This window comes from uncultured Reyranella sp., from assembly GCF_945957355.1.
Taxonomy (GTDB): domain Bacteria; phylum Pseudomonadota; class Alphaproteobacteria; order Reyranellales; family Reyranellaceae; genus Reyranella.
In genome coordinates this window covers 57,435-111,987 of record NZ_CAMFKM010000015.1, presented here as the reverse complement: position 1 = coordinate 111,987, position 54,553 = coordinate 57,435, and the positions used below count along the sequence as shown (strand labels likewise).

The following is a 54,553-nucleotide window of genomic DNA, read 5'->3' as shown; positions in this document are numbered from 1 at the left end:
CGCTTTGCCAGTAGGTCGGGCGGCGGCTTGCGGGAGGTGGCATTGAATGGGACGTACTGTGAGCCCGCGTTCGGCGGTAGTGGCGGCGGCTGGGCCCCCTCCGTCTTGTCCCAATGTGATGCGGTCGGGACAGGGATGCCGTGCCGGCGGCACACTTTCCTGAGGCCGGCGGCCGACATCTGGAGGTCCACGGCCGCCGCTTCCAAGGTCTTGGCCCAGACGAGCTTGTGCAGCTCCTGGCGCGTCATGACCGGTTTTGGTGTCATCTCCCGTCCTCCCCTCAAGAGGAGGAGAGCATGCAGCAAGTTCGGGTAAGGAAAAGCCTCGACGCCAAAAGTGCGGGCGGCAGCTGCTGGCACGGTCGCCGTTCTCGCTTCAGGAGTTTTTTCGACAGCATTTCACGACCGCTGCCGTGGTGCCGCCGGCAACCGGGCTTCGCAACTCGAGATTTGATCGATAATGTGTGGGTAAAGACGTGCAAGGCGCCGAGGGAAGGGGCCGCGATCAATGGATGTGGTGCTGCTATTATTGGCCGTAGTATTAGCTATCGCTGGAGTCTTGGCGTCGTCCTGGCTCAAACACCAGGAGAAGACCCAGAAGAAATTGCAACTCGAAAAGTCCGTCGAGCAGCATGAGGCATTTTTAACTGAGGTCGATGCTGTCGTTCAGCGACATCTGCGGGTCCTCGCTTCGAAATACAAGCAAACGACTTACGAAGACGAATATGGTGAGCTTGAGTTGAAGGATTGGGTTCGTGAAGCAGACAAGTTCATCGATCGCTTTGTCGAACCTATCGCGCTAGACAAAGGCGTTGCCATTGATAGAGCGGACATTTTTGCGCGCGTAACTAAGGCCGCGATTGACGAGCGCTACGCGGCCCCCGAACGTTATAGCGCGCATGTAGTAACGGGAGATGGTGAAGGTTTCGAGGACTATTGCAAAGAACAGCTTCAGGCGCTTGGCCTTGAGGTGACAAAGACCAAAGGTGGCGCAGACCAGGGCGTCGACTTGATTGCCGATCACAGGGATTTTCGGGCAGCGATCCAATGTAAGAACTACACTCGGCCGGTAGGTAATAGCGCGGTCCAAGAGGTACTTGCTGGAGCTGCATTCTATTCTCCGCCCCAAGCAATTCCTGTTGTCGTTAGCAGAAGCGGATTTACCCCTGCCGCCTGTGAGTTAGCGCAGGGAGCAGATGTGTTGCTGATCGACGCCCACGACCTCGATAACTTCGATATTCTTCTCATTGGAGAAGCTCTTAGCAGAGCAAGGTCTGCCACCTAGCAAAATGGATGCAGAGACAGCCCGGCCGCTGGTGTTGCCCGCCGGGCTGCGCGTATCGCCATAGGCTGGGCTAATGGGTTGCATCACAACGCACGGATGGTCTTGCAGAACTCGTTCGGCAGTCGCCGCGGAGTATGGCTAACCCGGAACCTCAATGCCCGTCTGGCGCATGAAGTCGGCAACGTTGCCGGCGCGCGGATCTGCAGCGCGCCGAAGGCGGTTTAGCCACCGGCCCAGCGAGAGAGACCCCTTATCCGTGTTGCAGGTCCGGCAAACCACGGCCTGATTGTCGGCGGTCAGCGCATGGCCGCGCGACCGGGGACGGATGTGGTCGCGGGAAGGATGCCGCAGCGAACACGCCATCGGCTCGCCGCAGTAGGGGCAGCGGGAACCGATGGCGGCCACCAGCACCGGGCGGCTTGGATAGGTGGACACGGGACGCAGATTAGCGGCGCCGGACATCCCTTCGCGTCACCAGCGCGCGCCGTTTGAAGGGCTGGCCGCTGATCGCGTCTGCGACATGGGCCCCGATTGCGCTGGCAACGCTGGCCTGCAGATCGACAGGCAACGCCCCCGGCCATGCCATCAGGACTTCCAACAGGTCGTGCAGGTCGAGGCGGGAACGCGGTGCCGTTTCGATCAACAGCGACAGGGCCGCGCGGTAGGCAAAGAACACGACGGCCCGATATTCCCGATAGGTGCAGCCGTACCGCTCGCAACGGTCGGCATCGTCCGGGATCGGATAGCGGCCCGAGTCGTGGCTACCCAGGTTCCGAACCAACATGGCGAGTTGAGGCGGGGTCAACCGCATCCGGGCGATGTAGCGCCGCACAGGCAGGTGTGAACGGTCATCGAAGGGGAGCGCCATGGTTTTGAACGCATGGGCGATGACGCGTTTGACGCGCTGCGACGCCTTCGATGGCTTGAGGCCGGCGGCAGAAAAGATCGGCCGCCCTTCGGTGCTGTCAGCGTCGTAGTAGGTGCGGGCGGCGGCCTTCATTGTGCGCCCCCCTGCATTGCGCCTTCTATGGCGTCGACTGCCTCGCGCAACTGCCGCACGTCAGCCGACAACAAGCGGTCCGCCGCGTATCGGGCCGCCTCCCTTTCGACCGGGGTGTTACCGATGCCCTCGACTGCGGCCGACGCCAGGGCGGCGGAGCCTTCAATGTTGGCGGCAGCATGCAGGAGTGCGCCGTATGCCGCTCGCGGCGACAGGGCCTTGCTGCGGCGAGCCTTGGGGGCGCTCATGCTGCGTCCCTCCCCATCTGCATGTGCACGCCCTCGACTGCGGCAAGGCTGCGGTCGAGGTCTGATACATGAGCCTTGAGCTGCCGCGCCAGATACTCGACCCGCAGCCATTGCGCGTGCATCCCGCCGTCGTCTTTGCGTCCGACGCACGCCTCGCCAGCCTCGCGCGCCAGCGTCGTCAGGAGAGCGGCGGCGTGCCCGATGTTGAACTGTTGATCGCGCGAGGCTTCCTCAGCCGCGATCAGCGTGTCACGCAGGCTGCGCTTTGCTTTTGTGGTGCTCATGCTGCACCTCCCAGCGTAGCGGGCTCGACGGCCTCGACCGGCCGCCCATTGTCGACCACCAGACGAAGGCCATAGGCGGGCGATGGTGCCGGCGTCTCGGCCGACTGCTCCGAGGCAGCGGACTCGCGAGCCTTGCGCGCCTCGAATGCAGAACGCCCCGGCCATACCTCGGTCGCCCGCTCATAGTGCGGCAGCATCGACCGCAAGGCGTCCCACTGGCTTTCCGGGCTGCCCTGCCGCATCAACGTGCCGTAGTGACCCATCAGGTAGTGAAACTCGCCGTCGAGCTTGCGACGCAGGGCGCGCGTTCCGGGCTTGTCGAGAGCCTGCACCGCAGCGGCGACCAGCGGGGCCAGATCCCGCAGGGTCTCGCCCAACAGGTCGAGGGTGTGACGGGCGCTCATTGGACGCCTCCCTGCACCAGATCGGTGCGGGCCGCCCGGTACTCAGCGGCGGCCCTCAGGAGCCCGTGCAGCAGCTCTCGGCGGCGGCGCAGCCATGCGGCCTTGCGGGGGCGCGAGAGGCCCGACCAGCACTCCCAGGGCCCGCGGCGTTCGCTGTCATGGCTCTGCAGGTGCGACAGCCATGCCAGCGCCTTACCGGCGCACCGCTCGTGCGGGAGCCGGTAGTTGGCGGCGATGTCCGGCGTCTCAAACCGATCGATGACGGAGTCCGCGCCACAGGCCCGGGCGAGCTGCCAGAACTGGGCATCGGCGTGCTGCACCTCAGCGGTGCAGACGTTCGCCACGAACCGCCGGAGGGGCGTAGAGGCGAAATCCGGGGCCTGCAGGGGCGTCCGGGCCTCTTGGATGGCTACGCGGTACCCTCGGGCAGCACAGGCTGCCAGAAGGCCGCTGGTTTCCCGCTGTTCGCTGCGGAGCGCGAGGGCGGTCACTTGGCGCCTCCCACGATCAGCACGAACTGAGAGTCGTGATCGACCGTCACGTGCCACTTGCCGCCGTGAAGCTCAGCCAGGGCGGCCGTCAGAGCATCGGCCGCTTCGGCAACACGCTCGCGCGTGGCAGCGGCCGCTGGGGCACATTTGGAGACTGTGAGCGCCATAAGCGCCCCCAGCAATACGCCGCGGCGCGCCGCCGGCAGGCTGGTGACAGGTGGTGTATGATTGGCCTTAGCCATGGTCCGGGGCTCCATCCTCGGGTTGCGGTTAGAGCCGGGCGGGAGTTGGCGCTTCCGTTCGGCTCGCTATTTATGTTAAACAGATATATGGCCAAGTCAATAACTGTTAAACAAAAAATAAAGCGCCGGGGTCGGCCAGCGACGGGCATCACGCCATTGATCGCGTTTCGGCCGCCGTCTCAACTCGCCGATGCCATTGATACTTGGGCGATGGAGCGCGAGATATCTCGATCCGAAGCGCTCCGCCGGCTGGTCGAGCTGGGGCTGAATGCGAAGGAAGGAAAGCGATAGTCGCAAGAAACATCGCTTCTGGCTGTTGCGATGCCCTCAATTCACTAAATCGTTCTCAACGCGCCCGTAGGTTGTCCAATGCCCAAACTGCAGGACTGCTTGCTCCTAATTGTGGGCTTGGTGTTCGGCGTAGCGCTGGGCTCGTCGGTCGTGGCCATGCACTCGACCTCGCAGGCAATATTCGCGCTGGTCTGCACGGGCACGCTCGCTGCGGGTTATTTCGGGTGGCGTTTGCTTCGCTGGCTCTGGCCGAATCTGCCCGCTCCGCCGCCCGCCGATACGCCACAGATCGGCAACATGACCATTGCGCAATTCCAACAAGCGCAGCGGGAATATGTTGAACTTCACGCGAAGCTCGTTCGACCGGATCACGCACTGGCAGTGGACGCGGTCAAACTCAGCTTCGAATACGCAAAAATGACGCTGACGTTCCTCGTGGTAGGTAATGTTGGAGGGTTACTCGGCTTGCTGGCGGTCCATCCGATGATCAAAGAACATCTCAATCAGGATTGGATTTTGCAGCAAATGGCGCCAGCGACCGCATTTGCCGTTGGCGCGGCTTGCGCAGTCATTTCGGCTGCACTCGCCTACCTGAACTGGTTTGCGAACGCCCTAACGCGATATTCAATGGCGGAGATCAACGAATTTTGGGTCAAAGGCGCCGTCTTCCAGCTGCCTCCAGTTTGGTTTCAGAGTGCCATTGCGCTGCCCGAACATATTCGCTGGCGCGCAAGCCGGTTTGTCACGTTCACCGTCTATGCCAGCATCATTCTAGCATTGGGATCGGCGATTGCTTGGGTCACCGGAACATTGTTATTCGCGAGCAACCTACTGGCTGTGGTCCCGGCTTCGTAAGAAAAGGCCCTAGCTCCGGCCTCGGGCGCAGCACTGATCTTCACCCTGTCACTAGCGCCAAAACCCACCACGTAAGTACACCTGCGAGAATGCTTCCGGCATACGCCCAGCCCGCCCCGAACCAGTCTGTCAGGCCAGGAAATATCCATGAGGCGAGCGCTACAGCCAAAGCAATGCAAGTGACGGCCTGTAGCCACTCAACCTTGCGATTTATGGTGTTGGTAGTCTTTATCAGCTCGCCCAAGGTTCGCTCTTCTTCCGGAGTCATGTCGGTCTCCCGTTGTGCTGTGCGTCAGCTTTCGAGCGCTCTTTAACGAGAACAGGCGAACACGGTGACGCGAATATCGATCACGTCGGAGTGCACCATTAACAGCCGTTCGGTGCCGGGAATTGGGGGCGGAAATGAGAGAATGAGAGTCTTGTGCCCGGAGGTGAACCGCCCAGGCTCGACTTCAACGACTTTGCCGTATCGATACTCCGCCCGATCTGGCCGCGAGATGAATAGGTCGCCATTCGTGAAGCGGTACACTTCGCGCGGTGTAGACGTTGTACCATCAAGCGTGATGGGGCTGATCTGGGTTTCAAGGTGGGCGTGGCAGATCATGTTCGGAACTGCCGCAAGCGCCGGACAAGCCATCGCGACGATGGCCCCTGCGCATAAGATGCTGGCTGCCCCCTTAGCCCTTATCGCTACGTGCGTCACGCTTCTCCACCCAGCGGCCGATGAGCGCGCCGATCGCGCCCAGGATCATGCCTGCGAATAGCCCTTGGACGCCGATATCTATCCACCCAAGGCCGACTGGCAAGAGTCCGGTCTCGGTCCATTTTGAGAAGACCTCCAGTACCGGAGACGCCATACCTATGGCAAAGCCGCCCACGAAGAAGGCGCGAGGATTACTCATTGGTGGGCCCTCTCCATTAGCTCTTACCTAGTCACTCTAGGTTGCACGGACACCAACAGTACAGCCTGATTTCTAGAAAAGCCCCCTCGGGACCGCCCGGCGAAGGGCGTCTCGCGAGACAGCAGAATTGTCGAATACCTCCCGGAAATACTCGCCGCTGAATGGCACGCTGCTATCGGGAGCCCAGCCTACAGGCGCTAGCGACGTACGCCCCATGCCGGGTGTGCCACCCGGAACCGGCAGGCCGGCCCTGCGAAGGAGCCAAGCCATGCCATCGACCGGCGCACCAAGCGCATCCGCTGCAACCGCAGAGACATCGGGAAGGCGCATGCTCGGCACCATCCGGCCGAGGGCGTCCGCCACCGGGGCCGCCAGGGGGAAGTATTCGCGCATGGAATTGTCGCTCACTCTCGGCCCCCTTATGCCGGTGGACCCAAGGGGCGCACACCGCCGGCCGCCAACTCAGCCGTCAGGTGCATGAACGGCGCCCGCAGCTCGACGCCGATATCTCCGGGCCAAACAACCTAGAAATGGCAGCCTTGTCCAAACCTGCTGGAGAAGGGGGGGCGTATTGGGGGCTCGTTCGGTGTTCGTCGCCGCCGAGCCGCTCGGCAAGGCGACGAAGAGAAACCGGGGTCGCTCGCCGAGTCTCTCCGCGAGAGCCGTCAATTCTGACCGGAAGATCAGGCTGCGCTCATACCTGCCGATGGACTCAAGGCCATTGCCGCGGTGATCCGCGTGCAACTCGCGCGTCGCGATCCTGCCGCATAGCATCTGCAGACGCGCCCCGATTTCCGCCGCTTGAGACTGGGTCCACATGAATTGGGGATCTGAGGGATCTACCTCGGCCCAGAGCCGAGCGGCCTGCTCAACCGTTAATGGGTCCGCCTTGGCCCACGCCAGATAATCGACCATCTATGCCCTCCGCAGGGCTCCGCAAGGTGGTCGACGCGGCAGCCTCTGCGGAGGAGGTTTTCGGGCCGTCGCCCTAGCCGCGTCGATGTCGTTAACTCTGCCGTGCGGCCGTCCGTAATGGGACTACCGCGGCCGACGGCGCTGTAAGCTTCGCCAGCCAGTCCGACCAGTTTTCCAGCGCCTGCCGGCGCTCCGCGTCGTAGCTCGCGTGATTGTAGACGGCCATGGTGCCGTCGAAGGTATGGTTGAGCATCTTTTCAACCACGTAGGGCGCGACGCCCAGACCGTTGTTCCGGGTGCTGAAGGTCCGCCGCAAGTCGTGGGCGGTCCAGCCGCCGGCATTGTTCTTCAGCCAGAGCTGGACGGCCTCGCGCCGCGCTTCCCATGGATGGGCCTCAAGCTGGGCAAGCGCCAGGGTAGACAGCCAAACCCGGTGCTCGCGGCGGTTCTTCGACGCCGAGGCGGGCACGACCCAGTACTGGCCCTCCCGATGTCCGGCGAAGGCCTCGCCCAGCCGCAGCCCTGTCAGTAGTAGGAAGCGCAGGACAGGCCCGGCCTTGATATCCGTTGTCATAACGAAGCGGATCTCGTCGTCGGATAGCACGCGTTCCCTCGCTGCCGGCGGCTGGCCGGCCACAGCGGCGGTAAGCTGGGCGGCGGGCGAACTGGAGATTAGGCCGTTCGCCACGGCGTACCCGAACAGCCCCTTAAATACGGCGAGCAAGGCCCTAGCTGCCGGGCGTCCGCCGGTCCGAGCTCGCGGCAGCTTCGCCACCCTGTCCCGGTAGTCGCGAATCACTCGGGCAATGTCCGAAGGCTCGATATCTCGCAGGCGCTTGTCGGCCAGCGCCGGAAGTATCGCGCGATCGACGTAACCCCGGACCTGATCGGACTTGCGGTGCGTATGATCGACGCGCTCTTTGAGCCACTGGTCGGCGACCTCTCCCACAGTCCAGCTCCGGCCGGTCTGCTTTGTGGCCAGTTCTGCAGCCTTGAGGCGGGCGTCTTTGATGGGAAGGTCCGGATATGCGCCCAGCGTCGTGATGGAGAGCTGGCCCCCCTCCTTCCGCCGGAACTGCCAGATGCGCGAAAACTTGCCCCGAGTACCCCGGACCCTGATGTACAGGCCATTGCCATCGGCAATCAGGCATTCGGTCTTGCCTGCCGGTGGCTTGAGCGTGCGGAGCTTCGTGTCGGTGAGCGCCATCACGCGTACTCTACTCGCTGGACTTGGGTAACTCTTGGGTAATCCTTCCTCGTGGCTGTGGAAGGATGGCTGCGGTCAGCGGCGGACAAATGACTCAATGGAACCGGCGTTTTCTGGACAGTGGCGGATGCTCACGGACAGGCATTCCATCACAAGGCAAGATGTAAGGCGCGCACCACAGGCGGGCCTCTCTAGCCCGCCGAGGATCCCGATTGGGGTAACGCCAGGCAGGCCGACGGGCTTGCCTGGCGTTTTCTTTCGGCCCGCCGGGCATTCACAGAATTGTGTTGCCGGCTTGCCCGCCGTGGCGGGAAAGATAACACTCGCGCCAGAGGTCGATACCCGAATCGAGAGTCGAATTGATCCATAGCCAACCGCGCATGCTCATCGGCCGTCGAAAGATGGTGGGAGCGTCAGCTTGCTATCTGCTTGCCGCCGGTCCCGCACTCGCTCAGCGTCTTCAGCGTCCGGTTCGCGTTGGATTTCTGTCTCCGACGAGACCAACCGATCCGGACTTGCAGCAATTGCGCCTTGGTTTGCAAAAGCTGGGCTGGGACGAGGGTCGCGACTACATCGTTCGGGCGCGTTTCGCGAACCTCGACACTCAGCTTCTTCCCGCCCTGCTCGATCAGCTCCTGCAGGAGGGGATCGACGTTCTCGTGGCATATGGCGCCGCAACCAGGGTCGTTCCCGTCGCCCAACGATCCGTGCCTGTCGTGTTTTCGTTCAGCGGCGATCCCGTGGCCGCCGGATATGTGCGCAGCATGGCAAAGCCCGGGATCAATGCGACAGGCAACTCACAGCTCATGTGGGAGCTGGTTGGAAAGCGCATCCAGCTTCTCCGCGAGATTGCCCCACGGGCAAAGCGCACGCTCGTGGTCCAGAGCCCCGATCATCCAGGCGAAACCGAGGAGCGCACGCGCACCCAGAGCGCTGCAGGGCAGCTCGGACTGGAGCTCATGGTGCGACCCGTCCGGGATCGAGCGACGCTGGAAACGGCACTTGCCGAGGGCGCAGCAAGCGGCTGCGACTCGATGCTGTGCTTCACCGACTCCGTGACGATCGCCAATAGGCGCATCATCGCAGATCATGCCCGGCGATTGCGCGTGCCGGCGGTGTTTCCGCGACGCGAGTTCTGTGAGGCCGGCGGCCTGGTGAGTTACGGCCCGAATGTTCCCGCCCTGATATCGCATCTCGCCCGCTTCATCGAACAGATCGCCGCCGGCGTTCCCGCCGGCGACATCCCCGTCGAATGGCCGACGGTCATCGAGACCGTCATCAACAACCGGACGGCCACTGAAATCGGGGTTCGAATACCGCTGAACGTCATGGCGCGGGCGGACGAACTGATCGACTGATCGCGGCCCTCGCACGCGAGCCTCTCGCCCCCGGCCTATTCGACCGGATAGATCCCGTGCAGCACTGTGTCGAAATGGTCCTCGATCGCGGTCGTGCAGCTGCAGGACTTCTTCCGGAGCGCGGTGACGTCGTTGACGGTGAAGACGCCGCGGCGTGTCTCGATGACCCCCTGCTCGCGAAACTGGCGCACGACGCGCGTGACGAACGTGCGTCCGACGCCGAGCATCTCCGCCAGCTGCTCCTGCGTCATCTGGAATTCCGAGCCGCCCGTGCGCGTCATCGCCGCCAGAAGCCATTTCGCCGTCCGCTGGCTGATCGTGTGCGACGCATTGCACGCCGCGGTCTGGAACACCTGGGCCAGCATGCAATCGGAGTAGCGGGAGAACCAGTGCCGGAGCGCGATCGACTCAAGCTTCGCCGCCTCCAATGCGGATGTCTTGATGCGAAGAAAGCGCCCGGCGGCCCGCACCTGCGACGTGGCGAAGGCCGGCAGCCTTCCGTTGGAGACGATCCCGCCGATGGCACCTTCGCGACCGACCAGCGCGACCTCCACGTTCGAGCCGCTTTCCTCGACCCAGACGCTGAAGCTCGCCATCGCGGCGCCGCACGGGAACCAGGTCTGGACCACATCCTCTCCGGCCTTCTGAAGAACGTCCTTTGCCTCGAGATCCGCGATCACCATATGAGGCGCCAGTCGCCGGCGGTCCTCATCCCTCAGGACCGCCAGAAGGGCGTTGCCAAGAAAGTCTTCGGCGGCGGGTACCGTCATTGGTCTCATCTCCGGACGAGGTCACGCGGAGTGTCGACTTGTGGACCGACGCCTTGTGTCAGCCATGTTACCCAACGCCCCCAATTGCGAGAGGAGAGGATCATACCGAAGTGAGCGCGTCACTCGACGCAAAATCCGTCCTGGTCCTCGAAGATCAGTTCCTGATCGCCCTGGATGCCGAACAAGCCCTGCGCAAGGCGGGCGCCCTCGACGTACGCCTTGCCTCGTCGGTGAGCGAAGCGCTTCGAATCCTAGCAAGCTTCGCGCCGGAGGTCGCCGTCCTCGATTTCGTCCTCGGCGACGGCACGGGCGTCGATGTCGCCCAGGTCTTGACGGAGCGCCAGGTGCCGTTCGCGTTCGCGACCGGCTACGGCGACAGTGTGCCCATCCCCGCCAACTACAGGCACGTTCCAGTCGTGCAGAAACCATTCGGCATCGATGACCTGGTTTTGCAACTCAATCGCGCGATGACCCCGGCCGGCCCGAATACCTGCTGATCTCACGCGGGCCCGCCCCGGTCGCTTGCAGGGCGGCAATTTCTTTGCTTGGCTCAATCGAGGTTGCAGGAGTTGGCGGATGCATACCGAGTTGCCCAAGGAAGTCGAGATCGACCTGACGCCCGCACGCTTGAGCGCGCAGAAGAACGTCGTGCGGGCGTTCTACAAGGACCTGTGGGACAAGGCTGACCTCACGCTCGTTCCCCGGATCTTCCACCCCGACTTCACCTTCCGCGGCTCGCTCGGTCCCGTTCTGGTCGGCCATCAGCAATTCGGCAACTACGTGGGCTGGCTGACGAACACGCTCGAGGAATACACCTCCGACATCCTCGAGTTGATCGAAGAGGGAAATCGCGTCTCGGGCAAGCTGCGCTTCCACGGCATCCACCGCCGGACACTCTTCGGCGAACCTCCAACGAACGCGCGGGTCTGGTGGTACGGCGCCCCCATCTTCACATTCGACGGTCCGCTCGTGCGCGACCTGTGGGTGCTCGGCGACATCCACGGCCTGCGCACCCGGCTTGCTCCCTCAGCAGCGGAGCCGCTGAGCTTCGACCGGGCCGTCAGCGCGAGGCCGTGACCTCGAGCAGGCCGTTCTCACGGACGTACTTCGCGACCTCCCGCGATATCAGCTCGTGGGCGGCCTGGTTCGGGTGCCCGTCGCCCACGATGTAGAGGTTCGTGCCCCTGTCGCGCTCGCGCTGGAAGGCCTCGGTGAGGTCGAGAAGCCGGATGTCGCCGATGACGCGTTGCAGGCCCTGGGGCGCCGAGTAGTAGTTCGTCGGCAGGTAAACGACGAGCAGCTTGGCCCCGATCGCGGACGCCGACCGTTCCATCTCGCGCAGCAGGAAGGCCAGCGCCTCCTCCTTCTTCTCGTCGCTCGGCGTGCTGTAGGTAGCCCGGCCATATTCGATCCGGCCGCGAATAACGTCGATGCCATGGTCCAGCCAGCTGAACGGATCGGTGAAATCACCGGCCAGATGCTGCTGGAAGCGGCGCACGCCATTGCTCTCCGGCCGTCCGATCCGCGGCTCGCCCGCCTCGTTCCAGGTGACGTGCGAGGCATTGAAGCAGAACGGGTAGTAGGACGGCAGGCACGGCATGACGTTCCGCTCGAAGTGGTGCGCGATAATCCCGTACACGACGAGCTTCGGGGCGAGATCGCTGTTGCGCTGCAGGACCTGCAGCGACTGCGTGGTGCCGTAGGCCGCCATGGCGAAGTTGGAAACGCTGGCGTCGAGTTCGCGCGACAAGTGGCGTGCCCAGGTATCCTCGTTGGCCAGCGCGTAGCCCCAGGTGAACGAGTCGCCGACCACCATGATGTCGACCTGCTCGGGGCTGCGCTGCCCCGGCCCGTCCACCCGCGCGCCACGATCGTCGGTATAGATGTCGAAGGCGAAGGTCTTCCGGTCGCGAACTGCCGGATAGATACGCCGAGCATGGGAGCTGGGATTGGCCCGCGCGCCGATCTCCGGGTCGAAGACCAGCAGAAGGTCCCCTTCCGACAGCAGCGGAATGCGCGGAACAGTCAGGTAGCTGGCGATGGCTATGCCCGCCAGGAGGCTGACGACGGTCGACGCCAGTACAAGGGCGACGGTTTTTCTGACTTTGCTCATGAATCCTGGCGAGAAAGCTTCCACCAGTTAGCCCCGGCCGCCCCACGAAGACAATGGCGGCATTTTAGCGACCCGCCCTCGACGGGGCGCCGAGTTCCGCATAAACCACGAGTAAAATCAGGCTGGCCGTGACCCGACTTTATCTCATCTCCCCGCCCCGTATCGAGCATCCCTCGATCTTTGCCGACGAACTGCGCGCCGCCCTCGACGGCGGCGACGTCGCGGCCTTCCAGCTGCGGCTGAAGGACATGCCCGAGGAGGCGATCGCCGTCGCCGCCGACACGCTGCGGCCGATCTGCCAGCAGCGCGGCGTGGCGCTAATCATGAATGACCGCCCCGACCTCGCCGTGAAGTTCGACTGCGACGGCGTCCATATCGGCCAGGACGACATGCCCTATGCAGAGGCGCGGCGGATCGTCGGGCCCAACCGCCAGATCGGCGTCACCTGCAAGGCCTCGCGCCACCTCGCGATGGAAGCGGCCGAGGCCGGTGCAGACTACGTCGCCTTCGGTGCGTTCTTCTCCTCCGCCACCAAGCCGGTAACGACACCCGCCGACATCGAGATCGTCGAATGGTGGAGCAGCCTGATGGAAGTTCCGTGCGTGGCGATCGGCGGCATCACCGTCGAGAACTGCAGGCCCCTGATCGAGGCGGGCGCCGATTTCCTGGCCGTGGCCGGCGGCGTGTGGGACTACAAGGACGGTCCCGAAGCGGCAGTCCGCGCCTTCAACGAACTCTTCGCCGCGCATGGATCATCGGACGGGGAGCCATAGCACCTCCTCGATGTGCGAGGCGCCGCTCGCCAGCATCACCAACCGGTCGAACCCCAGCGCAATGCCGGAGCAATCCGGCAGGCCATGGTCGAGTGCCGCCAGGAAATCGTCGTCGACCGGCCAGCGGACGCCGTACAGCTCGTCCTTCAGGTCCATGTCCGCCGCCAGGCGCTCGCGCTGGATGTCCGGATCGGTCAGCTCGCCGAAGGCGTTGGCCAGCTCGACGCCGCAGACATAGAGCTCGAAGCGCTCCGCGACCCTGGGATCACCGGGTTTGGCGCGGGCGAGTGCCGCCATTGAGATCGGATATTCGCAGAGGATGGTCGGCCGGCCCATGCCGAGTCGCGGTTCGATCTTCTCGAACATGATGCGGAAGAACACGTCCTCCCAGCTGTCGCCGGCATGCATGGCAATGCCCGACGTGGAGGAAAGCGCTTCGGCATTGCCGAAGGTGGGGAACAGATCGACGCCGGCATGGCGCACGAAGGCCTCCGCCACGGTGAGCCGCTCCGGTTCGGCCTTGGGGTCGCAGACGTGGCCGGCCCAGCGCAGCTCGTCGACACCGGTCGACGCGAGCAGTGCCCTGCAGTCGGCCATGATCGTCTGGTAGCCGGTGCCGGCGCGATACCATTCCAGCATCGTGAACTCGGGATGATGCAGTGCCGAGCCCTCGGCGTTGCGGAAGACACGTGCGAACTGGAAGATCTTCGGCATCCCGCCGGCCAGCAGCTTCTTCATCGCGAACTCGGGTGAACTGTGCAGCCAGCGTTCGCGCTCTTCGCCGTCGGGCAGTTCCCACGCCGTCGCGAAGCCCGTGAGATGAACCTCGGCGCCAGGCGCTGCCTGCAGGATCGGTGTCTCGACCTCGACGAAGCCCTCGGACGCGAACCACTGCCGCATGGCGGCCTGGATACGGGCACGCGCCTGAAGATGCGGCAGGCGCCGCGCAAGCCTGTCGGGACGCCATTCGTTCATGCTGCACCATCGCACGCGCGTGGCGCTGCGTGTAGGGTGTCATCATGACGCCCAAGCAGATCGACGCCTTCTGCCGCAAGCTGCCGGCCGCGACGCGGACCGTGCAGTGGGAGGGCGTCACCGTCTTCAAGGTCGGCGGCAAGATGTTCTGTCTGATCGGCCCACCGGGCCATTCCGTTGCACGCCTCTGCTTCAAATGCCCGCCCGAGCATTTCGACGCCCTCTCGCATGCCGAGGGATTCAGGCCCGCACCCTATCTCGCCCGCGCGAAATGGGTCGCCCTCGAGGACCCCTCGGTCCTGACGCCGGCCGAGACGCGGGCGTACCTGAAACAGGCGCATGCCGTCATCGCGGCGGGCCTGCCGAAGAAGAAACAGGCCGAACTGGGCCTGAAACAGCCCCGAAAGGCCCTAGCAGGGCCGGTTGCGACCCCGGGCCGCCTTTGATAGAAGGCCCGCGCCGGCCTCGTACCGCTTCTGCGGACGAGGCCGAATTCCATTCATCCGAGACAGCGGTAGGGCCGGGTAACTCCATGAAAGTCCAAGTCAATTCGATCCGAGCCGGCAACGTCATCGAGTACAACGGCAAGCTCTGGGTGGCCTCGAAAGTCCAGCACATCAGCCCCGGCAAGGGTGGCGCCTTCGTCGCCATCGAAGCCAAGGCGCTGCGCGAGGGCAACAAGCTGCAGGAACGCTTCCGCTCGGGCGAGACCATCGAGCGCGTCCATATCGACGAGCGCGAGTGCACCTACCTGTTCAAGGACGAGAACGGCTTCACGTTCATGGACAAGGAAACCTTCGAGCAGCTCGTGGTCGGCGCCGACGTCCTCGACGAGGACCAGTCGCGCTGGCTTCAGGACGGCATGGAAGTGACGGTGTCGCTGTATGAGGGCACCCCGGTGGGCGCCGAGCTGCCCAAGACCGTGGTTCTCGCCGTCACCGAGGCCGACGCCGTCGTGAAGGGCCAGACCGCCTCCTCTTCCTACAAGCCCGCGATCGTCGAGGGCGGCATCCGCGTGATGGTGCCGCCGCATATCGGCGTTGGCACGCGCCTGGTGATCAACACCGAGGAAGGCACCTACATGGAACGCGCCAAGGATTAGGCGCGGTCCCGTGGCCCTCCCCACCAACCGTCCCCCGCGAGAAACCCCGGTCGCCCGCGTCGGTCGCGCGCCGATGGGCGAGGCCCGCGAGCGTTCGGGCCCGCCCGAGCGGAAGTCGTTGGCGCAGCGCTCCGCCACGATCACGGTCATGATCCGCGCCGCCTTCGCAGCCGCCAAGAACCTGAAGCGCGACTTCGGCGAGGTCGAGCATCTGCAGATCTCGGAGAAGGGACCCGGCGACTTCGTCAGTCACGCCGACATCAAGGCCGAACGCACCCTGCGCGCCGAGTTGTCACGCGTCCGTCCCGACTACGGCTTCCTCGGCGAGGAAGGCGGCGAGACCAAGGGCGATGGCCGCAACCGCTGGATCGTCGATCCGCTCGACGGCACAACCAACTTCCTGCACGGCGTGCCCCACTTCGCCATCTCCATCGCGCTGGAGCGCGAGAAGGAGATCATCGCGGGCGTCATCTACCAGCCGATCTCCGACGAGCTGTTCTGGGCCGAAAAGGGCAACGGCGCCTATATCGACACGCCGAACGCCCGCTCGCGCCGCCTGCGCGTCTCGGGGCGCAAGGATCCGGCACGCGGCCTGATCGGGACCGGTATCCCCCACATCGGCAAGAGCGACCACGCCGCCTATCACGCCAAGCTGGCGGCGGTCACCGAGCGCACGGCCGGCGTACGCCGCTGGGGCGCCGCGGCGCTCGACCTCGCTTTCGTCGCCGCCGGCCGCTACGACGCCTTCTTCGAGTTCGGCCTGGCGCCCTGGGACGTCGCAGCAGGGATCCTGATGGTGCGAGAGGCCGGAGGCCTGGTCGGCGACATCGCGGGGCAGCCCTACGAACTCGGCGGGCCGTCCCTCCTCGCGAGCAACTTCGGCCTGCGCGATTCGATGGTCGAGATCCTGTCCAAGGCCTGACGGGCACATCACCGTCAGGCCGGTTCATCCTCTGCTGCATTGCCGCGAGCGGTTGAGCGCTGAGCGACCATTCGTTATGGTCGAACCGCCAAATCCCTTGGAAAGGCAATCGGTTATGCCCCCCTCTTCGGCCGCTGCACGCAGCTTCGCCCTCGCCGTGATCGGTGTCGGCGCGGCGTCGTTCTCGGCCCATGGGCAGAACGTCACCGCCTTCAACCCGTACTCCGGTGCCGGCCTGGCAAGCGGAGCGCTCCCGCAATACGCAGCGCCGCCCGCCGCCCCAACCGTTGGTGCCGTTGGCCCCGGTCCGGCTTTCAATCCCTGGTCGTCTCGCCCTTCGGCGCAGGCGTCGCGCCAGGCCGCTCCTCCGCAAGCCCATCGCCCTACACCACAGACCAAGGCAGGTGCCTCCCTGCCGCCGCCCCCGCCCGGACCAATCAAAAGTCGTGTCGTCGCCGTCCCGGAGTTGGCGACGCGCCGCAGCAAGCCGCGCGATATCGAGAAGGCCATCGCCGCTTCCGTCGAGCCGGCCGTCAAGCACGCTTCCGCGCCAGCCGCTCCGCCGGCCCCCGTACCCCCAGCGTCGGTCGCCGCGGCGCCCACCCCGACCGTGGTTCGGTCCGCACCTGCGCCGACACCCCCACAGACCGCCCCTGGCCCGACCGCGCCGGCCCCGGCGCCTCCCGTCGCTGCAGCGCCTCCACCTCAGCCCACTGAACCTCCTGTGGCCCCGCAGCGCCAGATGGCCGCCGTCGCGCCCGCGCCGCCGCCGCCGCCGCCCGTTCCATCGGCGCGCAGCGGCGTGGCGGTCACCTTGGTCTTCACCGCCCGGGCGACCGAACTGTCGGATGCGGCCAAGGCTGAACTCGATCGCCTCGCCAAGGATCTGGCCGACCGTACCCTGCGACAGGTCGAACTGCGCAGCGTGGCCGAAAACGGTGATCCGGACAGCCGCAAGATTTCGTTGGCGCGGGCGCTGATCGTGCGGAATTACCTGATCGACAAGGGCGTCCGGTCCAGGATCGAGATCGCCTCCATCGTGGGCGATGGCGGCGAGCGGGTGGAAATCCTGGTGCCGGGCACATGATCCCGCAAGCGTCCGCAGGCATCGGGAGACAGCATGAGTAATCCGATTCCGTATCTCGTTCGCATGCTGCTGTTCCTCGCGATCGTGGCCTGCATCGCCTACCTCCTCCACCACGACCTGCTGCGCGTGTTCCTGAACACGCCGATCCTCAACAGCGTCATCCTGGGCGTGCTCGCCATCGGCATCTTCTTCGTGATGCGCCAGGTCCTGTCCCTGTGGCCCGAAGTGCGGTGGCTGCGGCGCTTTCAGCATCGCGAGCCCGGCGCACCGCCGCTCGAGACCGAGTCCATCGACCTGATGGCGCCGATGGCCGCCATGATGGGCGACCGTCAGGACAATTTCCGCCTGTCGCCCACGGCGACTCGCGCCATGCTCGACGGCATCGCCAGCCGCCTCGACGAGCGGCGCGAACTCAGCCGCTACATGATCGGCCTGCTGATCTTCCTCGGCCTGCTCGGCACGTTCTGGGGCCTGCTCGAGACGATCGGCGCCGTCGCCGACGCCATCGTCGGAATGCAGGTCACCGGCGGCGATGCGGTGCAGATCTTCGCCAAGCTGAAGCAGGGTATCGAGGGGCCGCTCAAGGGCATGTCCACCGCCTTCGGCGCCTCGCTGTTCGGCCTCTCGGGCTCGCTCGTGCTGGGTTTCCTCGAACTGCAGGCGAGCCAGGCCCAGGGCCGCTTCCACACCGAGCTCGAGGAATGGCTGGCAGGCGCCACACGTCTGTCGAGCGGTACGCTCCAGACCGAAGGCGAACAGGGGATCTCGGCCTATGTCGAGGCGCTGCTGGAGCGTACCGCGGACGGTCTCGACGATCTCACGCGCACGCTCCGTCGCAGCGAAGAGGGCCGCGAGCAGGCGGCAGCGGCCAACGCCGCGCTGGTCGAGCGCCTGTCGTCGCTGACCGAGAGCATGCGCTCCCAGCAGGCGCTGCTGGCCCGCCTCGCTGAGCAATCCATCGAATTGCGCGGCACGGTCGCGCGCCTGACCGAGCGCAAGCCGGAGGCCGAGAGCGAGGCGCTCCTGACGCACCAGCGCAACATCGAGGCCGGCCTTGCCCGCCTGATCGAAGAAAGCGTGCGCGGACGCACTGCGCTGGCCGATGAATTGCGGGGCGAGTTCCGCCTGCTCGCCCGCACCATCGCCTCGACGCGCAGCGCGACGCCGGGCGACTGACCGCCATGGCAGCCGTATCCCGCCGTCGAGGAGGAGGAGGCGCCGACTACACCTGGCCGGGTTATGTCGACGCGCTGACGACCCTGCTGATGGTGTTGATCTTCCTGCTGTCGCTGTTCAGCGTCGCGCAATTCACCCTGACCGACACGCTCAGCTCCCGCGACAGCGCGATCGACGCCCTGAACAAGCAGCTCGGCAGCCTGGCCAGCGTGTTGTCGCTGGAGAAGGCGGCGAGCGATAACCTGAAGCAGGATCTCGAGAAGCTCACCCTGCAGCTGCGCCAAAACCAGGCGGAGCGCGACCGGTTGGGCGCCGACCTCGCCGCCCAGCGCACTGCCTCGGACGCCCTCAAGATCGAGCGCGATCAGCTCACGGAGCGCCTGACGTCGATGATGGCGGAACGCGAGCGGCTTGCCGCCTCGCTCGAAAGCTCCAACAAGGAAGCCGCCGCCCAGGCCGGCGACCTCCAGAAGGAGATCGAGCGCCAACGGCTGGAACTCACGCGGCTCGCCGCCTCGCTGGCGGCCGCCAACGAGGACAAGGGCAAGCTGTTCGGCGACCTCACTGAAGAACAGAAGCTCAGTGCCGAGCAGAAGGCCGCCGTCGTGCGCCTGACCGCCGAGCTCGCCGCCCTCAAGGGAGAGCTAGCCCGCCTCGGCACCGTTCTCGACGCCGCCGACGCCAAGGCCAAGGAACAGCAGGCGCAGATCGTCGATCTCGGCCAGAAGCTCAACCGCGCGCTGGCCAGCAAGGTCGAGGAACTGGCACGCTACCGCTCAGAATTCTTCGGCAAGTTGCGCGAGGCACTGCGCGGCCAGCGCGACGTGCAGATCGTCGGCGACCGTTTCGTGTTCCAGTCTGAAGTGCTCTTCCCGTCCGGCTCGGCCAAGCTTCAGGAAGGCGGCGAGAAGCAGCTCGCGAACGTCGCCAAGCGCCTCGTCGAGATCGCCGCCACCATCCCGAAAGACGTCAACTGGGTTCTCCAGGTCGACGGGCATACCGACAACAAGGCGATCGCCAGCGCGCAATACCCGTCGAACTGGGAGCTGTCCGCCGCCCGCGCCATCGCCGTGGTCAAGTTCCTCCACAGCGAAGGCATCCCCAACGACCGCCTCGTGGCCGCGGGTTACGGCGAATACCAGCCGCTTTCGTCCACCGACCCGGCCCGCAACCGCCGCATCGAGCTCAAGCTCACCAATCGCTGAAGCCGGTCTCTACAGAAGCCCAAGTCTCTTCAGCTCGGCCGCCATTTCGGCTGGCATGTCGGCCGTGTCGCCGCTCGACAGGTCCGGCGGCGCACGTTCGGGTTCGAGGTAGCGCCATCCCTGGAAGGGTTTGCAGGCGCGTGGAGCAGTTTCGACCAGGGGGCGCCTGAGCTTGATGCGGCAGAACTTTTTGCCGCTTTCCTCGTCGAAATCATCCTCGAATCCGACCAGTTCCTGCCGGCAGCGGATGACGCCGCGCACCACCCAGTAGAGGGAGCCGCCCAGCAGATCCTCGGCCCGCCGTGGCGAGTTGCGGGTGTAGATCCAGTGCGGCGAACGTGCCGACTGCCCCCGCTCCCGGCGTCGCGCCGCCTGGACCTTTTTCATGTGGGCGAGATCGTCGATGCCGACCGCCAGCTTGATGAGATGCAACGCCATCGCCTGCGATTAATACGTGACCGGTCGCCGGCTCAAGCGCCGCCTATCCACAGCATGGGCGTCGCGAGCGTGACCTGCGCGCCACAGGCTGCGAGAATTGCAGACCGGGCTTCGGACTCCACACTGTCTGCACAATCCAAGCTCTATTGTCCGGTCGCTTTTTGCGAGGGTTCCTATGAATCGATCGACGCTGGCCGCCTTGGTTGTGGCTCTCATGCTGGGCTCCGGCATTGCGGGTTACCTGATCGGAAGACCGGGCGATTCACTCGACCGTCTCCCACCGGCGCCTTCGACGGCCGCACCCCCGGCCTCTGCACCGGCCACCCCGACTCCGCCGGCGAGCCCGCCAGCCCAGACAGCCCAGTCCTCCGCACCGGCTCCCATCGCCCAGCCGCCGGCACCGCCGTCCGCTCCCTTCTCCTTCCGTCGCGTCGCGGTCGATTCCAGCCGCAGCGAGGCGGAAGCCTGCCTCGCCTTCAACAAGCCGCTCGCGACCGGCGACGTGAAGTACGGCGACTTCATCCGCATCGAGCCTGAAGCCAAGACCGCGCTCCGCGCCGTCGACGACCGGCTGTGCATCGCAGGCCTCACCTACGGCCAGGACTACACCGTGAAGCTGCTGGCGGGCTTCCCGGGACGCGACGGCGAGAAGCTGCGCGACGAGCAGAGCGTGAGCGTGGCGCTGGGTGCCCGTCCAGCCGTCGTGAACCTTCCCGGCAAGGGCTTCATCTTGCCGCGCGGCAGCGCCGCGGGCCTGCCCGTGACCACCATCAACGTCTCCAAGGTCGGTATCTCGGTCTATCGTGTGAGCGAACGCGGCATCGATCGCTTTTCCGCCGACCGCTACTACGACGTGGCCTTCCCCGGCTCCGAGCCGATTACCGAATCCTGGTCGCTGCGCAGCTGGCTGAACGGCAGCAACGGTGCCGAGCAGTGGACCGGTACGATGGACGTGCGCAACACGCCCAACCAGGCCGTCGTCACCGCCTTCCCGATCCGCGAAACCATCCAGGACTGGAAGCCCGGCGCGTATTTCGTCGTGGTGTGGAACGCCGCCAAGCCCCCGGCCCGCGACTATGAAGACGACGAATCGACCAGCGGATCCGCGGTCGGCCTGTGGGTGATCGACACTGACATCGGCCTCACCTCCTTCAGCGGCGACGACGGCCTGAACGTCTTCGCGCGCTCGCTGCAGACCGCCCAGCCGCTGGCCGGCATCGAGGTCACGGTTCTGTCGCGCGGCAATGAGCCGATCGGCAAGGTGGTGACCGGCGCCGATGGCCGCGCGGCGTTCGCGGCCGGCCTGCTCAAGGGCAGCGGCGCCGCCGAACCCGTCGCCGTGATGGCGCAGGATCCGGCGAAGAAGGAATTCTCGCGCCTCGAACTCACCAAGTCGGCCTTCGACCTGTCCGACCGCGGCGTTGATGGCCGGCCGCAGCCCGGCCCGGTCGACGCCTTCCTCTACACCGAGCGCGGCATCTATCGGCCCGGCGAGACCGTGCAGCTCATGGCGCTGATGCGCGACGACGCAGCCAACGCGCTCTCGAACCTGCCCGTCACGCTGATCGTCAAGCGGCCCGATGGCAGCGAGTTCACCCGTTTCACCCATGCCCTGCAGGGCTCGGGTGCCGTTTCCCAGACGGTCGACCTGCCGAAATCGTCCCGACGCGGCCGCTGGTCGGTTGCCGCCCATATCGATCCCAAGGGCGCGCCTGTCGGTCGGGTGGAGTTCTCGGTCGAAGATTTCGTGCCCGAGAAGCTCAAGGTCGAGCTGACGCCCGACGAGCCGATCATCCGGCCCGGCAGCGTGAACCGCTTCGTCCTGTCAGCCGACTTCCTCTATGGCGCACCGGCCTCCGACCTCGCCGTCGAAGGCGACATGCGCATCACCGTCGACGACAACCCGTTCCCGGCCTTCGCCAAGTACCGGTTCGGACCGGAGGACGACCGCGAGAAGTTCGAACCTCCCTTCATCGAGTTGAAGGGCGAGAACACCGACTCCGCCGGCAAGTCGAGCCTCGAATGGGCAGGCGACCTCGCCAAGGAGACGGTGCTGCCGCTGCGCGCCCAGATCCAGGCCCGCGTCTTCGAACCAGGCGGCGGCCGCGCCACCAAGACCGAGAAGGTCATGCCCGTACGCACCCGCGACACCTATATCGGTGTCCGCCCGACCTTCGAGGGCCGATATTCCCGTGAAGGCGTCGATACCGAGTTCGATGTGGTGGCGGTCGACGCGGCCGGCACCCAGATCGCGCGCCCTTCGGTCGAATACAGGATCGAACGCATCACCAACGCCTATCAATGGTTCCAGGTCGACGGCCGCTGGCGCTGGCAGTCGGTCACGAACACGCGGCTGGTGACAGCCGACAAGGTGACCCTGAAGGCCGACACGCCGACCCGTCTCTCGCAGCGGCTGGACTGGGGCCAGCACAGGCTCACCGTCATCGACAACTACAAGAACACCTCGACCAGCCTGACCTTCTACGTGGGCTGGTACGGCGGCACGGGGACCGAGGAGGCACCCGACACGTTGCGCGTCGCCAGCGACAAGCAGAACTATGCGCCCGGCGACACGGCCCGCCTGCGCATCGAGGCGCCATTCGCGGGCGAAGCACTGATCGCCATCGCGACCGACCGCATCGTCTCCACCCAGTCGGTCCAGGTGCCGGCCGGCGGCACGACCGTCGACATTCCCGTGAAGGGTGAATGGGGTGCAGGCGCCTACGCGCTGGTGACTGCCTGGCGGCCGCTGGCGGCGCCGGCCGAACGCACCCCCACGCGGGCCATCGGCGCCACGTGGCTGGGTCTCAACCCGACCCTGCGGACGTTGGGCATCCAGATCGGCGCACCTGAGAAGATCACACCGCGGCAGCGCATCGAAGTGCCGGTAAAGGTCTCCAATCTTCAGGCCGGACAGGAAGCCTTCGTCACCCTGGCCGCAGTGGATGAGGGTATCCTTCAGCTCACCCGTTACAAAACGCCCAATCCCGCCGACCACTATTTCGGCAAGCGTCGCCTCGGCATCTCGATGCGCGACGATTACGGCCGCCTGCTCGACACCCGCGCCGACGAACTCGGCCGCATCCGGGCCGGCGGCGACGCGGGCGAGATCGGCGGCCTCGACATCGTGCCGACTCGCGTCGTCTCGCTGTTCAGCGGTCCGGTGAAGCTCGACGACAAGGGCGAAGCGAAGATCGCCTTCGACATCCCCGACTTCATCGGTCAGCTCCGATTGATGGCCGTCGCCTACGACAAGAGCCGCGTCGGCTCGGGCGAGCAGCGCCTGTTCGTGCGCGACGCCGTCACGGCCGACGTCGTGCTGCCGCGCTTCCTCGCGCCGAAGGATCTCGGACGGGTGGCGCTGTCTCTGCACAACGTCGACGGGCAGGCGGGCGACTACCGCGTGACCCTCACCGCCACCGGTTCGGTCTCGCTCGAACGGCCGGTGATCGAGACGAAGCGCCTCGCCGCCAACCAGCGCGAGCTCCTGACCTGGCCGCTGCGCGCCGGCGAAGCCGGCTTCGGCAAGGTGACGGTCGCCGTCCAGGGACCGGGCAACTTCGCCGTCCAGCGCGAGTGGGACATCCAGGTGCGGCCGGCGCAGACGCCCAGCGCCGTCGACACGGTGGCGCGCCTGGCGCCCGGCAACGAGGCCACGGTCGATCGCAACGTGATCGCCGCCTTCGCGTCTGGTACCGCGCAGGTCAGCGCCTCGCTTACCCGCATTCCGGGGATCGACGTCGCGGCCCTGCTGCGCCAGCTCGACAAGTATCCGTTCGGCTGCATCGAGCAGACGACCAGCCGAGCCATGCCGCTGCTCTACTACAACGACGTGGCGCTGCTGGGATACGGCCCGACCGATCCGCGCATCAACGAGCGCGTTCAGGATGCCGTCTATCGCATCGTCGACATGCAGCTGCCCGATGGGTCGTTCGGCATGTGGGGCCCCTTCTCCACACCAGCGGCGGAATGGCTGCAGACCTACGTGCTCGACTTCCTGGTGCGCGCGAACCAGCAGCAGATGACGGTGCCCTCGGCATCGCTGCAGCGGGCGCTCGGCTGGCTCAACAAGACGGCCGACAAGCTCTCTCCCAACGCCCAGGCCTATGCCTGGTATGTGCTGGCGAAGTCCGGCTATGCCGATCCCGGCAGGGTCCGCTACTTCCAGGACACGAAGGCGGCCGAGATGAAGGGCGGCATCGCCTGGGCCATGCTGGCCGCGGCCCTGAACCAGGTCGGCGAACCGGGGCGCGGCCGCCTCGCCTTCGCGACGGCGCGCCAGCGCATCGACGAGCGCGACCCGTCCGACTATTACGGCTCGCCGCTGCGCAATCGCGCCGCGCTCGTCACGCTCGCCGTCGAAGCCGGTGGCCGCGACGCCCTGACGGAGGTGACGAGCCTGGTGGGCGAGCGCCTCACGTCATCCATCAACCTCACCACGACCCAGGAGCAGGCGTGGCTCGTGATGGCGGCGCGCGCGATGAGCGGCAGTGCCCAACTCGCCTATTCCGTGGACGGCCAGTCGCGCCAGTCAGCCACGGAACCGGTGACGTTCAACCCGGACGCGACGGCACTGGCCCGCGGCCTCAAGCTGCGCAACGACACGGATCGTCCGATCTGGATGCAGGTGACGGCGCGCGGTGTTCCGCTCGATCCGCAACCTTCGGCCACGGCCGGCATCAGCGTCCAGCGCGAGTTCCTGAAGTTCGACGGCGAGCCCAGTTCGCTGGGCCACGTCGTGCAAAACGAGCGCTTCATCGTCTCGATCTCCGGCCGTAACCTGGAGGGCGGCTACCACGAGGTCGCGCTGCTCGACCTGCTGCCGGCCGGCTTCGAGATCGAGGCGGTGCTGAACGACGAGACGGCGAAGTCCTTCCCGTTCCTGTCCGACCTCACCGAGACCCGCATTGCCGAGGCGCGCGACGACCGCTTCTTCGCGTCCTTCAACATGGGCACGCGGCCCTATCAGACCTGGTGGGATTCCTCGGCGAAGAACCCGAACTCCTATCACGTCGCCTACATCGTCCGCGCCGTGACGCCCGGCACCTATGCCGTCCCGGCGACGAACGTCTCCGACATGTACGCGCCGCGGGTCTATGGCCGGACGGCGATGCGCGCGCTGACCATCGTTCCCGCGGGAACGAAGTAGGCCGCATGCGGCTCAGGCCCCTGCTGGCCGGCCTCGCCGTCGCTGCCACGACCCTGGTGGCAACAGCGCTCGCGCTCGACCGTCTCTTCCCGCCCGACCTGTCGCGCTATCATGACAGGTCGACCGAGGTGGTCGACGCCAACGGCCGGCAGCTGCGCGCCTTCACGACAGCGGACGGCAAGTGGCGCCTCAAGACATCGGTCGACGATGTCGATCCGCTCTATCTCGGCCTGCTCAAGGCCTATGAGGATCGCCGTTTCGACTCCCATTGGGGCGTCGATCCTCTCGCGACACTGCGAGCGGCCGGCCAACTCGCCGAGCGCGGCCGTATCGTGTCGGGCGCTTCGACGCTCTCGATGCAGGCCGCCCGCCTGCTCGATCCGCGCCCGCGCAGCTTCATGACCAAGGCGATCCAGTCGGCGCGCGCGCTGCAGCTCGAATGGCGCTACTCCAAGCGCGAGGTGCTGGCGATCTACCTCACCTTGGCGCCGATGGGCGGCAACCTCGAAGGTGTGCGCTCGGCATCGCTGGCCTACTTCGGCAAGGAGCCGCGCCAGCTCAGCGCCGCCGAAGCCGCGCTGCTGGTCGCCATTCCACAATCACCCGAACGACGTCGCCCCGACCGTGCCTCCTCGGTGGCGCATAAGGCGCGCGACCGCGTGCTGGAGCGCGGCGTCGAACATGGCGTGATCGATGCGCCCCTGTACGAGATGGCGCGCAGCCATCTCCCGCCCGACCGCCGGCTCGCCATGCCGATGCAGGCGCCGCATCTCGCGACCTGGCTGGCGGGGCAATCGCCTAGCATGACAGTACCGACCACGGTACGCTACGAGCTGCAGCGGACACTCAGCCAGTTCGTGCACGAGGAGCGACGCGCGCTGGCCGACAGCGCCGAGATCGCCATGGTCGTGCTCGACAACCGTACCGGCGGGGTCGTGGCTTGGTTGGGCGGTGATAATTTCTTTGGCCGAGCCGGCCAGGTCGACCTCGTGCGCGCCCGCCGCTCGCCCGGTTCGGCGCTGAAACCGCTGATCTATGCGATGGCCTTCGACGACCGCACCCTGCATCCCGAGACCCTGGTCGAGGATGTGCCGGTGCGCTTCCGCGACTGGCTGCCGCGCAACTTCGATCGCGACCACCAGGGTGCGGTGACGGTGCGCCACGCCCTGCAGCAATCTCTGAACGTGCCGGCTGTGCTGGCTCTGGAAAAGGTCGGCCCGCAGCGCTTCCTGTCCACCCTGCGCACCGCCGGTGTGGCGCCGGGCCTGCCACCGGGCGACAACGGAAACTCGCTGGGCGTTGCGCTCGGCAGTGTCACGATCTCGCCGCTCGAAATGGCGGGACTTTATGCCGGCCTGGCCAATGGCGGCCGCTTCGCGCCGCCACAGGTCCGGCGCGATCGCCCCAGACCCGAGCCGCTCCGCCTGGTCGGGCCGACCGCCGCCTGGTACATCTCCGACGTGCTAGCCGAGGCGCCTCTGCCCGAGGGCTTCGCGGCGCTGCCCGTGGCGCTACGCGAGCGCCGCATCGCCTTCAAGACCGGCACCTCCGCCGGCTATCGCGACGCCTGGGCTGCCGGCTACAGCGCCAATTGGACGGTCGTCGTCTGGGTCGGCCATGCTGACGGAACGCCTCGCCCTGGCCAGCTCGGCCGGCTCTCGGCGCTGCCCATCCTGTTCAAGGCCTTCGGCCGGCTCCCCAGCGAGGACAATCGAGCGGTCCGCCCGCCGGCCGACGCGATCAGGGTCGCGTCCCATCGCGAGCTGCCGCCGCGCATGCGAACCCTCACGCCCTACAGCGAGACCAGTGGCGGCCCGCGCATCGCCTATCCGCCGGCCGATGCCCGCATCGAGCTGGCGGCGCGCGAGGCCGTCGTGCTGAACGCCATGGGCGGACAGGGCCGCCTGCGCTGGCTGGTCGACGGCCGCCCGCTCGAGGGCACACAGTGGGTCCCCGACGGCGCCGGCACCGCCCGTCTCGCCGTCGTCGACGAGGCCGGGCGCTCGACCTCGGTGACCGTCAGGATCGTGCAGCGGCAATAGCCGTCCTCAGACGATGAAGACCAAGGCAACTGAACCGACAAGCGACAGGGCGAAGGCCACGTTGATGATCCGGTTCGTGCGCGGATCGCGGAAGAAGCGCGTCAGTGCCGCCCCGCCGAACAACCACGCCACGTTCACGGCGGCGATGACCAGGGTCAGCACGACAAGCTTCAGGCCCGCGTCTGCCACGAGCCGGTCCGGCCGAAGCACGAAGCCTGAGTAGAGCGCAGCCATCGCGACATAGCCCTTGGGATTGACAAGCGACAGCAGCAGTCCGGCCGCAAGGGTTGGCGGCTCCCCTCGCCTGCCCTCCTCCGCCAAAGCCGGCGCAGTGGCGATCCGCCAGGCCAGCCACAGGAAATAGAGCGCGGCCAGCGCCGCAACTGCGGGCGCCACCCCAGGTACGGCAAGCAGCAGGCCGGCCATGCCACTGGCTACGATCGCCATCACCGCGACCATGCCAGCGACGATGCCGGCGAGATAGCCGATGCCCCGCCGCGCACCGAACGCCGCACCGGCGGCCGCAAGGCTCAGCGTCGCCGGGCCTGGGCTGCCCGCCAGCGCGACAGCGGCGATCAGGAATCCGGGAAGCGCGTCCATGCCGGCAATTTGACGCCGGCCATGGACTGTCGTCTTGAACGTTCGTGAAGTTTAGGCTGCTGCCTTCGCCTTGAGCGCCTGCGCCACCTTCGACGCCGGCTCGCGGCCGAGCGCGACGCAGATCGCGCGGCCGGCCGCGGCCACGGCCTCGAGATCGACGCCGTGGTCGATACCAAGGCCGTTCATCAGGTAGATCACGTCCTCGGTGCCGACGTTGCCCGAGGCGCCCTTGGCATAGGGGCAACCGCCGAGACCCGCGACGGCGGTATCGAACACCGCGATGCCGCGCTCCATGACGGCGAGGATGTTGGCCAGCGACTGGCCGTAGGTGTCGTGGAAGTGCGCGGCGATCTTTTCCCGCGGCATCTTCTCGGCGACGGCATCGATCATGGCTACGCACTCGCCGGGCGTACCGACGCCGATCGTGTCGCCCAGCGAGACCTCGTAACAGCCCATCCGGAACAGCCGTTCCGACACCTCGGCCACCTTGGCGGGCGAAACCTTGCCGTCATAGGGACAGGCGATCACGGTCGAGACGTAGCCGCGCACCTTCATGCCGTACTTCTGCGCGGCTTCCATCACCGGTGCAAAGCGTTCGAAGCTCTCGTCGATCGAGCAGTTGGTGTTCTTGCGGCAGAAGGCCTCCGAGGCGGCCGTGAAGATCGCGATCTCCTCGACTTTGGCCTCGACGGCACCATTCATCCCCTGCTTGTTCGGCACCAGCACCGGGTAGCTGACGCCGGGCTTGCGCTGGATGCGCGCCATCACCTGGTCGGTGTTGGCCATCTGCGGCACCCACTTGGGCGACACGAAGCTGCCGGCCTCCACGGCCGAATGGCCCGCGGCCGACAGCGCGTCGATCAGCGCCACCTTGGCCTCGACCGAAACCGGCTTGGCCTCGTTCTGCAAGCCGTCGCGCGGCCCCACTTCCACGAGCCGCACGCGCCTGGGATGATTCATCGTTCCCTCCCGATCCTGGGGCCACATACTGCACCATCGGGAAGGCCGCCAGACAGGAGTTTCGCCTCTAGGGCGTCTGCGAAATATGCGCGGTGCGATCGTGCCCGGGGTGGCTGAACATGATCTCCAGGGTGCGCAGGTAGGTGTGCAGTCCGGCATCCTGGATCGGCAGGACGTGGGCATCCTCTCCCGATTCGTTGTGGTGCGAGTGCCAGTAGCCGGGCGGGGTGATGAAACTGGCGCCGGGCGCCCAGTCCTCGCGTCTTCCGTTCCTGATCATCCCAGACTCGTCGAGTTCCGTGCCGATCATCGTGTAGCAGCCGGGCTTGCAGTCGATCACGAAGTCGACCGCCACCGATTCGTGCCGATGCGGGTACTGAACGGCATCCTTCGGCAGCAGGCCGAACATCGTCCACATCGTGTGGGTGATGGTGCGGGTGGCCGGGAAGTTCCGGTTGGCGAGCAGGACGCTGACGCGATTGGCGTTCGCAGTCGCTGGATCGGTGGCGATCTCCGTGAGCTTCTGCTGCGCCTTGCTGTGCTGATAGAAGGTGGGCTTGAAGCGCGCGACCGTCGGCGCGGCGCCGAGATAGCGCAGCAGCGGCGCATCGTGCCCCCAGTAGAGCCCGGCCTCGCCATCCGAATGATGCAGGGCATGGCCGTGCGCCGGCAGCACCATGTAGTCGCCCTGCGACCAGTGGATGGTCTCGCCGCACGCGTCCGTCCGCCCGCGGCCCCGGAACGCGAAGAAGACCTGGCTGGTCGCCTCGGCCGAGGTCATGACCGAGCCGCGGGTGATGCGGATGAAGTTGGCGCAGAGCGCGGGCGTGGTCGCGGGGCCGACGATCCCCAACTCCTTGCTGACGTCGAGCGGCTGCACGCGGGTCGGTCCCTCGTCGAAGAACGAGGGCGAGAAGGCCCGGTATGGCACCGGCGGGATGATGCCCTGCTGGATGGGATTGGCGGCCGAACTGTAGTCGAAATACTGCGCGTCGCTCGTCAGCAGGTCGCAATTGGGGAAAGTCTCGATGCCAGCCACACAAATCTCCTCGCCTGGATCACGTAGGACACGGTCCGCTCAACGAGGGCAGTTTGTAGCGTCACCCGATTTCAAGTCCACGAAGGAACACTTGGCGATGAGGCCGCTCTAAGCTGGAAATGGCCTCTCAGGAGGGGTCGCGACGCAATATTGTTGCGCTGCGGCTCTGATTCCGGGGGCGCGACTCTCACTTCGTTCGTTTCGTTTATTTCGTTTGTTTCGTTTATTCGCAGGGATTTCGACCTTTCAGCGGCCTGCTAGACCACGGTCTCCTTCAGCTTGCCTGCCCGGCCGAGCACGAAGGCCACGGCGGCGAGCGCCAGGACGGTGAAGGCGATCAGCAGGGTCGCAACGGCCGTGATGGTCGGGTTCACCTCGAGGATCAGCTCGTTGAACATCTTCTTCGGCACCGTCTCGTACTTGCCGGCGATGAACGAAGTCACGATCACCTCGTCGAAGCTGCCGATGAAGGCGAAGATCCAGGCCGCAAAGACGCTGGGCGCCAGGTTAGGCAGCACCACCTTGCGCATCGTGTAGCCCCACGAGGCGCCGAGGCTCCAGGCGACCTGTTCGATCCGCTGGTCGAACTCGCGGATCGCCACGCCCAGGACCATCATCACCAGCGGCACATTGAGCAGCGTGTGGGCGACGACGAGGCCCAGCAGCGAGCCCAGCAGGCCGACCTTGGCCAGGGCGAGATAGAGCGCGATGGCCACGATGATCGTCGGCACGATCAGCGGCGCCATGAAGTTGCCCTCGGCCCAGTCGCGCCCCTTGAAGGTGCCGCGCCGCAGCCCGTAGGCCGCGAGGCCGCCCAGGATCAGCGCCGCGACCGAGGAGATCGCGGCGACGAAGGTCGAAGTCCACATCGCCTCCATCCAGCGCGGATCGCCGAAGAAGGTCTCGTACCAGCGCAGCGACAGGCTGGGCGGCGGAAAGGTCAGCGCCCGCGCCGAGGAGAAGGACATCGGGATCACGATGACCAGCGGCACGGTGAGGAAGACCAGGCCGAAGATCCCCATGGCCGCCAAGCCGCGCCGCGTCCAGACCGAGCCGCCGAGCATTTGGTGGTTCATGCCGACGCCTTGCGGTCGAGCCGGCGGTAGGCGGCAAAGATCAGGAGCGTCACGACCAGCAGGATGGTCGAGATGGCCGAAGCCTGCTCCCAGCGCGGGATCTGATTGATCAGCGTGTCGAGCAGGTTGGAGATCATCGGCACCCGGCCGCCGCCCAGGATCGCAGGCGTCACGTAGAAGCCGAGGCAGAGGATGAAGACCAGCAGCGCGCCCGCGGCCAGCGCCGGCAGGGTGAGTGGGAAATAGACCTTCCAGAAGATGGTGCGCGGCGGCGCCCCCAGCGAGGCCGCAGCCTGCAGCAGCCGGTCGTCGATGCGGATCATGGCGGCGAACAGTGGCAAGACCAGGAACGGCAGCAGCACGTTGGCCATGCCGATCGTCACCCCCAGCTCGTTGTAGAGGAACGAGACCGGTGCATCGGTGAGGCCGCTCCATTGCAGCGCGCGATTCACCAGACCGCCATTGCCCAGCACGACGATCCAGGCGTAGGTACGCACGAGGATCGAGACCCAGAAGGGCAGGACGACCAGCGCCAGCGCGATCATGCGGCCGCGGCTGCCCAGCCCGCGCATCCAGTGCGCCAGCGGATAGCCGATGAGGATGTTGGCGATGGTGGCAATGAGCGCGATGCGCATCGTATTGCCCAGCACACGCAGATAGACCGGCGCCTCGAGCAGGCCTGCGTAGTGTTCGAGCGTGAAGCCCCGCCCCTTCTCCCAGAAGGCGAGGCCCAGCATGTAGACGATGGGCGCATTGAAGGCGACGACCATCAGCACCAGCAGCGGCGCGATGAAACCGAAACCTTCGAGGCGATTCGTCCGTGTCATTCGTTCATATCAATTGCTGGGGGCGCGCCACTTCAGCGGCGCGATCAGATGATGAAAAGACGCGCCACGGGAGTGGCGCGCCCCCGGCAAAAAGCCTGATCACAGTCCGAGCTTGAAGGCCTCCCACTTCTTGTTCACGGCCTCGCCATTGGCCGCCCACCATTCGGCATTCTGGAACCACTGGACCGACTTGTTCTGCTTGCTCGACGGGAAGTCGGCCAGCTTGTCCTTGGGCAGCAGCGCATCGAGCTCGGGACTCGGGCCGGTATAGGAGATCACCGTCGCCGCCTTGGCCTGGTTCGCGGGCAGCGACATCTCGTACATCAGCTTGTAGGCCGCGGCACGATCCTCGGGCTTCGACCCCTTGACGATGGAGAAGTAGGCCAGGTCGGCCATGCCGCCCGCGAAGTTGTAGCCGAAGGCCGGATCGCCGACGACGCGCCCCGACCAGCAGATCACGTACTGGACCTCGTTGTCCTTCATCAGCTGCGGCGGCTGGGCGCCCGCCTTCCACCAGACGGCGATATCCTTCTTGATCTCGTTCAGCTTCTTGAAGCCGGTCTCGACATCGAGCGGGAACAGCTTGTCGGCCGGCACGCCCGTCGCCATCACGGCGAACGGCAGGCTGTAGTGCGGGAAGTCCGGCAGACAGCGCTTGCCCGGGAAGGCCTTGGTATCGAAGAACTCGGCCCAGTTCTTGGGCGCCTTGGCGCCGGCGCGCCAGGCCATGATGGTGGAGAAATACTGGTAGCCGAAGCCGTACTCGTTCCTGGCTTCGGGGAACATCGGCGCCGGATTGACCGCGGCCCAGTCGATCGGCTCGATGAGCTTGAGGTTCCGCGCCTGCACCAGTGTTCCCGAACCCAGCTCCATCAGCACCGTGCTGGTCTGGCCGCTCTCCACCAGCGCGCGCAGCTTGCCCAGCGAATTGGGGCTCTCGCGAATGACCTTGATGCCGGTCTTCTTGGTGAAGGGCTCGATGTATCCCACCTCGATCGATTCGCCGGACTTGCCGCCGGACTCGATCATGCGGATTTCCTTCACCTGCGCCCGCGCCGTCCCGGACAGGAGGCCGACGGCCGGCAGGGCGGCGGCAGCACCGACGAATGTACGTCTCTTCATCTCGTTCCCCTCTATGTTACTGGCCAAACGTCGGCCGACTCCCACGAAACGCTGACACGCTCTCCCGGCGCATGCGCCGTGCCCAGGAATGGCACGGCCGCCACGACCGATTGATTGCCTTCGAGAGCCAGGTGGTATCGCACCATCTGGCCGAGATAGATCGCCTCGACGACCCGCGCCGGTCGTCCCTGTCCCTCCGCGGTAAAGCGGACCCGCTCCGGCCGAACCACGCCGTTCCGGCCGTCGGGCAGGTCGACGAAGTTGGCGATGCCCAGGAACTCCGCGACGAAACGATTGGCGGGCTTGAGATAGGCCTCCGCCGGCGCCGCGACCTGCTGCGTGCGCCCCTTGTCGAGCACCATGATCCGGTCGGAGAGCGACAGTGCCTCTTCCTGGTCGTGCGTCACCAGCAGGGTCGTGACCCCCAGCGTGCGCTGGAGCTGCTTCAGCTCGACCTGCAGTTCCTCGCGCAGCTTGCGGTCGAGCGCGCCTAGGGGCTCGTCGAGCAGCAGGATGTCGGGCTTGAAGACCACCGCCCGCGCCAGCGCTACGCGCTGCTGCTGGCCGCCCGAGAGTTGCGACGGGCGCCGGGCCTCCAGCCCGTCGAGCCGGACCAACTTGAGAGCGTCGCGCGCCAGCCTGTCCGCCTCGGCGCCGCCGATCTTGCGGACCCCCAGCGGGAACAGCACGTTTTCCAGCACGGTCATGTGCGGGAACAGCGCGTAGGACTGGAAGACCAGCCCGATATTGCGTTCCTGCGCCGTCGCGTTGGTGACGTCGCGCCCGCCGATGAAGATGCGCCCCGAGGTCGGCCGGTTGAGGCCGGCGATCAGCGACAGCAGCGTCGTCTTGCCCGATCCGCTCGGCCCCAGGATGGTGACGAACTCACCCTGGGTCACCGAGAGGTCGACCTGGTCGGCCGCCGCGAAGGCGCCGTAGCGCTTGGCCACTCCTTCGAGACGGATGTCCGACATCTAGACGCGGGCCAGCTTGGCCATGGCGCGGTCGGCGGCGGCGAGCGTCTCCTCGATCACCGGCCGGTCGTGCGCCGTCGAGAGGAACCACTTTCCGGCCTGCTGGGCCCGGACGCCCTCTTCCTGCAGGGCCGCATGGAAGGCCAGCATGGCGTCGCGATCGCAGGCCGCCGAGTCGCGATAGTTGCGGGGTGCCGGACCGGAGGTGAAGAAGGTCTGGAAGATCGCCGGCATGCCCTGCACGCGGATCGGCAGCTTGTGCCTGGCCGCCAGCGAAGCGAGGCCCTGCATCAGCTCCGTGCCGCGCGCTTCGAGATCGCGATAGACCGCACCGTCATTCGCTTCGAGCACATCCAGGGCCGCCAGAGACGCCGCCATGCTCTGGACGTTACCGTTATAGGTGCCGCCATGCATCACGCCCTTGTCGACCAGCGTGTCCATGATGTCGCGCCGGCCGGCGACCATGGCCAGCGGGAAGCCGGCCGCGACGGCCTTTGCATAGATGCTGAGGTCGGCCTTCACGCCGAACTTGCCCTGGGCGCCACGCAGGCCGACCCGGAAGCCGGTGATGACCTCGTCGCAGATGAACAGCGCGCCGTGCTTGTCGCATAGGGCTCGGACGCCTTCGAGATAGCCCGGCGCCGGCGGGATCGCGCCGCCATTCACCATGACCGGTTCCATGATCACGCCGGCGATCTCGCCGCGATGGCGCTGCAGCGTCTGTTCCAGCAGATCGAGATCGTTCCAGGTGCAGACGGCGACGTCACCCAGCACGCTGGCCGGCATGCCCGGCGAACCGGCGACCGGCACCGGCGCGTCCGCGGGTCCCGCCTCGTTCAGCGGCGGCCGGGCGCTGATATAGGCCTGGTCGCTCCAGCCATGGTAGTGACCCTCGAACTTCAGGATCTTCTCGCGGCCGGTGAAGGCGCGCGCCAGGCGAAAGGCCATCAGCACGGCTTCCGTACCCGAGGTGGTGAAGCGCACGACCTCGGCGCCCGGCAACAGGCCGCACAGTCGCTCCGCCAGCTCCGTCTCGCGTGGATTCTGCGCGGCAAAGAGCTGGCCCTCGCCCAGGGAAACCGCCACCGCCTCGATCACCGTCTTCGGCGCGTGCCCCAGAATGGCCGGCCCGTTGCCCAGCACATAGTCGATGTGCACGTTGCCATCGACGTCATAGAGCCTGGCGCCCTCGCCGCGGGCGAAGAACAGCGGTACCGGCACGCTGGCGTAGCGCACGTTGCTGCTGACGCCGCCGGCCAGATGCTTCCGGGTCTTTTCGTAGAGTGCGATCGATTTCGCGTAGGAGCGCATGTCCCTCACCCAGCAAGAACGATGCCCGCGACCGAGGTGCGCGGCAAAATAATGTGATCACAAATCCGCTCGAGCCTATCCGCCGCTTTCCACCCCAGCAATGCATTTTTGTGATCACAAATTCCGAGGGCCTGGTCTAAGCTCCACAACCGATGCCCCGTACCGCGCCCCCTCCGGACGCTGCCGACACCTCGCTCCGCCAGCAGGTGTACGCGTCGTTGCGCGAGGCGCTGACCATGGGCCGGTTTGCGCCCGGTCAGAAGGTCACCTTCCGGTACGTTGCGGGCGTCCTGGGTGTCAGCCTGACGCCGGTGCGCGAAGCGCTGCGCCGCCTGGTCGCCGAGGGTGCGTTCGAGATGAATCCCAACCGGTCGGTCCGCGTTCCGCTGATGACCCGGGACAAGGTCCTCGAACTGCGCGACATCCGGATGGAGCTCGAAGGTCTCGCCGCGGCCAAGGCGGCCCATGCCGCCTCGCGCGCCCAGATCGCCGACATCCGTCGCGCCGCGCGCGAGATCCTCGCCGCCCGAACACGCGGCGACAGCGCCACCGATCGCCAGAAGGTGCGCGAGTTCCATTTCGCGGTCTACGCGGCAGCCGCGCAGCCCACCCTGCTGCGCCTCATCGAAGGGCTGTGGCTGCAGACCGGCCCCTACATGAATCTCCTCTATCCCGACTTCATCTCCTCCTCGCGCGGACCGGCCGGGCGGCAGCGCCTGATCGACGCGTTGCAGGCGGGCGATGCGGCGACAGCTCGCCGGGAGATGGAGAACGACATCCGCCGCGCGCTTTCCTATGTGGCGGGCCTTGCCGACGAGAACGGCAACATCGCGCCGGCGGTCCCGGCGACTGTCGGCAAGCGGCGCCGCCCATCCACCCGCGACGCGGCCTTCGAACTTCAAGTCAACTGATCAGGAGGATCATCATGGCCCAGCAGCTCAGCAATCAACGCATCGCCTGGTTCAACGGCAAGTTCGTGCCGGAGAACCAGGTCATGATCCCGTTCCGCGACCGCAGCTGGAAATACGGCGACGGCGCTTTCGACATGACCCGCACCTTCAACGGCGTGCCGTTCCGCCTGAAGGAGCATATCGACCGCTTCTACCGTTCGCTGCGCTACCTGCAGATCGATCCCGGCTTGTCGCCGAAGGAGATGATTGCCCACAGCGAGGAGGTCGTGGCGCGCAACGAGCATCTCCGGGCCGAGGTCGGCGACTGGTGGCTGGGCCAGCGGGTCAGCCGCGGCGTCGATGCGGTCGGCGACGAAGGCTGGGAGAATGTCGGCCCGCAGGTCGTGATCGAGATGACTCCCCTGCCGCTCGCCAAGCGCGGCAAGCTCTACCGCGAGGGCGCCGAGGCGATGACCACGACGGCGCGCCGCATCGCCCCGTCGATGCTCTCGCCCCGCGCCAAGACGCACAACTATCTCAACATGATCATGGCCGAGAAGCCGATCAAGGCGCTCAATCCGGACGCCTGGCCGATCCTGCTGGACGAGAACGGCAACCTTGCCGAGGGCCTGGGCAGCAACATCTTCATCGTGCGCGAAGGCCAGCTCTTCACACCGTCCGAGCGCTACGTCCTGCCGGGCGTCAGCCGCCAGATGACCATGGACATGGCCAAGCAGATCGGCGTCGCCTGCACGCCGGGCGACATCGACCTGTTCGACGCCGCCAATGCCGAGGAGATGTTCCTCACCTCGACCAGCCTCTGCATCCTGCCGGTGAAGAGCTTCAACGGCGCGCCGGTCGGCGACGGCAAGGCGCCGGGCCCGATCACCCAGAAGCTGATCGACGCCTACTCCAAGAGCGTCGGCTGCGATTTCGTGGCCCAGTACCTGAAGTTCTCGCAGTAGCGAACGGCTCTCTTCGCCGTACACCGAGAGGGGGAGACTTCCCCCTCTGCCGGGCGTAGACTCTATCCTTGTGGTGGATCGCGCTCTGTCGTGATCACGACGGACCGCGACCTTCGGACTTTCGTTCGCAAGGAGGCAGTCATGGCGACCCAGAACCACATCCGAAATCCCCTCGAATGGGGATGGGATCATCTCAAGCAGACAAGCTTGGCCGTCGGCTCGGCGGCCACCACCATGGACGGCGCCTGGGAGGATCGCGCTTCGGCGCCCCCCACGGTCCGTCGCATCACCGCAACCGATGTCGGTGATGCCCTTGCGAAGGGCGTGCGCGACTTCGGCGCCTGCCGGACGGACGTCATCATGCTCTGTCTCCTGTATCCGATCGCGGGCCTCGCGATCTCGCGTATGGCCTTCGACTACGGCCTGCTGGCGCTGGTCTTCCCGCTGATCGCCGGCTTCGCCCTGATCGCACCGATATTCGGGCTCGGCCTCTACGAGATCAGCCGCCGGCGAGAGCACGGGCTCGAGACCCGTTGGACGGACGCCTTCGCGGTCGTGCGCTCGCCGAACATCGGCGGGATCATGATCATGAGCCTGCTGTTGCTCGCGATCTTCTGCCTGTGGCTGTTCGCGGCAAACCTCCTCTACACCGTTACCCTCGGGCCGGATGCCCCGGTCTCCGCCCAGGCCTTCGTACGAGATGCCCTGACAACGTCGCAGGGCTGGACGATGACCATCGTCGGCATCGGCATAGGTTTTCTGTTTGCCCTCGCCGTCCTGGTGATCGGCGTCGTGTCCTTCCCGATGCTGCTCGACCGCAATGTCGGCGTCGGCACCGCCATCGCGACCTCGGTCCGCGCCGTGCGGATGAACCCGGGACCGATGACGATGTGGGGCCTGATCGTCGCGGCAAGCCTCCTTGTCGGCGCACTGCCTCTCCTGATCGGCCTCGCCATCGCGCTGCCGGTACTGGGCCACGCGACCTGGCACCTCTATAGAAAGGTCGTCGTCTAACCAACAAGAAGGCAAAGAGCGGGAGAATGCTCGACTGGAGCGTGAAACAGCCGGCCGACGGCATCGTCGTCGCGCCGGACGAGCGGCTGCCATGGCCGCAGACCGTGGCGCTGGGCATCCAGCATGTTGTGGCGATGTTCGGCGCCACCGTGCTGGGGCCCCTGCTGATGGGCTTCGATCCCAATGTCGCCATCCTGATGAGTGGCGTCGGCACGCTGATGTTCTTCGTGGCGGTGGGCGGCAAGGTCCCGAGCTATGTCGGCTCCTCCTTCGCCTTCATCTCCGTGGTCGCGGCCGCGACCGGCTATGCCGGCCAGGGCGCCAACGCCAATGTCGCGGTGGCGCTGGGCGGCATCGTCATCTGCGGTGCGGTCTATGCGCTGATCGGCCTGGTCGTGATGGCCAGCGGCACCGGCTGGATCGAACGCCTGATGCCGCCGGTCGTGACCGGCGCCGTCGTCGCCGTGATCGGCCTCAACCTCGCCGCCGTGCCGGTCAAGAACATGGCACCCACTCCGTTCGATGCCTGGATGCAGGCCGTGACCTTCCTGAGCATCGCCCTGGTCGCGGTCTTCACGCGCGGCATAACGCGGCGCCTGCTGGTGCTGGTCGGCCTCGTCGTGGCCACGCTCGTCTACGCGCTCCTGGCCAACGGGCTCGGCCTGGGAAAGCCGGTGAGCGGCGAGTTGCTGGCGAAGGCCGCCTGGTTCGGCATGCCGGCCTTCACTGCACCGGCCTTCGACACCCGGGCGATTGTGCTGATCGCGCCCGTCGCCCTGATCCTGGTCGCCGAGAATCTCGGCCATCTGCGTGCCGTCAGCGCCATGACGGGCCGCAACATGGATCCCTATGTCGGCCGCGCCTTCCTGGGCGACGGCGTGGCGACCATGGTGGCGGGCAGTGTCGGCGGCACCGGTGTCACGACCTATGCCGAGAATATCGGCGTGATGGCCGCGACGCGCATCTACTCGACGGCGCTGTTCGTGGTCGCCGGGCTGTTTGCCATCCTGCTGGGCTTTTCCCCGAAGTTCGGCGCCCTCATCCATACCATCCCGCTGCCGGTCATGGGTGGCGTCAGCATCGTCGTGTTCGGCCTGATCGCCGTGGCCGGCGCCAAGATCTGGGTCGACAACAAGGTCGACTTCGGCAACAGCCGCAACCTCATGGTGGCCGGCATCACGCTCGTGCTGGGCACCGGTGACTTCACCCTGAAGTTTGGCGAGTTCGCCCTGGGCGGCATCGGCACCGCGACCTTCGGCGCGATCCTGCTGAACGCGGTGCTGGGCGCCGCGCGACGCTAGACCAGCAAGGCATTCATGCGAGGAGCCGATATCCGGACGTGTGGCATTCGCCGAGGCCGCACTGGAGCACCACCGAAGCAAAATTGATGACGCAAATCATCACGACGTAAAATTCCAGAAGGCGCGCTGCCCGGGCAAGCGGTGGCCGTCCGGTTTGCGGCAGAAGGCGCGGAGCTCCGAAGAGCGTGAGCCGAAGCGCCAGGGCCAGCATCAGGGACACGCCAATCACGACCGACCAGACCGGCATGTGAATGCCGAAGACCGCACTGCCGATGTAGGCATGACCGGGGCGTGGGACGAGATCGAGCAAGGTCTGCCTGGAGGCGATGACGAGGAGCAGCAGGGCAAAGAGCAGGGCGACGCCGCCGCCACGCTCCGATTCACGCGCGCGGAGTTGATGAAGCAGCCCGAAGCAACAGCCGAACATGGCGACTCGCTGGAGCAGGCACAGCGGGCACGGGATCTCCCCGAAGGCAAACTGCATGACCATCGCGGCGGTCAGAATTGCCGCCAAAATCGTCGTCAGGAGCAGCAGGACGAACCGATCCAGCATGACCAGGGAGGCAGGCTCGACGCGCAGGCCGGGCATTCAGGTGCTTCCCGCAGGGGCAGCGTGCCTCAGGTCGACCTGCAGCCAAGGCATGCGGAAGCCATATTCGGGGCTGTAGATCTCCCAGAAAAAAATGCCGACGACCATGACGAACGACAGGACCAGACAGGCCATCGCCGGGCGCGGCAGATTCGAAATACGAAACACAAACGCCGCCAACAGTACGGCGAAAGTGATCGTCATCATTGGCGGGACCGGTCCGTCGAGCGCGATCTCATGGCACGCTCATTCGAACTCGACCAGCTCGGCGCCCTCCGGCACCTGCTCGCCCACCGCATAGCGCAGGCTCTTCACCGTGCCGTCGGCCGGGGCGGCAAGCGTATGCTCCATCTTCATGGCTTCGAGGACCAGCAGAGCCTGGCCCTTGCTCACCGTGTCGCCGGCCTTGACCCTGAGGTCGATGATCTTGCCCGGCAGCGGCGCGCGGACCATGGCATCGGCCGAGGCCGTCGCCTCGTACTGCGTGACGTCGAGCGGATCCACGAGCCGCAGGCGGACGCTGCCGCCATCCATGAACAGGGCGTAATCGATGCCGCCGTCGAGGGCGGTGCGCCGCACGACCGTGGCCCCGAACGTGTCCTCGCCCAATCCGATCGACAGGGTTCCGTCGTCGCGCCGCTCCACCCGCGCCTCGCGCGCACCCTCGGGCAGCTCCAGCCGCAACCCGCCGCTGCGCAGGCGCCGAGCGATCACGACGACCTCGCGCTCGCCGTCCTTCCAGCGCACTTCCTCATGGCCTTCTTCGAGCAGGCGGAAGCCGTTCTGCTGGTTCCACGGCGACCACGGATCGCCTGCCGCGGGCGTGGCCGCATCCTGCCATTCGAGTAGGCGCGCCAGGGTGGCCACGGCGAAGGCACGGTCACCGGCCGGTGCCGGCTTCGCGAACAGCGTCGCGCGATGGCGCTCGATGAAGCCGGTATCGACCTCGCCGCCGACAAAGGCAGGATGCGAGCACAGCGCCTTGAGCAGCACGGAGTTGGTCGTGACGCCCACCACCTCGGTCTCGCCCATCAGCGCCGCCATGCGCCGCAGTGCCGAGGCCCGGTCACGGTCGTGGACGATCACCTTGGCGATCATGGGATCGTAGAACGGCGTCACCGTATCGCCCTGGCGCACACCGGTATCGACGCGGACATGCGCGCCCTCCTGCGGCAGCTTCAGGTGCACCAAGGTGCCCGTCGAGGGCAGGAAGTTCCGCGCCGGGTCCTCGGCATAGAGCCGGACCTCGACCGCATGTCCGTCGATGCTGAGCTCGTCCTGCGCGAGCGGCATCTTTCCGCCGGCCGCGACGATGAGCTGCCATTCGACCAGATCCTGGCCGGTAATGGCCTCGGTCACCGGATGCTCGACCTGCAGGCGGGTGTTCATCTCCATGAAGAAGAAGGTGCCGTCCTGGTCGGCGATGAACTCGACCGTGCCGGCGCCCCGGTAGCCGATGGCCTTGGCCGCTGCGACTGCCGCCTCGCCCATCGCCTTGCGCCGCGCCGGGTCCATGCCGGGCGCCGGCGCCTCCTCGATCACCTTCTGGTGCCGGCGCTGGAGCGAGCAGTCGCGCTCGAACAGGTAGAGACAGTCGCTCGCATCGGCGAAGACCTGGATCTCGATGTGCCGCGGCCGCGTCAGGTACTTCTCGACCAGCACATGGTCGTCGGCAAACGAGGCCTTGGCCTCGCGCTTGGCACCGGCCAGCGCGTCGGCGAACTTCTCGGCGCTCTCGACCACGCGCATGCCCTTGCCGCCGCCGCCGGCCGAGGCCTTGATCAGCACCGGGAAGCCGATCTTCGCGGCCTGTGCCGCCAGCAGATCCGGCGACTGGTCGTCACCGTGATAGCCCGGCACCAGCGGCACCCGGGCCTTCTCCATGATTTTCTTGGCTTCGCTCTTGGAGCCCATGGCGCGGATCGAGTCCGCCGGCGGTCCGATGAACACGATGTCCGCCGCGGCGCACGCGTCGGCAAACCCGGCATTCTCGGAGAGGAACCCGTACCCCGGATGGATTGCCTGCGCGCCGGTCCTCTTGGCCGCATCGATGATCCGCTCCGCCACAAGATAGCTCTCGCGCGCCGCCGACGGGCCGATATGCACCGCCTCGTCGGCCATGGCGACGTGACGCGCGGAGCGGTCGGCGTCGGAATAGACCGCCACCGTCTTGATGCCGAGCCGCCTGGCCGTCTTGATGACCCGGCAGGCGATCTCGCCGCGATTGGCGATCAGGATCTTGGAAAACATCAGACGGCCCACTTCGGTTTGCGCTTGGCGAGGAACGCGCTCATGCCTTCGATCGCGTCGTCGGTCGTGCACTGGACGGCGACATGCTCGCCGATCAGGTCGGCCACCGCGCCGTCATGCGGCATGGCGTCGATCTCGGTGATCAGCTTCTTGACCAGGGTCTGAACCGACGGTGCGCCGCGGCGCAGTTCGTCGGTGAGCGCGGCGACCGTCGCGTCGAGCGCGTCGGCCTCGACCACCTGGTCGACCAGCCCGATGCGCAGCGCGGTCGCGGCATCGAACATGCCGCCATGCATCAGGAGCTGCCGCGCCATGCGTGGGCCCACCGCCTGGATCAGCACCGGGATGGCGATGCCGGCCAGCAGGCCGTTGCGAGCCGAGGTGAGCCCGAAGCGCGCCGAGGAGACGGCGACCGCGAAATCGCAGGCCAGCATCAGGCCGATCCCGCCGCCCACCGCGGCGCCCTGCACGCGCGCGATCGAGGGCTTGGGAAAATCGTAGACCGCCTGGACCGCCGCCATCATCGAATCGGCGCCGACCTTGCGGGTGATGGCGTCGAGTTCGGGCCAGGTGAGCACCCAGTTGAAGTCGCCGCCGGCGGAGAACACCGGTCCTTCGCTCGCGAGGACGAGCATTCGCACGGCCTCGTCGGCGGCGAAGGCAACCACCGCGTCGACGATGGCGCGCGCCGTGTCGCCATCGAACGAGTTCATCGCCTTGGGGCGGTTGAGGGTGAGCGTGGCCACGCCGCCCTCGATCTTCGTCAGGATAGGATCGGTCATGTCCGGATCACATCCGGAAGACGCCGAACTTGGTCGGTCCGATCGGCTGGTTCATCGCGGCGGAGAGCGCGAGGCCCAGGGTCATGCGCGTGTCGAGCGGATCGAGTATGCCGTCGTCCCACAGGCGCGCCGTCGCATAATAGGGATGGCCCTCGCGCTCATAGGCCTCGCGGATCGGCTGCTTGAACTTCTCTTCCTCGTCCTTGGGCCAGGTGCCGCCCTTGCCCTCGATATTGTCGCGCCGGACGGTGGCGAGCACACTCGCCGCCTGCTCTCCACCCATCACCGAGATGCGCGCCGACGGCCACATCCACAGGAAGCGCGGGCTGTAGGCGCGGCCGCACATGCCGTAATTGCCGGCGCCGTAGCTGCCGCCGACGATCACCGTGAACTTCGGCACGTTCACGGTGGAGACCGCGGTCACCAGCTTGGCGCCGTCGCGCGCGATGCCGCCCGCCTCGTACTTCCGGCCGACCATGAAGCCGGTGATGTTCTGCAGGAACAAGAGCGGGATGCCGCGCTGGCCGCACAGTTCGATGAAGTGGGCCGCCTTCAGCGCCGATTCGTTGAACAGGATGCCGTTGTTGGCCACGATGCCCACCGCATAGCCCCAGATGCGCGCGAAGCCGGTGACGATCGTCGTGCCGTAGAGATGCTTGAACTCGTCGAGCTCACTGCCGTCGACCAGGCGCGCGATGATCTCGCGGATGTCGTAGGGCGTGCGGGTGTCCATGGGAACCACCCCGTAGAGTTCCTCGGCGCCGTATCTGGGATCGCGCGGCGGCAGCAGCGACGCTGACGGGCATTTCTTCCAGTTGAGGTTGGCCACGATGCGCCGGGCGATGCCCAGCGCATGGCTGTCGTTCTGGGCATAGTGGTCGGCGACACCTGAGGTGCGGGCATGGACGTCGGCGCCGCCCAGGTCTTCGGCACTCACCACCTCGCCGATCGCGGCCTTCACCAGCGGCGGGCCGGCGAGGAAGATCGTGCCCTGCTTGCGCACGATCACCGTCTCGTCGCTCATCGCCGGCACATAGGCGCCGCCCGCCGTGCACGAGCCCATCACCACCGCGACCTGCGGGATGCCCTGGGCCGACATGTTGGCCTGATTATAGAAGATGCGGCCGAAATGGTGCTTGTCGGGAAAGACGTCAGGCCATTGCGGCAGGTTGGCGCCACCGGAATCCACGAGGTAGATGCAGGGAAGCCGGTTCTCCATCGCCACTTCCTGGGCGCGGAGATGCTTCTTCACCGTCATCGGATAGTAGGTGCCGCCCTTCACCGTGGCGTCGTTGCACACGATCACGCATTCGACGCCGCTCACGCGGCCGATGCCGGTGATCACGCCCGAGCCCGGCGCCTCGTTGTCGTACATGTCGAGCGCCGCCAGCGGCGACAGTTCGAGGAAGGGAGAGCCCGGATCGAGCAGAGCGCGCACCCGCTCGCGCGGCAGCAGCTTGCCGCGGGCGACGTGGCGCTTGCGCGAGTCCTCGCCGCCGCCCAGGCGGACCGTGTCGGTGCGGCGGCGCAAATCCTCGACCAGCGCCCGCATCGCCTCGGCGTTGCGCTTGAAAGTGTCGGAACGGGTGTCGATCTGGGAGGAAAGTACGGTCATGCCCGGGCAAACTGCCCGGACCCGGGACCGCGTGCAAGCCGGCGGTTACGGCAGGCGAGAGAGGGCGCGCCAGTGCGCGGCCTGGGCAATGAAAGCCTGTTGATTGGCGAGCGCCGCCGCGAAGTCGGCGTCCCGCTCGGCCAGATCCTTGACCACGATCTCGCTGTTCTTGCGGAAGGCGGCCAGGACGTCCGGCGCCCATTCCCGGACTTCGACGCCCGACGCCTTCAGCTTCTCCAGCGCGACCCCCTGCACATTGGGAGAGCGGCCGAGCATCCAGGCGATGTTGGCCTGGCAGGCCGTCTGGATCTGTGCGCGCAGGGAGGCCGGCAGAGCCGCCCACTTGTCCTTGCGCATCAGGAAGTCGAGCACGGCCGAGGGCTGCTGCCAGCCCGGAAGATAGTAAGGAAGGCCGAGCTTGTCGAAGCCGAGCGCCGCATCCATGGCGGGCGTGGACATCTCGCCGCCATCCACGTTGCCCTGCTGCAGCTTGTAGAAGAACTCGCCCGGCGGCAGCGGCACGGCAACCGCGCCCAGGCGCGCGATTACTTCTGCCGCCAGCTTGCCGTATCGCAGCCTCAAGCCCTTGAAGTCGGCGACCGTGTTGACCTCGCCGCGGAACCAGCCGCCTCCCTTGGGACCCTGGATGCCGCAGGGAATGCCGGTCACGCCCAGCTTGTCGTAGGCGTCGCGGTGGATGCGGGCGCCGTCGCCCTCCAGCATCCAGGAGATCATATCCTCCGGCCCGAGCCCGAACGGCACCGTGGCGAAGATGTTGAATACGGGCGCCTTGCTGGCGGCGTAGCCCGACCAGGTGAAGGCGGCCTCGAGATCGCCCGCGACGATGGCGTCGAGCATCTCGGCCGTCGGCGCGACCCGGCCCGGCTCCAGGATCTTGATGGCGACGGCACCGGCCGTCATGTGCTTCACCGACCGGGTGAAGACGCGGACGCCTTCGCCGGAGCCCGGCAAGGCCGGATTGAAGGCCGTCTGCATCTGGATGACCCGCGTGGTCGACGGCGCGGCCACGTTCTTGGGAACCGCCTTGGTATCCTGGGCGAAAACGGTGCCCGTCACCGGCAGCAGTGCCGCGGCGAGTGCAATGAGTTTCACAATGTTACGGCGCACGACCGACACCATCCGTCGCCCGGCTCCCCCCAGCTCCCCAAAACCGCTTTCAGCGGCCTTCACACGGCGTGATGTTCGCACGCTGCGTGCCCGGGAACAAGCGAAAGGCGCGAGCCTATAAGGCAGCCAAGCCACGGCCGATCAGGATGCGCTGGACGTCGCTGGTGCCCTCGTAGATCTGGCAGACGCGCACATCTCTCCAGATCTTCTCCACCAGATAGTCGGAGACGTAACCGTACCCGCCGTGGATCTGAATTGCGGCCGAGCACACTTCCTCGGCCATCTCGGATGCATATAGCTTCGCCATTGCGGCCTCGGTGAGGCATGGACGGCCGGCATCGCGCAATGTTGCCGCATGCAGCACCATCTGCCGGGCGACCGTGACCTTGGTGGCCATGTCGGCCAGCCGGAACAGGACCGCCTGATGGTTCACGATCTTCGTGCCGAAGGCTTCGCGCTCCTGGGCGTAGCTGCGTGCGGCCTCGAAGGCGGCGCGCGCCATGCCCACCGACTGCGCTGCGATGCCGATGCGCCCGACCGACAGGTTGGCCAGCGCCACGCGATAGCCCTCGCCCTCTCCGCCCAGCATCGCGTCCGCGCCGACGGTGCAGTCCTCGAAGGCGATCTGGCAGGTGTCGGAAGATTTCTGGCCGAGTTTCTTCTCGACCGAGGCAACGCGATAGCCCGGCGTGTCGGTCGGCACGATGAAGCATGAAATGCCGCGCTTGGGCGAAGACGGATCGGTGACGGCGAAGACCAGCGCCATGTCGGCGGTGCGGCCCGAGGTGATGAACTGCTTCACCCCGTTCAGCACCCAGCCGTTGCCGCGCCGCTCGGCCCGCGTCTTCAGGTTGGAGGCATCGGAGCCCGCGTGCGGCTCGGTGAGGCAGAAGGCGCCCAGCATCTCGCCACGCGCCAGCGGCTTCAGCCACCTTTCCTTCTGCTCGTCCGACCCGTAGGCCAGCAACGCGGCGCAGTCGGGCGAGTTGTTGACGCTCATCACCGTCGACAGGCCGCCGTCGGCCGCCGCGATCTCCTCCAAAGCCAGCACGTAGGACACCATGTCGGCACCGGCCCCGCCCCATTCGGCGGGCACCGTCATGCCCATGAAACCGAGGCGCCCCATCTCGGCCAGCAGGGACCGCGGGATCTCGCCGGCGGCCTCCCAGGCCCGGACATGGGGCAACACCTGCTCCTGCGCAAAAGCGCGGGCGGTGTCGCGGATGAGTATCTGTTCCTCGTTGAGCAGCATGGCTACCAGGGCAACTCGGTGCCGTCGTAATTCAGGAAGCGGCCATTGTCGGCGGGCTTCAGCCCGTCGATCACCTTCACCATGGCAGGCACGCTCTGCTCGATGGTGAGCGTCGCTGCAGAGCCGCCCATGTCGGTCTGCACCCAGCCCGGATGCAGGACGACGCAGATCACGCCCTTCGACGCGAGATCGATCGACAGGCCCTTCCATTCCATGTTCAGCGCCGCCTTGCTGGCGCGATAGGAATAGCGGCCATTGTCGGCGAAGGTGATACTGCCGAGCCGGCTGGAGATGGCCACCAGCTTGCGGTCCCTGGACGACGCGACATGGTCGGCAAACGATTCGGCCATCATCAGCGGCGCCAGCGCGTTGACCTCGAACGTCTCGCGCCAGACCGCTGGATCGAGCGAACCGAGGACTGTGGCCTCCTTGCCGGAGATGCCGGCGTTGCAGATCAGCACGTCGATCGCCTCGCCCTTGAGCTTCGCCGCCAGCGCCTTCACGGCGGCGTAGTCGGTGACCTCGAGCTTGTGGGGATGGATGTCGCCTTTCACCCCGCCCAGTGCATCTGGCGTGCGGGCACAGGCATGCACCTTCCAGCCCTTGGCGGCGTACCGCTTCACGAAGTCGAGTCCCAGGCCGCGGGCGGCGCCGGTGATCAGGACTGTACTCATCGCCTGCTCCTTCGCCCTATCGGCGGGACGACATCATCCGGGCGCGCTGGCGCTGCCAGTCGCGATCCTTGATCGACTGGCGCTTGTCGTGCGCCTGCTTGCCGGTGGCCAGCGCGATCTCGATCTTGGCCCGGCCGCGCGGATTGAAATAGACCTGCAACGGCACGACCGTGCGGCCCTCGCGCTGGATGGCGCCGATCAGCTTGTTGATCTGGCCCCGGTGCAGCAGCAGTTTGCGCGCCCGGCGCGGCTCGTGATTGTTGCGGTTGCCGGAGGCGTAGATCGGGATGTTGGCGTTGACCAGCCAGGCCTCGCCGCCCTCTTCCGTCACATAGGATTCGGCAATCGTACTGCGCCCGCCGCGCAGCGACTTCACCTCGGTCCCGGTCAATGCCAGGCCGGCCTCGAAGGTCTCTTCGATGAAGTAGTTGTGCCGCGCCTTGCGGTTCTGGGCCACAACGGTGCGGTCCAGTTCCGGTTTAGCGGCCACAGGACTCTCGGTGAGCTTCTAGGAGTCTTAATCTAGTTAATGAGGCCGGCCTGTACCATGGCCTCGCGCACGGCCTTTTTGCTGCTCTCGGCGATCGGCACCATCGGGAGGCGCATTTCGGCGCTGCACTGGCCGATCAGCTCGGCGGCGTATTTCACCGGACCCGGGCTGGTCTCGCAAAACATGGCCTTGTGCAGCGGCATCAGCCGGTCCTGCAACTCGAACGCCTTGTCGAGATCGCGCTTCTTCCACGCATCGTGCATGTCGCCACACAGGCGCGGCGCGACGTTGGCCGTCACCGAGATGCACCCGTCGCCGCCCTGCGCCAGGAAGCCGAGGGCGCTCGCATCCTCGCCCGAGAGCTGCACGAAGCCCTTCTTGGCCCTGAGGCGGGTCAGGGTCGGGCGGGCCATGTCGTAGCTCGCATCCTTGATGCCCACGATGTTCCGGACCTGCGAGAGCCTGATCACCGTCTCGACCTGCATGTCGCCGCCGGTACGCGGCGGCACATTGTAGAGCAGGATGGGGATGTCGACGGCGTCGGCCACCGCCTTGAAGTGCTGGAACAGGCCTTCCTGTGTCGGCTTGTTGTAATAGGGCACGACCAGCATGGCGCCGTCGGCACCGGCCTTCTTGGCGTGCTGGGTGAGTTCGATCGCCTCGGCGGTCGAGTTCGAGCCCGTGCCGGCAATGACCGGCACGCCCGACCCTTTGGCCGCGCTGATGCAGATGTCGATGACGCGCTTATGCTCTTCCATCGAGAGGGTCGGCGATTCACCGGTGGTGCCGCACGGAACCAGCCCGTCGGTGCCTTCCTCGATCTGCCAGGCCACGAACTTCTCGAATCCCTTCTCGTCCACCGATCCGTTCTTGAACGGCGTAATCAGCGCAACGAGCGATCCGGTGAACATGGCTTTCCTCCGATTTTCCCTTGAAGATCCACTCTAGGCTCCGGGGTTTGGCGCTGCAAGGTGAGCAACATGCCATTGTGATGCCGCAACTCCCTGCCTACGATTCCTGGCGTGAAACACATGAAATCCCCCCTCATCCTGCTGGCGACGCTGCTCGCGGTCTCCCCCGCCCTGGCCCAGCCGGCCGCGCCGACCACCGGCGTGCGGCGGCTGCCGGGCGACGTCGAAAAGCCTGATCCTCCACCTTCGTCGGCGCCACCGCCCGCATCATCCGTGCAGGGAAGTGCGCCGTCGCCGGCCTCAGCGCCGCCCGCACAGGCCGTTGCCGCCAATCCGCTCAACACGGCGGAAGTCGCGGCCTTCTCGACGGCACTGAAAGCGATCGACGACGGCCGGTGGAGCGATGCGCGAGCTGTCGTCAGCAACTTCCGCAATACCCTGCTCGATCGCTATGTCGCCTGGAGCATCCTGCGGCTTGCCCCCCGGACCGAGGCGAGCTTCGCCGCGACCTGGCGCTTCCTGCGCGAGCAGCCCGACTGGCCCGAGCCTGAGGTCCTGCGCCGCCAGGCGGAGGACCGGATCGGACCCGAGACTCCCGCCACGGACGTCGTCCGCTACTTCACGGCCTTCCCGCCGCTCACCAGCACCGGCCACATGCGCCGGCTCGAGGCGGCCGGCACGGCGGCGCCCAACGACGTCGCCCGCTTCGCCCGCGACACCTGGCAGAACGCCACGCTGCGCAGTTCAGACGAGAACGATTTCCTCAATCGCTACGCCCAGCTGCTGACAGCCCCGGACCAGATCGCCCGCTTCGACCGCATCCTGCGTGAAGGCCGCCCCCAGGTGGCGCGCGATCTCGTGCCGAAGTTGCCGCCCGACTATCAGCCGATCGCCAATGCCCGCCTCGCCATGGCGACGCGCGCGGCCGACGCCGGCACGCTCCTGAAGGCCGTGGCCCCGGCGCGTCTCGCGGAAGCGCCGCTTCGCCTGGAGCGCTTGCAGTGGATCCGGCGCACGGGAACGCTCGACGAGGCAAAGGCCGCTCTTTCCGGATCGATCCCCAACCAGACCGACGCCTGGTGGACCGAGCGCAACCTCGTCGTGCGCGGTCTGCTGGATGCCAACCGGCCCGCCGACGCCTACGCCGTCGCCATCGGTCACGGTCTCACCAAGGGCGTTGCCTTTGCCGAGGCCGAGTTCCTCGCCGGCTGGATTGCGCTCCGCCAGCTCAAGAAGCCGGCGGTAGCGCTGAAACATTTCTCCACGCTGTACGATGGTGTCTCGACCGATCTGTCGAAGAGCCGCGGCGCCTATTGGCTGGCGCGTACCTATGAGGCGGCCAGGCAGACCAAGGACTCCAACGACTGGTACACGCGCGCCGCCGGCTACGGCCAGACCTTCTATGGCCAGCTCGCCGCCAGGAAACTTCAGGGCGTCAGCCCGAAGTTCCCGGTGGATCCCGTGCCCACCGCTGCCGACAAGCAGGCGCTGGCCGGTCGCGAGCTCGCGACGATGGCGCGCTATCTCGGCCAGGTCGAGGAGTACGACCGGGCCCGGCCGTTCCTGCTGCGCCTCGCCCGCGCGGTCACGTCGCCGGGCGAGGTGGCGCTGCTGGCGCAACTCTCCCTCGACCTCAAGCGTCCCGATGTCGGGCTCACGGTGGCCCGCCGCGGCGCGGAGAATGGCGTGGTGCTGTTCGACGCGGCATTTCCCATCGTCGATCTCGGCGCCACCGGGTCGATCGAACGGGCGCTGGCCCTGGCGCTCGCCAAGCAGGAAAGCTCGTTCAATGCCGGCGCGGTCTCGACGTCGGGCGCCCTCGGTCTGATGCAGCTCCTGCCCGGCACGGCGCGCGACGTGGCCGGCCGCGCGAAAGTACCGTTCATCCAGGACAAGCTCACGCGCGATCCGGCCTACAATGTCCAGCTGGGCAGCCAGTATCTCGCCGAGATGCTGCAGCGTTTCGGAGGTTCCTACGAGTTGGCGCTGGCGGCCTATAATGCCGGCCCCAACCGGGTGGCGCGCTGGATCGAGGCCGGCGGCGACCCGCGCACCGCCAAGATCGACATGATCGACTGGATCGAAATGATCCCCTTCCGCGAGACGCGCAACTACGTGCAGCGCATCATGGAGGCGGTCACCGTCTATCGCAGCCGTCTCAACGGCCCGTTCCAGACGGTGCCTCCGGCCGTCGGCCGGTCATAGAACCGGCATGTCGGAAACGTCCGGTGCGGCGCGGCGTTGATCCGCATCAAGGCCCGCGCTGCCGTTGTGACGGCAACATGATTGGAACGCTTCGAGGTACACCATGACCGATGCCCTGCTCCTCGCCTGTCCCCGCTGCAGCACCCTGAACCGCTTTCCGCGGGAGAGGCTGGCGGCGGGTAACAAAGGCAAGTGCGGCCAGTGCGGCTCGCCGCTGTTCGACGGCCATCCCGTCGCCCTCGATGCGCGCAGCTTCGAAGCGCACGCCACAAAGAGCGATCTCCCGGTGCTTGTCGACTTCTGGGCACCCTGGTGCGGGCCCTGCAAGGCCATGGCGCCTCAGTTCGAGCGCGCGGCGGCCCGGCTCGAACCCGCCGTGCGGCTGGCGAAGATCAATACGGACGAGGAGCAGGACCTCGCGCAACGGTTCGGCATTCAGGGGATCCCGACGATGATCCTGTTCCATCACGGCAAGCCGATCGCCCGCCAGTCCGGCGCCATGGACGCGAGCGCCATCGAGCGCTGGACGCGCGACGCGCTGGCGCGGTGAAGCCTCAGCGGCAGTAGAGCGGTCTCTATCCTGCCGGAACCGGCGAGCATTGCGCGCTTCAGAGGCGCGACACCACCTTCTGCAGCTTCTCGCGGACCTGTTCTGCTGCCTGCTTGAGACGGGGATTCTCGACCGCCATCATCGAGGCCACGGGATCGATCGCCGCGACCTCGACCCTCCCGTCCGGTGCTTCTTGGATCACGACATTGCACGGCAGCATGGTGCCGATGTTGCCTTCGATCTGCAGCGCCTCGTGGGCGAGCTTGGGATTGCAGGCGCCGAGAATCCGGTAGCGTCGGAAGTCGACGCCGATCTTCTTCTTCAGCGTATCGGCAACGTCGATCTCGGTGAGGACACCGAACCCCTCTTCCTTGAGTGCCGCCGTGGTACGGCGCACCGCCTCGTCAAAATCCGGGCCGAGGGTCGTGCCGATGTAATAGGACATGTCGTGTCTCCTTTCAGGCCGCGCGTCCAGGCGGCTGCGTTTCATCGTGTTCCGGGCGCAGGCGGTCGACGCCAAGAAGCTTCATCATCAATCGCTCGTATGCCGGCTCGGCGGCACCGCTGCGCACCTTGTGCAGGAAATACTTCTCGAAGCCGACCTTGGCCGCATGCACCCAGTAGCCACGGCTCGACCAGTTGACGTTGCGTGGAGGGATCTGGGGCAGCGCGACGAAGGCCACGCCGTCGTTGCCGAAGTCGGCGAGGCAGACGGCATTCCAGGTGGGTTCGCTCGATGGCGTGCGGCCGGCGATCAGGGCTGCGATATTCTGCGCAACCGCCGCGACCATCGATTCGATCATGTAGCCGGTCTTGGGAACGCCAACCGGCACCGGGGTCTGTTCGTAGGGTGGGATGGCGATGCAGACGCCGACGGCAAAGACGTTCCCGTACGCCGGGTTGCGCTGGTGCTTGTCGACCAGCACGAAGCCGCGCGGATTGGCGAGGCCTGGCAACCCCTTGCCGTCGTCACCCATGAGGCAGGAGACGCCGCGGAATGCCGGAATGAGCATCGCGAGCCTGGCCGGAAGGCGATGCTGGGGACCGGGCTTGCCCTCCCCCACGATCTCGGTGCATTCGACGGCATCCGCCTCGACCCGGTCGATCCGCACGCTGGTCACCCATTTGATGTTGTGATCGCGCAGCACTGATTCGAGCAGGCCCTTGGTGTCGCCAACCCCACCCAGCCCGAGGTGGCCGATATAGGGCTCGGCGGTCACGAAGGTGATCGGCACGCGGTCTCGAATCTTGCGCCGGCGCAGGTCGGTGCTCAACATCAGGGCGAATTCGTAGGCTGGGCCGAAGCAGGAAGCACCCTGCACCGCGCCGACGACGACCGGACCGGGATCGACACAGAACTTCTCCCACCGCTCTGCCGCCGCCTCGGCATGGTCGACATGACAGACCGAGAGGCTGTGTGCGTCCGGACCCAGGCCCGGTACTTCGTCGAAGGCGAGCGCCGGCCCGGTCGCAATGACCAGATAATCGTAGGTAATCCGGCGGCCGTCGTTCAACTCGATGGCGTTCTCGGCGGGATGGACACGCTTCGCACCGCTGGCATCGAAGCCGATGCCGAGCTTCTCCAGCACCTCCGGCAGATGGACCTTGATGTCCTCGGGCTTGCGCCAACGCAAGGCGACCCAGGGATTGGATGGCACGAAGTGGAACCACTGAGAATCGGACACGATCATGATGTCTGCTGCGCGGCCGACCACCGTCCGCAGTTCGTACGCCATCGAAATTCCGCCGATTCCAGCACCGACAACGACGATCTTCGGCATGGCATCCTCCGATCTTCAAGGCAGCAGCGTTTCACATCCAGCGGTAGCGGGCCTTGCGATGCATCAAGGAACTCCAGTGCCCAATGTCCATGCTGCACCGATGAAGCACAGTCGCCCCATCGAGCGCAGCGAGGTCATTTATCCGCAAGCGTCAGGAGAAAGCGGTGCCGGCCTTGCAGCCGAGGCGCTTGAAGATCATCGCCGCGGGACAGAAGCCGGTGAACGAGGCCTGCACGAGGTTGAGCCCGACGAAGGCGGTGAACAGCAGCCAGTAGGGGCTGTGGAGCTGGCTCAGCGCGAGGCTGACCAGGACCATCATTCCGGCAAAGGCCATCACGGCACGGTCGATCGACATGTTTCTCTCCTCCTCACGTTACCGGCGATGCGCCGGCCGACAATAGACACCCTGCAGAACACCGATCACCGCGGCGACGCTGCTGTCGGCCAGCGAATAGTGAATCGACTGCGACTCCCGGCGCGCCCTGACCAGTCCGGCGTCGCGCAGCCTGGCAAGATGCTGCGACAGCGCCGACTGGCTGAGTCCGACGATGCGCTCGAGCTCGCCCACGGAGCGTTCGCCGTTCAAGAGCTCGCACAGGATGATCAGACGCCGGTCGTTAGCGATCGACTTCAGGAAGGAAGCCGCCTCGCCGGCGCGGGATCGAAGCTCCTCTATATTCATGATTGCTAATTTAGATTTTGCTAATATATATGTCAAGCCCGCCGCAAGGAGGGCTGCCAGCGAGGAACGCAACATGATCCGCACGACCGCCGCCGCCACGCTTCTGATAGCGGGCCTCCTCTCGCCCGCCGTCGCCCAGCAGGCCGTCACCCGCCAGCAGGTCGACGATCGAAAGGCCGTAATCGCCACGGTGGAACCGGTCCGGGAGCTGGTTGCCCGCGCGCGCATCGGCGGCACCATCGTCGCACTCTCCGTGCGCGAGGGCGACCAGGTAGCCGCGGGAGACCGCATTGCCCTCGTAGTGGATCCTAAGCTCGCCCTGCAGATCCAGG

At 66.3% G+C, this 54,553-nt stretch carries 57 protein-coding genes (1 of these 57 running past the window's edge); 21 read left to right on the top strand and 36 right to left on the bottom strand.

Going from position 1 to position 54,553, the window contains the following annotated elements:
* Positions 1-507 precede the first annotated feature (507 nt).
* Positions 508-1,284 (top strand): restriction endonuclease, encoded by a 777-nt coding sequence (locus tag Q0Q48_RS22200; RefSeq protein WP_295142776.1) that lies wholly within the window; start codon positions 508-510, stop codon positions 1,282-1,284.
* A gap of 138 nt (positions 1,285-1,422) precedes the next feature.
* On the opposite strand, the gene Q0Q48_RS22195 is transcribed toward Q0Q48_RS22200, so the two are convergent.
* Genes Q0Q48_RS22195 through Q0Q48_RS22165 form a run of 7 tightly spaced genes read right to left on the bottom strand, consistent with a single transcriptional unit; the run spans position 1,423 to position 3,953 of the window.
* Positions 1,423-1,719 carry an HNH endonuclease gene (locus Q0Q48_RS22195; protein ID WP_295142773.1) on the bottom strand — a complete coding sequence of 99 codons (297 nt, stop codon included), beginning with the start codon at positions 1,717-1,719 and terminating at the stop codon, positions 1,423-1,425.
* A 10-nt stretch (positions 1,720-1,729) separates the two neighbouring features.
* The gene (locus tag Q0Q48_RS22190; protein ID WP_295142770.1) at positions 1,730-2,284 is read right to left on the bottom strand and encodes a hypothetical protein; all 555 of its coding nucleotides are present in this window, start codon (positions 2,282-2,284) and stop codon (positions 1,730-1,732) included.
* The gene (locus Q0Q48_RS22185) at positions 2,281-2,532 is read right to left on the bottom strand and encodes a hypothetical protein (RefSeq protein ID WP_295142767.1); all 252 of its coding nucleotides are present in this window, start codon (positions 2,530-2,532) and stop codon (positions 2,281-2,283) included. The genes Q0Q48_RS22190 and Q0Q48_RS22185 overlap by 4 nt, the downstream gene beginning before the upstream one ends.
* A complete protein-coding gene (locus tag Q0Q48_RS22180; RefSeq protein WP_295142765.1) occupies positions 2,529-2,816 on the bottom strand; it encodes a hypothetical protein in 288 nt (95 codons plus the stop codon). The genes Q0Q48_RS22185 and Q0Q48_RS22180 overlap by 4 nt, the downstream gene beginning before the upstream one ends.
* Positions 2,813-3,220, bottom strand: coding sequence for a hypothetical protein (locus Q0Q48_RS22175; RefSeq protein ID WP_295142762.1), 408 nt, complete (start codon positions 3,218-3,220; stop codon positions 2,813-2,815). Before Q0Q48_RS22175 ends, Q0Q48_RS22180 begins: the two co-directional genes overlap by 4 nt.
* Positions 3,217-3,711: a hypothetical protein gene (locus Q0Q48_RS22170; protein ID WP_295142760.1), complete on the bottom strand. Its 495-nt coding sequence runs from the start codon at positions 3,709-3,711 to the stop codon at positions 3,217-3,219. The genes Q0Q48_RS22175 and Q0Q48_RS22170 overlap by 4 nt, the downstream gene beginning before the upstream one ends.
* Complete coding sequence (locus Q0Q48_RS22165; RefSeq protein ID WP_295142759.1) at positions 3,708-3,953, bottom strand: hypothetical protein; 246 nt, start codon at positions 3,951-3,953, stop codon at positions 3,708-3,710. The genes Q0Q48_RS22170 and Q0Q48_RS22165 overlap by 4 nt, the downstream gene beginning before the upstream one ends.
* A 369-nt stretch (positions 3,954-4,322) precedes the next feature.
* Here Q0Q48_RS22165 and Q0Q48_RS22160 point away from each other — a divergent pair, with 369 nt between their 5' ends.
* Positions 4,323-5,099: a hypothetical protein gene (locus tag Q0Q48_RS22160; protein ID WP_295142757.1), complete on the top strand. Its 777-nt coding sequence runs from the start codon at positions 4,323-4,325 to the stop codon at positions 5,097-5,099.
* Positions 5,100-5,409: 310 nt separating this feature from the next.
* On the opposite strand, the gene Q0Q48_RS22155 is transcribed toward Q0Q48_RS22160, so the two are convergent.
* The 3 genes from Q0Q48_RS22155 to Q0Q48_RS22145 all read right to left on the bottom strand — a co-directional run bounded on the left by Q0Q48_RS22155 (position 5,410) and on the right by Q0Q48_RS22145 (position 8,123).
* On the bottom strand, positions 5,410-5,703 hold the full coding sequence (locus Q0Q48_RS22155) for a hypothetical protein (protein ID WP_295142755.1): 294 nt from the start codon (positions 5,701-5,703) through the stop codon (positions 5,410-5,412).
* Positions 5,704-5,776: 73 nt separating this feature from the next.
* Entirely contained in the window at positions 5,777-6,001 is a 225-nt protein-coding gene (locus Q0Q48_RS22150) for a hypothetical protein (protein ID WP_295142752.1), read from the bottom strand.
* Between the two features lie 1,006 nt (positions 6,002-7,007).
* Positions 7,008-8,123, bottom strand: coding sequence for an integrase arm-type DNA-binding domain-containing protein (locus tag Q0Q48_RS22145; RefSeq protein ID WP_295142750.1), 1,116 nt, complete (start codon positions 8,121-8,123; stop codon positions 7,008-7,010).
* 380 nt (positions 8,124-8,503) lie between these two features.
* On the opposite strand from Q0Q48_RS22145, the gene Q0Q48_RS22140 reads away from it, so the two are divergent.
* On the top strand, positions 8,504-9,481 hold the full coding sequence (locus Q0Q48_RS22140; protein ID WP_295142747.1) for an ABC transporter substrate-binding protein: 978 nt from the start codon (positions 8,504-8,506) through the stop codon (positions 9,479-9,481).
* A 35-nt stretch (positions 9,482-9,516) separates the two neighbouring features.
* On the opposite strand, the gene Q0Q48_RS22135 is transcribed toward Q0Q48_RS22140, so the two are convergent.
* A complete protein-coding gene (locus Q0Q48_RS22135; protein ID WP_295142744.1) occupies positions 9,517-10,251 on the bottom strand; it encodes a Crp/Fnr family transcriptional regulator in 735 nt (244 codons plus the stop codon).
* A 110-nt stretch (positions 10,252-10,361) separates the two neighbouring features.
* Here Q0Q48_RS22135 and Q0Q48_RS22130 point away from each other — a divergent pair, with 110 nt between their 5' ends.
* On the top strand, positions 10,362-10,748 hold the full coding sequence (locus Q0Q48_RS22130; RefSeq protein ID WP_295142741.1) for a response regulator: 387 nt from the start codon (positions 10,362-10,364) through the stop codon (positions 10,746-10,748).
* A 79-nt stretch (positions 10,749-10,827) separates the two neighbouring features.
* Positions 10,828-11,328, top strand: a complete 501-nt coding sequence (locus Q0Q48_RS22125; RefSeq protein WP_295142738.1) for an ester cyclase — start codon at positions 10,828-10,830, stop codon at positions 11,326-11,328.
* Here Q0Q48_RS22125 and Q0Q48_RS22120 read toward each other — a convergent pair.
* Complete coding sequence (locus Q0Q48_RS22120; RefSeq protein ID WP_295142737.1) at positions 11,312-12,364, bottom strand: hypothetical protein; 1,053 nt, start codon at positions 12,362-12,364, stop codon at positions 11,312-11,314. The genes Q0Q48_RS22125 and Q0Q48_RS22120 overlap by 17 nt on opposite strands.
* Before the next feature lie 128 nt (positions 12,365-12,492).
* Here Q0Q48_RS22120 and thiE point away from each other — a divergent pair, with 128 nt between their 5' ends.
* Complete coding sequence (gene thiE, locus Q0Q48_RS22115; protein ID WP_295142733.1) at positions 12,493-13,137, top strand: thiamine phosphate synthase; 645 nt, start codon at positions 12,493-12,495, stop codon at positions 13,135-13,137.
* Here thiE and epmA read toward each other — a convergent pair.
* Positions 13,117-14,112, bottom strand: a complete 996-nt coding sequence (gene epmA / locus Q0Q48_RS22110) for an EF-P lysine aminoacylase EpmA (RefSeq protein ID WP_295142730.1) — start codon at positions 14,110-14,112, stop codon at positions 13,117-13,119. The two genes, thiE and epmA, sit on opposite strands and share 21 nt — an antisense overlap.
* 44 nt (positions 14,113-14,156) lie before the next feature.
* Between epmA and Q0Q48_RS22105 the strand changes: the two genes are divergently transcribed.
* The 6 genes from Q0Q48_RS22105 (at position 14,157) to Q0Q48_RS22080 (ending at position 19,604) form a co-directional block, all read left to right on the top strand.
* Positions 14,157-14,558, top strand: coding sequence for an MmcQ/YjbR family DNA-binding protein (locus Q0Q48_RS22105; protein ID WP_295142727.1), 402 nt, complete (start codon positions 14,157-14,159; stop codon positions 14,556-14,558).
* Positions 14,559-14,644: 86 nt separating this feature from the next.
* Positions 14,645-15,214, top strand: a complete 570-nt coding sequence (gene efp / locus Q0Q48_RS22100) for an elongation factor P (RefSeq protein WP_230549376.1) — start codon at positions 14,645-14,647, stop codon at positions 15,212-15,214.
* 73 nt (positions 15,215-15,287) lie between these two features.
* The gene (locus tag Q0Q48_RS22095; RefSeq protein ID WP_295142898.1) at positions 15,288-16,136 is read left to right on the top strand and encodes an inositol monophosphatase family protein; all 849 of its coding nucleotides are present in this window, start codon (positions 15,288-15,290) and stop codon (positions 16,134-16,136) included.
* A 742-nt stretch (positions 16,137-16,878) separates the two neighbouring features.
* A complete protein-coding gene (locus Q0Q48_RS22090; RefSeq protein ID WP_295142722.1) occupies positions 16,879-17,223 on the top strand; it encodes an OmpA family protein in 345 nt (114 codons plus the stop codon).
* A gap of 33 nt (positions 17,224-17,256) precedes the next feature.
* The gene (locus Q0Q48_RS22085) at positions 17,257-18,399 is read left to right on the top strand and encodes a flagellar motor protein MotA (RefSeq protein WP_295142719.1); all 1,143 of its coding nucleotides are present in this window, start codon (positions 17,257-17,259) and stop codon (positions 18,397-18,399) included.
* Positions 18,400-18,404: 5 nt separating this feature from the next.
* Complete coding sequence (locus Q0Q48_RS22080) at positions 18,405-19,604, top strand: peptidoglycan -binding protein (RefSeq protein WP_295142715.1); 1,200 nt, start codon at positions 18,405-18,407, stop codon at positions 19,602-19,604.
* A 9-nt stretch (positions 19,605-19,613) separates the two neighbouring features.
* Here the strand turns inward: Q0Q48_RS22080 and Q0Q48_RS22075 are convergent, their stop codons facing one another.
* Complete coding sequence (locus tag Q0Q48_RS22075) at positions 19,614-20,042, bottom strand: DUF1489 domain-containing protein (protein ID WP_295142712.1); 429 nt, start codon at positions 20,040-20,042, stop codon at positions 19,614-19,616.
* A gap of 175 nt (positions 20,043-20,217) precedes the next feature.
* Here Q0Q48_RS22075 and Q0Q48_RS22070 point away from each other — a divergent pair, with 175 nt between their 5' ends.
* The gene (locus tag Q0Q48_RS22070; RefSeq protein WP_295142710.1) at positions 20,218-25,191 is read left to right on the top strand and encodes an alpha-2-macroglobulin; all 4,974 of its coding nucleotides are present in this window, start codon (positions 20,218-20,220) and stop codon (positions 25,189-25,191) included.
* A 5-nt stretch (positions 25,192-25,196) separates the two neighbouring features.
* On the top strand, positions 25,197-27,233 hold the full coding sequence (pbpC, locus tag Q0Q48_RS22065) for a penicillin-binding protein 1C (RefSeq protein ID WP_295142707.1): 2,037 nt from the start codon (positions 25,197-25,199) through the stop codon (positions 27,231-27,233).
* Positions 27,234-27,239: 6 nt separating this feature from the next.
* Here pbpC and Q0Q48_RS22060 read toward each other — a convergent pair whose 3' ends face one another.
* The 8 genes from Q0Q48_RS22060 to Q0Q48_RS22025 all read right to left on the bottom strand — a co-directional run bounded on the left by Q0Q48_RS22060 (position 27,240) and on the right by Q0Q48_RS22025 (position 35,142).
* Positions 27,240-27,833, bottom strand: coding sequence for a LysE family transporter (locus Q0Q48_RS22060; protein WP_295142704.1), 594 nt, complete (start codon positions 27,831-27,833; stop codon positions 27,240-27,242).
* A gap of 51 nt (positions 27,834-27,884) precedes the next feature.
* Positions 27,885-28,793, bottom strand: a complete 909-nt coding sequence (locus Q0Q48_RS22055) for a hydroxymethylglutaryl-CoA lyase (protein ID WP_295142701.1) — start codon at positions 28,791-28,793, stop codon at positions 27,885-27,887.
* Positions 28,794-28,860: 67 nt separating this feature from the next.
* On the bottom strand, positions 28,861-29,832 hold the full coding sequence (locus tag Q0Q48_RS22050) for a cupin domain-containing protein (protein WP_295142698.1): 972 nt from the start codon (positions 29,830-29,832) through the stop codon (positions 28,861-28,863).
* Positions 29,833-30,089: 257 nt separating this feature from the next.
* Positions 30,090-30,908 (bottom strand): ABC transporter permease, encoded by an 819-nt coding sequence (locus tag Q0Q48_RS22045; protein WP_295142694.1) that lies wholly within the window; start codon positions 30,906-30,908, stop codon positions 30,090-30,092.
* Positions 30,905-31,735: an ABC transporter permease gene (locus tag Q0Q48_RS22040; RefSeq protein ID WP_295142693.1), complete on the bottom strand. Its 831-nt coding sequence runs from the start codon at positions 31,733-31,735 to the stop codon at positions 30,905-30,907. Before Q0Q48_RS22040 ends, Q0Q48_RS22045 begins: the two co-directional genes overlap by 4 nt.
* Positions 31,736-31,834: 99 nt before the next feature.
* The gene (locus Q0Q48_RS22035) at positions 31,835-32,857 is read right to left on the bottom strand and encodes an extracellular solute-binding protein (protein ID WP_295142690.1); all 1,023 of its coding nucleotides are present in this window, start codon (positions 32,855-32,857) and stop codon (positions 31,835-31,837) included.
* Between the two features lie 11 nt (positions 32,858-32,868).
* Positions 32,869-33,831: an ABC transporter ATP-binding protein gene (locus Q0Q48_RS22030; RefSeq protein WP_295142687.1), complete on the bottom strand. Its 963-nt coding sequence runs from the start codon at positions 33,829-33,831 to the stop codon at positions 32,869-32,871.
* Positions 33,832-35,142 (bottom strand): aspartate aminotransferase family protein, encoded by a 1,311-nt coding sequence (locus tag Q0Q48_RS22025; RefSeq protein ID WP_295142683.1) that lies wholly within the window; start codon positions 35,140-35,142, stop codon positions 33,832-33,834.
* 152 nt (positions 35,143-35,294) lie between these two features.
* Here Q0Q48_RS22025 and Q0Q48_RS22020 point away from each other — a divergent pair, with 152 nt between their 5' ends.
* From Q0Q48_RS22020 to Q0Q48_RS22005, 4 genes are all read left to right on the top strand, one after another.
* A complete protein-coding gene (locus tag Q0Q48_RS22020; RefSeq protein ID WP_295142680.1) occupies positions 35,295-36,053 on the top strand; it encodes a GntR family transcriptional regulator in 759 nt (252 codons plus the stop codon).
* 14 nt (positions 36,054-36,067) lie between these two features.
* The gene (locus Q0Q48_RS22015; protein ID WP_295142677.1) at positions 36,068-36,997 is read left to right on the top strand and encodes an aminotransferase class IV; all 930 of its coding nucleotides are present in this window, start codon (positions 36,068-36,070) and stop codon (positions 36,995-36,997) included.
* Positions 36,998-37,138: 141 nt separating this feature from the next.
* Positions 37,139-38,011 carry a DUF2189 domain-containing protein gene (locus tag Q0Q48_RS22010; protein WP_295142674.1) on the top strand — a complete coding sequence of 291 codons (873 nt, stop codon included), beginning with the start codon at positions 37,139-37,141 and terminating at the stop codon, positions 38,009-38,011.
* Between the two features lie 26 nt (positions 38,012-38,037).
* Positions 38,038-39,312, top strand: a complete 1,275-nt coding sequence (locus Q0Q48_RS22005) for a solute carrier family 23 protein (RefSeq protein WP_295142671.1) — start codon at positions 38,038-38,040, stop codon at positions 39,310-39,312.
* Between the two features lie 13 nt (positions 39,313-39,325).
* On the opposite strand, the gene Q0Q48_RS22000 is transcribed toward Q0Q48_RS22005, so the two are convergent.
* The 10 genes from Q0Q48_RS22000 to dapA form a co-directional block, all read right to left on the bottom strand.
* Positions 39,326-39,901 (bottom strand): disulfide bond formation protein B, encoded by a 576-nt coding sequence (locus tag Q0Q48_RS22000; RefSeq protein WP_295142668.1) that lies wholly within the window; start codon positions 39,899-39,901, stop codon positions 39,326-39,328.
* The gene (locus tag Q0Q48_RS21995) at positions 39,902-40,108 is read right to left on the bottom strand and encodes a hypothetical protein (RefSeq protein ID WP_295142665.1); all 207 of its coding nucleotides are present in this window, start codon (positions 40,106-40,108) and stop codon (positions 39,902-39,904) included.
* Between the two features lie 39 nt (positions 40,109-40,147).
* Positions 40,148-42,151, bottom strand: coding sequence for an acetyl/propionyl/methylcrotonyl-CoA carboxylase subunit alpha (locus Q0Q48_RS21990; protein ID WP_295142662.1), 2,004 nt, complete (start codon positions 42,149-42,151; stop codon positions 40,148-40,150).
* The gene (locus Q0Q48_RS21985; protein WP_295142660.1) at positions 42,151-42,933 is read right to left on the bottom strand and encodes an enoyl-CoA hydratase-related protein; all 783 of its coding nucleotides are present in this window, start codon (positions 42,931-42,933) and stop codon (positions 42,151-42,153) included. Before Q0Q48_RS21985 ends, Q0Q48_RS21990 begins: the two co-directional genes overlap by 1 nt.
* 7 nt (positions 42,934-42,940) lie before the next feature.
* The gene (locus Q0Q48_RS21980; protein WP_295142896.1) at positions 42,941-44,485 is read right to left on the bottom strand and encodes a carboxyl transferase domain-containing protein; all 1,545 of its coding nucleotides are present in this window, start codon (positions 44,483-44,485) and stop codon (positions 42,941-42,943) included.
* A 108-nt stretch (positions 44,486-44,593) separates the two neighbouring features.
* A complete protein-coding gene (locus tag Q0Q48_RS21975; protein ID WP_295142658.1) occupies positions 44,594-45,676 on the bottom strand; it encodes a TRAP transporter substrate-binding protein in 1,083 nt (360 codons plus the stop codon).
* Positions 45,677-45,791: 115 nt separating this feature from the next.
* Complete coding sequence (locus tag Q0Q48_RS21970; protein WP_295142655.1) at positions 45,792-46,928, bottom strand: acyl-CoA dehydrogenase family protein; 1,137 nt, start codon at positions 46,926-46,928, stop codon at positions 45,792-45,794.
* 2 nt (positions 46,929-46,930) lie between these two features.
* On the bottom strand, positions 46,931-47,602 hold the full coding sequence (locus Q0Q48_RS21965; protein WP_295142653.1) for an SDR family oxidoreductase: 672 nt from the start codon (positions 47,600-47,602) through the stop codon (positions 46,931-46,933).
* 16 nt (positions 47,603-47,618) lie between these two features.
* Complete coding sequence (smpB, locus tag Q0Q48_RS21960; RefSeq protein ID WP_295142651.1) at positions 47,619-48,092, bottom strand: SsrA-binding protein SmpB; 474 nt, start codon at positions 48,090-48,092, stop codon at positions 47,619-47,621.
* 32 nt (positions 48,093-48,124) lie between these two features.
* Positions 48,125-49,003 carry a 4-hydroxy-tetrahydrodipicolinate synthase gene (gene dapA, locus Q0Q48_RS21955; protein ID WP_295142649.1) on the bottom strand — a complete coding sequence of 293 codons (879 nt, stop codon included), beginning with the start codon at positions 49,001-49,003 and terminating at the stop codon, positions 48,125-48,127.
* 120 nt (positions 49,004-49,123) lie between these two features.
* Between dapA and Q0Q48_RS21950 the strand changes: the two genes are divergently transcribed.
* Together Q0Q48_RS21950 and trxC are read left to right on the top strand one after the other, a co-directional pair.
* Positions 49,124-51,208, top strand: coding sequence for a lytic transglycosylase domain-containing protein (locus Q0Q48_RS21950; protein ID WP_295142647.1), 2,085 nt, complete (start codon positions 49,124-49,126; stop codon positions 51,206-51,208).
* A 103-nt stretch (positions 51,209-51,311) separates the two neighbouring features.
* Positions 51,312-51,758: a thioredoxin TrxC gene (trxC, locus tag Q0Q48_RS21945; RefSeq protein ID WP_295142644.1), complete on the top strand. Its 447-nt coding sequence runs from the start codon at positions 51,312-51,314 to the stop codon at positions 51,756-51,758.
* 58 nt (positions 51,759-51,816) lie between these two features.
* Here the strand turns inward: trxC and Q0Q48_RS21940 are convergent, their stop codons facing one another.
* The 4 genes from Q0Q48_RS21940 to Q0Q48_RS21925 form a co-directional block, all read right to left on the bottom strand.
* Positions 51,817-52,203, bottom strand: coding sequence for a DUF302 domain-containing protein (locus tag Q0Q48_RS21940; RefSeq protein WP_295142640.1), 387 nt, complete (start codon positions 52,201-52,203; stop codon positions 51,817-51,819).
* A gap of 13 nt (positions 52,204-52,216) precedes the next feature.
* On the bottom strand, positions 52,217-53,539 hold the full coding sequence (locus tag Q0Q48_RS21935) for an FAD/NAD(P)-binding oxidoreductase (protein ID WP_295142637.1): 1,323 nt from the start codon (positions 53,537-53,539) through the stop codon (positions 52,217-52,219).
* Between the two features lie 151 nt (positions 53,540-53,690).
* Entirely contained in the window at positions 53,691-53,894 is a 204-nt protein-coding gene (locus Q0Q48_RS21930; protein ID WP_295142634.1) for a DUF2892 domain-containing protein, read from the bottom strand.
* Between the two features lie 18 nt (positions 53,895-53,912).
* Positions 53,913-54,221: a metalloregulator ArsR/SmtB family transcription factor gene (locus tag Q0Q48_RS21925; RefSeq protein ID WP_295142632.1), complete on the bottom strand. Its 309-nt coding sequence runs from the start codon at positions 54,219-54,221 to the stop codon at positions 53,913-53,915.
* Positions 54,222-54,294: 73 nt separating this feature from the next.
* On the opposite strand from Q0Q48_RS21925, the gene Q0Q48_RS21920 reads away from it, so the two are divergent.
* Positions 54,295-54,553 carry the 5' end (the start) of an efflux RND transporter periplasmic adaptor subunit gene (locus Q0Q48_RS21920; protein WP_295142629.1) on the top strand. It continues 710 nt past the right edge of the window, so 259 of the gene's 969 nt are visible here — the first part of the coding sequence; the start codon lies at positions 54,295-54,297; the stop codon falls past the right edge of the window.

What these genes read in the sequence shown, in the direction of transcription:
- Q0Q48_RS22200 (WP_295142776.1), top strand. Translation starts at nt 508, where the DNA reads ATGGATGTGGTGCTGCTATTATTGGCCGTAGTATTAGCTATCGCTGGA.
- Q0Q48_RS22190 (WP_295142770.1), bottom strand. Translation starts at nt 2,284, where the DNA reads ATGAAGGCCGCCGCCCGCACCTACTACGACGCTGACAGCACCGAAGGG.
- Q0Q48_RS22185 (WP_295142767.1), bottom strand. Translation starts at nt 2,532, where the DNA reads ATGAGCGCCCCCAAGGCTCGCCGCAGCAAGGCCCTGTCGCCGCGAGCG.
- Q0Q48_RS22180 (WP_295142765.1), bottom strand. Translation starts at nt 2,816, where the DNA reads ATGAGCACCACAAAAGCAAAGCGCAGCCTGCGTGACACGCTGATCGCG.
- Q0Q48_RS22175 (WP_295142762.1), bottom strand. Translation starts at nt 3,220, where the DNA reads ATGAGCGCCCGTCACACCCTCGACCTGTTGGGCGAGACCCTGCGGGAT.
- Q0Q48_RS22165 (WP_295142759.1), bottom strand. Translation starts at nt 3,953, where the DNA reads ATGGCTAAGGCCAATCATACACCACCTGTCACCAGCCTGCCGGCGGCG.
- Q0Q48_RS22160 (WP_295142757.1), top strand. Translation starts at nt 4,323, where the DNA reads ATGCCCAAACTGCAGGACTGCTTGCTCCTAATTGTGGGCTTGGTGTTC.
- Q0Q48_RS22155 (WP_295142755.1), bottom strand. Translation starts at nt 5,703, where the DNA reads ATGATCTGCCACGCCCACCTTGAAACCCAGATCAGCCCCATCACGCTT.
- Q0Q48_RS22150 (WP_295142752.1), bottom strand. Translation starts at nt 6,001, where the DNA reads ATGAGTAATCCTCGCGCCTTCTTCGTGGGCGGCTTTGCCATAGGTATG.
- Q0Q48_RS22145 (WP_295142750.1), bottom strand. Translation starts at nt 8,123, where the DNA reads ATGGCGCTCACCGACACGAAGCTCCGCACGCTCAAGCCACCGGCAGGC.
- Q0Q48_RS22140 (WP_295142747.1), top strand. Translation starts at nt 8,504, where the DNA reads ATGCTCATCGGCCGTCGAAAGATGGTGGGAGCGTCAGCTTGCTATCTG.
- Q0Q48_RS22135 (WP_295142744.1), bottom strand. Translation starts at nt 10,251, where the DNA reads ATGACGGTACCCGCCGCCGAAGACTTTCTTGGCAACGCCCTTCTGGCG.
- Q0Q48_RS22125 (WP_295142738.1), top strand. Translation starts at nt 10,828, where the DNA reads ATGCATACCGAGTTGCCCAAGGAAGTCGAGATCGACCTGACGCCCGCA.
- Q0Q48_RS22120 (WP_295142737.1), bottom strand. Translation starts at nt 12,364, where the DNA reads ATGAGCAAAGTCAGAAAAACCGTCGCCCTTGTACTGGCGTCGACCGTC.
- epmA (WP_295142730.1), bottom strand. Translation starts at nt 14,112, where the DNA reads ATGAACGAATGGCGTCCCGACAGGCTTGCGCGGCGCCTGCCGCATCTT.
- Q0Q48_RS22105 (WP_295142727.1), top strand. Translation starts at nt 14,157, where the DNA reads ATGACGCCCAAGCAGATCGACGCCTTCTGCCGCAAGCTGCCGGCCGCG.
- efp (WP_230549376.1), top strand. Translation starts at nt 14,645, where the DNA reads ATGAAAGTCCAAGTCAATTCGATCCGAGCCGGCAACGTCATCGAGTAC.
- Q0Q48_RS22095 (WP_295142898.1), top strand. Translation starts at nt 15,288, where the DNA reads ATGGGCGAGGCCCGCGAGCGTTCGGGCCCGCCCGAGCGGAAGTCGTTG.
- Q0Q48_RS22090 (WP_295142722.1), top strand. Translation starts at nt 16,879, where the DNA reads ATGGCCGCCGTCGCGCCCGCGCCGCCGCCGCCGCCGCCCGTTCCATCG.
- Q0Q48_RS22085 (WP_295142719.1), top strand. Translation starts at nt 17,257, where the DNA reads ATGAGTAATCCGATTCCGTATCTCGTTCGCATGCTGCTGTTCCTCGCG.
- Q0Q48_RS22080 (WP_295142715.1), top strand. Translation starts at nt 18,405, where the DNA reads ATGGCAGCCGTATCCCGCCGTCGAGGAGGAGGAGGCGCCGACTACACC.
- Q0Q48_RS22075 (WP_295142712.1), bottom strand. Translation starts at nt 20,042, where the DNA reads ATGGCGTTGCATCTCATCAAGCTGGCGGTCGGCATCGACGATCTCGCC.
- Q0Q48_RS22070 (WP_295142710.1), top strand. Translation starts at nt 20,218, where the DNA reads ATGAATCGATCGACGCTGGCCGCCTTGGTTGTGGCTCTCATGCTGGGC.
- pbpC (WP_295142707.1), top strand. Translation starts at nt 25,197, where the DNA reads ATGCGGCTCAGGCCCCTGCTGGCCGGCCTCGCCGTCGCTGCCACGACC.
- Q0Q48_RS22060 (WP_295142704.1), bottom strand. Translation starts at nt 27,833, where the DNA reads ATGGACGCGCTTCCCGGATTCCTGATCGCCGCTGTCGCGCTGGCGGGC.
- Q0Q48_RS22055 (WP_295142701.1), bottom strand. Translation starts at nt 28,793, where the DNA reads ATGAATCATCCCAGGCGCGTGCGGCTCGTGGAAGTGGGGCCGCGCGAC.
- Q0Q48_RS22045 (WP_295142694.1), bottom strand. Translation starts at nt 30,908, where the DNA reads ATGAACCACCAAATGCTCGGCGGCTCGGTCTGGACGCGGCGCGGCTTG.
- Q0Q48_RS22040 (WP_295142693.1), bottom strand. Translation starts at nt 31,735, where the DNA reads ATGACACGGACGAATCGCCTCGAAGGTTTCGGTTTCATCGCGCCGCTG.
- Q0Q48_RS22035 (WP_295142690.1), bottom strand. Translation starts at nt 32,857, where the DNA reads ATGAAGAGACGTACATTCGTCGGTGCTGCCGCCGCCCTGCCGGCCGTC.
- Q0Q48_RS22030 (WP_295142687.1), bottom strand. Translation starts at nt 33,831, where the DNA reads ATGTCGGACATCCGTCTCGAAGGAGTGGCCAAGCGCTACGGCGCCTTC.
- Q0Q48_RS22025 (WP_295142683.1), bottom strand. Translation starts at nt 35,142, where the DNA reads ATGCGCTCCTACGCGAAATCGATCGCACTCTACGAAAAGACCCGGAAG.
- Q0Q48_RS22020 (WP_295142680.1), top strand. Translation starts at nt 35,295, where the DNA reads ATGCCCCGTACCGCGCCCCCTCCGGACGCTGCCGACACCTCGCTCCGC.
- Q0Q48_RS22015 (WP_295142677.1), top strand. Translation starts at nt 36,068, where the DNA reads ATGGCCCAGCAGCTCAGCAATCAACGCATCGCCTGGTTCAACGGCAAG.
- Q0Q48_RS22010 (WP_295142674.1), top strand. Translation starts at nt 37,139, where the DNA reads ATGGCGACCCAGAACCACATCCGAAATCCCCTCGAATGGGGATGGGAT.
- Q0Q48_RS22005 (WP_295142671.1), top strand. Translation starts at nt 38,038, where the DNA reads ATGCTCGACTGGAGCGTGAAACAGCCGGCCGACGGCATCGTCGTCGCG.
- Q0Q48_RS22000 (WP_295142668.1), bottom strand. Translation starts at nt 39,901, where the DNA reads ATGCCCGGCCTGCGCGTCGAGCCTGCCTCCCTGGTCATGCTGGATCGG.
- Q0Q48_RS21995 (WP_295142665.1), bottom strand. Translation starts at nt 40,108, where the DNA reads ATGATGACGATCACTTTCGCCGTACTGTTGGCGGCGTTTGTGTTTCGT.
- Q0Q48_RS21990 (WP_295142662.1), bottom strand. Translation starts at nt 42,151, where the DNA reads ATGTTTTCCAAGATCCTGATCGCCAATCGCGGCGAGATCGCCTGCCGG.
- Q0Q48_RS21985 (WP_295142660.1), bottom strand. Translation starts at nt 42,933, where the DNA reads ATGACCGATCCTATCCTGACGAAGATCGAGGGCGGCGTGGCCACGCTC.
- Q0Q48_RS21980 (WP_295142896.1), bottom strand. Translation starts at nt 44,485, where the DNA reads ATGCGGGCGCTGGTCGAGGATTTGCGCCGCCGCACCGACACGGTCCGC.
- Q0Q48_RS21970 (WP_295142655.1), bottom strand. Translation starts at nt 46,928, where the DNA reads ATGCTGCTCAACGAGGAACAGATACTCATCCGCGACACCGCCCGCGCT.
- Q0Q48_RS21965 (WP_295142653.1), bottom strand. Translation starts at nt 47,602, where the DNA reads ATGAGTACAGTCCTGATCACCGGCGCCGCCCGCGGCCTGGGACTCGAC.
- dapA (WP_295142649.1), bottom strand. Translation starts at nt 49,003, where the DNA reads ATGTTCACCGGATCGCTCGTTGCGCTGATTACGCCGTTCAAGAACGGA.
- Q0Q48_RS21950 (WP_295142647.1), top strand. Translation starts at nt 49,124, where the DNA reads ATGAAATCCCCCCTCATCCTGCTGGCGACGCTGCTCGCGGTCTCCCCC.
- trxC (WP_295142644.1), top strand. Translation starts at nt 51,312, where the DNA reads ATGACCGATGCCCTGCTCCTCGCCTGTCCCCGCTGCAGCACCCTGAAC.
- Q0Q48_RS21940 (WP_295142640.1), bottom strand. Translation starts at nt 52,203, where the DNA reads ATGTCCTATTACATCGGCACGACCCTCGGCCCGGATTTTGACGAGGCG.
- Q0Q48_RS21935 (WP_295142637.1), bottom strand. Translation starts at nt 53,539, where the DNA reads ATGCCGAAGATCGTCGTTGTCGGTGCTGGAATCGGCGGAATTTCGATG.
- Q0Q48_RS21930 (WP_295142634.1), bottom strand. Translation starts at nt 53,894, where the DNA reads ATGTCGATCGACCGTGCCGTGATGGCCTTTGCCGGAATGATGGTCCTG.
- Q0Q48_RS21925 (WP_295142632.1), bottom strand. Translation starts at nt 54,221, where the DNA reads ATGAATATAGAGGAGCTTCGATCCCGCGCCGGCGAGGCGGCTTCCTTC.